The following is a 56,868-nucleotide window of genomic DNA, read 5'->3' as shown; positions in this document are numbered from 1 at the left end:
CGGCGGTGTACTTCCAGGTCTCCAGCGGCCGGATGCCGATGGTGCGCCAGGAGGCACAGGCCGCGCGCAAGCCGCCGAAGTACACGCCCGAGGAGATCGACGCGCTCGGCGCCTACATCCAGGCGCACGGTGGCGGCCCGCAGAAACCGAACGAGACGGGCGAGGCGCTCCAGGGGGACAACCCGGCTCGTGGTGGCGAGCTGTTCCGCCTCAACTGCGCGTCCTGTCACAACTTCACCGGCCAGGGCGGTGCGCTCTCGTCGGGCAAGTACGCGCCCGAACTCGCCCCGGCGAGCGAGGACGAGATTTACACCGCGATGCAGTCCGGCCCGCAGAACATGCCGAAGTTCTCGGACCGGCAGCTGACTCCTGAGGAGAAGCAGGACATCGTCGCCTACGTGAAGTCGGTCAGCGACGGCAACAACCAGCCGGGTGGTAACTCGCTGGGTGGCCTCGGACCGGCCTCCGAAGGCGTCATCGCGTGGGTCGTGGGGATCGGCGCTCTGATCGGCGCCACCCTGTGGATTGGATCGAGGGCATAGGCATGAGTGGCAACGAGCCAGGACCCCGTCCTTCGGACGAGGAGCTCGCGGAGATGAACCGCGACGACCTCGTCAAGCTGGGTGGCCAGCTGGACGGTGTCGAGATCGTCGATTATCCGGACCCGTGGCCGGTCAAGGGGACCAAGGCGGAGAAGCGGGCCGAGCGGGCCGTGGCGCTGTGGTTCCTGGTCGCGGCGCTGGCCGGGCTGGCCTTCGTCGTGGCGCTCATCTGGTGGCCGTGGCAGTACGAGCCGCGGGGCAACGAGACCGCCCACTTCTGGTACAGCCTCTACACCCCGGTGCTGGGCATCACGCTCGGTATCTCGGTGCTGAGCATCGCCTTCGGCGTGCTGCTGTACGCCAAGAAGTTCATCCCGAACGAGACGGCGATCCAGCAGCGCACGGACAACATGGGTGAGGGCTCGCCCGAGGTCGACCGCAAGACCATCGTCGCGCACCTCGCGGACGCCGGTGAGCGTTCCACGATCGGCCGCCGCTCGATGATCAAGCGGACGGCGGGCCTCGGCGTCGGTGCACTGGGCCTCGGCGTGGTCGCGCTGCCGGTGGCGTCGTTCATCAAGGACCCGCACGCCGACGCCGACAACAAGGACGGCCTCGTCCACACCGGCTGGCAGCCCCAGTACCCGGGCGAGATCGTCTACCTGCGGCGGCACACCGGCGACGCGAACGAGGTCTCGCTCGTGCGTCCCGAGGAGATCGACGCGGGTGGCATGGAGACGGTGTTCCCGTTCCGTGAGTCGGAGCGTGGTGACCACGAGGCGCTGCTGCACGCGGTCCGCCGCAGTGACAACCCCGTCATGCTGATCCGCCTGCGCCCGGACGACGCCGCGAGGGCCGTCAAGCGCAAGGGCCAGGAGGACTTCAACTACGGCGACTTCTTCGCCTTCACGAAGATCTGCAGCCACGTCGGGTGCCCCACGTCGCTGTACGAGCAGCAGACGAACCGCATCCTGTGCCCGTGCCACCAGTCGCAGTTCGACGCGCTCCAGTACGCCAAGCCCGTGTTCGGGCCCGCCACGCGTGCGCTCGCGCAGCTGCCCATCACGGTGCACAGTGATGGTTACCTCATCGCCCGGCACGACTTCATCGAGCCGATCGGACCCGGTTTCTGGGAGCGCAAGTCATGAGCTCACTGACGACACCGACCAAGGGCTCCAGCGCTCTCACCCGGCACGCCTCCGAGGCGGCGAACAACGCCGACCAGCGGTACGTGCTGTCCAAGGGCCTGCGGCACCAGATGAACAAGGTCTTCCCGACGCACTGGTCGTTCCTGCTCGGGGAGATCGCGCTCTACAGCTTCATCATCGTCATCCTCTCGGGCGTCTACCTGACGCTGTTCTTCGACCCGTCGATGGCCGAGGTCGTCTACGAGGGGCCGTACGAGAACCTGCAGGGCATCGAGATGTCCCGCGCGATGGCGAGCACGCTCGAGATCTCGTTCGAGGTCCGGGGCGGTCTGTTCGTCCGGCAGGTGCACCACTGGGCGGCGTTGATCTTCGTCGCGTCGATGGTCGTGCACATGCTGCGCGTGTTCTTCACCGGTGCGTTCCGGCGCCCGCGTGAGGCCAACTGGATCATCGGTGCGCTGCTGCTGATCCTGGGCGCGTTCGAAGGCTTCTTCGGCTACTCGCTGCCGGACGACCTGCTGTCCGGTACCGGTATCCGCGCGACGCTGTCCGGCATCGTGCTGTCGGTGCCGGTGGTCGGCACGTGGCTGCACTGGGCGCTGTTCGGTGGCGAGTTCCCGGGCACGGTGATCGTGCCGAGGATGTACACGCTGCACATCCTGATCATCCCGGGCATCATGCTCGCGCTCGTCGCGGTGCACCTGGCGCTGGTCTGGTACCAGAAGCACACGCAGTTCCCCGGCGTGAAGCGCAAGGAGACCAACGTCGTCGGCGTCCGGATCATGCCGGTGTTCGCCGTCAAGGCGGGTGCCTTCTTCGCGGTCGTCACCGGGTTCATCGCGCTGATGTCGGGCTTGTTCCAGATCAACGCGGTGTGGCACATCGGCCCGTACAACCCGTCCCAGGTGTCGGCCGGTTCGCAGCCCGACTGGTACATGGCGTGGGCGGACGGCATCCTCCGTATCTGGCCCGCGTGGGAGCTGTACATCGGCAACTACACGGTGCCGCCGGTGTTCTTCGCCGGTGCGATCGGAATGGGCATCCTGTTCACGGTGTTCATCGCCTACCCGTTCATCGAACGGAAGCTGTCGAAGGACACCGCGCACCACAACCTGTTGCAGCGTCCGCGGGACGCACCGGTACGGACGAGTCTCGGCGTCATGGCGCTGACGTTCTTCATGGTGCTGGAGATGTCCGGCTTCAACGACATCTTCGCGTTCGCCTTCGACATCTCGTTGAACGCGACGACGTGGATGGGTCGGATCGGCATCCTGCTGCTGCCGCCGCTGGCGTACTTCATCACGTACCGGATCTGCATCGGCTTGCAGCGATCCGACCGGGAAGTGCTGGAGCACGGCATCGAGACGGGCATCATCAAGCGCCTGCCGCACGGTGAGTTCATCGAGGTCCACCAGCCGCTCGGCCCGGTGGACGACCACGGTCACCCGCTGCCGCTGGAGTACCAGGGCGCGCCGGTGCCGAAGAAGATGAACAAGCTGGGCTCGTCGGGTCAGCCGGTCGCGGGCGGCTGGTGGTCGCCGGACCCGGCCGACGAGACGGCCGCCCTCAAGGCCGCGCACGCCGAGCACGAGCGTCAGCAGCGTGCTCGCGAGCTGGAGTCCTCGGACTCGGCCGACAGCGCCGACACCGCGGACACCGACGCCTCGCAGGGCTCGCCTGCGGGCTCGGGCACGCGGGAGTAACGAGGCACACACGACAAGGGCGCCCCGGTCATTGCGACCGGGGCGCCCTTGTCGTGTCCGATGGGGACCCGTCCCACGGAGCGGTCCCTGCGGGTGGTCAGGCGGACTCGATGCCGATCTCGAAGGCCGAGTCGGTGTCGGCGCTGGAGTACGAGCGGAAGGCGATGTGCGTGTCGGTGTTCACCACACCGTCGACCTTGCTGATCTTCGCCGGGATGAGCGCCGCGAGGTCTTCGTGCGACGTGACGCGCACGATGGCGATGAGGTCGACGTCGCCCGCGCACGAGTAGACCTGGGACACGCCCTCGATGTCCGCGATCTGCTGTGCCGTTTCGGGAATCCGGTCGGCTGCTGCGCTGATGAGGACGATCGCGGTGATCACACTGGCCTCCTGGGGGAACGTACGGTCATGCGGTGATCCTAGATGTCCGCGGGCGACACCGTGGTCCACGCGCCTGCCGGACTCGGAGCGTGGTTGTGACTCACGCGATGTTCTCCAGCGTGGCCGCCGTCGCGACCTTGTCGAGCCACGGGCCCCAGCCGCCGGCACCCGCCGCCGGTTCGGACCACGGCGTGGTGGTGCGGACCAGCCGCACGCCGGGTGCGGTGAGCCAGCGCAGCAACAGGGCCGTCTCCTCGGCGGGTGCGCCCCGTAGCGGGCCGGGGGAGGGCAGCACCGTTTCGGCAGAGGCCACGAGCTGGTCCACGACCGGCATGGGCGGCACGCCCCGTACGGCCGTGCCCGCGGAGGCGAGCCTGCCGTGCCGGACGACCGCGAACTGCCAACCGCCCGAGCCGTCCGGAGCGGCGGCGACGAGCTCCTCGATCGCGGCCAGCGCGGCGAGCCGGTGAGCCTTGCCGACCCCACGTAACAGGGTGACCAGCTCGTCGCGGCGGCGTGCGGCCTGTTCGAAGTGCCCGCCCTCAGCGAGTTCCTCGATGTGGGAGCGCGCGGACCACAGGGGCGCGTCGCCCTGGCCCGCCACGAGGTCGGCGGCGGCACGGACCGAAGGGGCGTAGTCCTCGACGGTCTGCCTGCCTGCGCAGGGGGCTCCGCAGCGGCCCATCTCGGCGAGGACACACGGCGTGCCCCGGGGATCGCGGACGGGGATGCGCTGGGTGCAGGTGCGCAGGCCGACGGCACCGGCGAGGGTGTCGGCGGCGGTCTTCGCACGGGCCTGCGAGCCGAACGGCCCCAGTGCGCCGTCGCGCTCCGAGCGGACCACCGAGAGCCGCGGGAACGGTTCGTCGGTGAGCACCACCCACCACTGGGTGTGCGGGTTCTTCGAGCGGCGGTTGTAGGCCGGCCGGTGGGCGGCCAACAGGCGTAGCTCGCGGACCTGGGCTTCGAGCGCGTGCGAGCATTCGATCCCGTCGACCCGTTCGGCCAGCGCGACCATCTCGCGCATCCGGCCCCGCGACTCCGAACCGGTGAAGTACTGCCGCACCCGCCGGCGGAGGTTGCGTGCGGTGCCGACGTACAGCACCTCGTCACCGGGCCCGCGGAACAGGTACACACCGGGTCGCTCGGGCAGATGCGCGGCGAGGGAGCGTTTCCGGCGCTGAGCGGGGGTGACGTCCGGCAGGTAGTCCAGCAGCTCCTCGAGGGAGTGCACGCCGAGCGAGCCGAGGCGTTCGAGCAGTCCGTGGAGCACGTCGACGGTTGCGTGGGCGTCGTCGAGCGCCCGGTGTGTCGGCGTGGTCGCGGCGCCGAACAGCCGCGCCAGTGCCGACAGCCGATGCGACCGGGTGTCCTGGGTGGACAGCACGCGCCGCGACAACTGGAGCGTGCAGACGACGGTGGGTTTGGGCCATGCGTACCCGTGGCCCTCGCAGGCGGCGCGCAGGAACCGCGTGTCGAAACCGGCGTTGTGGGCGACGAGGACGGCCCCGGCCGCGAACTCGAGGAAGGCGGGCAGCACCTGTTCGATGGGTGGTGCGGACTGGACCATCGCCGTCGTGATGCCCGTGAGCTCGACGATCTGCGGTGGGATGGCCGAGCGGGGATCGACGAGCGTGCCGAATTCTCCGATCACCTCGCCGCCCCGGACCTTCACGGCGCCGATCTCGGTGATGCCGTCGGGCCCTGGCGCGGCGCCCGTGGTCTCGAGGTCGACGATCACGAAGGTGACGTCGCGCAGCGGGGTGCCCAGTTCGTCGAAAGCCAGCTGCATGATCGCGAACCGTAGTGGCGGGCACCGACAATCCGCGGTCGTCAGGTGCCGCGGCCGTGTTGCGCGCCTGCCGACCGGGCGGCGGTGACCGCGGTCGCGGCGGCGACACCGAGTGTCCACACCCACACCACCGCGTACAGCAGGCGTTGCAGGAGGCCGCCGAGCTCACCGAGGCCGGGGACCAACGGCGCGGCGACCACGCCGGTGAGCGTGGCGATCGAGACAGTCGCGCAGATCCCGGTCCACCGCGCGAGGCCGGGCCGCGCGTCACGCAGTGCCGCGCGGAGCACCAGCAGCGCCGGGATGTGGACCACCATCCCCGGAACGGCCAGCAGCGTGTGGGTCCAGAAGTGCGTGTCGGCGGGGAAGAGTCCGGAGGAGGCCATGCTCAGGCCCCACGTCACCAGGAGCGTCGCGGCGAGGATGCTGCGCCGGCTTCGGTGTGCTCCCGGCCGGGCGCCGACCGGGTGCAGGCACCACGCCCCGAGCGCGACCACGAGCCCGCTGAGCAGGAACGCCCAGTTCACGGCGTCGTGCCACGGGGAGCAGATGGCGTAGTCGGCCAGGGGATAGGTGCCGGTGCCGCACGTGGTGACGCCGAGGTCGCTCATCGGCTGTACGAGCGGGTCGTAGGGCGCGGCCGACGCCGCGACGGCCGGCAGTTCCACCGCGAAGTAGGCGATCCCCAGCGTCCAGGCGAGCGCGCCGACGATCGTCCGGGCTGCCGGCCGTCGCCGGAGCGCCACGCACAGTGCGAGGCAGCCGAGTACGACCGCGGACATCAGCCACATTGCCTCGTCGACGCCCCCTCCTCGTGGCCGGCACCGCAGCGATGCCGGAAATGTATGGGTTCACCGTATCCACGTCGTTGCACCGGCGTTCATACCGGCCTTACCGGGGCGCCTTCCACGGTCGACACGATCACCCGAGGGTTTCAGCGATCGAGCGAACGACGACTGGGGTACACGGATGCGGAGTCTGCGGAAAGCGGCGACGTCCTGGGTGATTGTGGTGAGCGTGATGGTGGCGAGCGTGCTCGGCGGCGGGGCGGCCGGCGCCGAGCACGCGGACCGGGCGTCGCTGCGCGTGCTGTCGTTCAACATCCACCACGCGGAGGGCACGGACGGCGAACTCGACGTCGACCGCATCGCCCGGGTCATCGCGCGCAGTGGGGCGGACGTCGCGGGCCTGCAGGAGGTCGACCGGCACTACTCCGAGCGCAGCGACTGGGCCGACCAGGCGCGGGAGCTGGCCGATCGGCTCGGCTTCCACGTCGTGTTCGGGGCGAACATCGACGAGGATCCGCCCGCCGCGGGCGAGCCGCGGGTGCAGTACGGCACGGCGATCCTGTCGCGGTACCCGATCGTCGACTGGTCGAACACGCACCTGGAGCGCTCCCCCGACCAGGAGCAGCGCGGTCTGCTACACGCCGAGCTGAACATCCGGGGCGAGCGTGTCCACGTGTACGACACGCACCTGGCCGCCTCGTCGCAGCCCGACCGCGCGGCGCAGGCGAGGCAGATCGCCGAGCTGGTCGACCCGGCGCGGCCGACGGTGCTCGTGGGTGACATGAACGCGCTGCCGGGGGACGAGGAGCTGGCGCCGTTGCGGGAGCGGTTCACCGACGTGTGGCCGGTGGCGGGCGAGGGGCCCGGTGCGACGCTGCCGTCGGAGAACCCCGACAAGCGCATCGACCACATCTACGTGGGCGACGAGGTGACACCGACCACCGCCCGCGTTCTCACCGACGAGCCGGAGGCCTCCGACCACCTGCCCGTGCTGGCTCAGCTCGAGGTCGGCTGAGCGCAGGCGCCCGGTGCCTGAGGGCCGGTGTCTGAGGGCCGGCGGGTGACGGGCTCGGCTGAGACGGGCTCGGTGTGACGCGGTGGCCTGCCGGTCGTGGAACCTAAACTGGACGGATGCAGCCGTCGTCGAGCCGTTCCGAGGAGTCCGGGGAGCTCGGTGACGTCCCCGGCGCCGGGGCGTCCCGCGGCGTCGACTGGGACGCGTTGCCGGAGCCGGTCCGCGAACGGCTCGCCGGGCTGGCGGCTACCGCGATGGGCGGACTGCCCGCCGCGGACCTGCCCCGGCAGTTGCGTCCCGTCGCGCGGTTCGCGCCGGCCAAGCGGGCGCGGGTGGGCGCAGCGGCATTGCTGGCGGGACTGCGGGACTCGCCTCGTTTCCGCACCGGGGTCGCCGAGTGGCTGCGGTCCCACCGTCCGGAGGACCTCGACGTCGCCGACGACGACCCGGTGGGCCGCGCCGCGGTCGCGTTGCTGCTCGGCAGGCCCGAGGCGGCCGAGCGGGTGCGGTCGGTGGCCGAGCACGCCGAGGAGGCCGAGCTGCGCGCGGAACGCGACGCGGCGCTGGCGCGTGTGCACCGGCTCGAGGCCGAGCTCGCGGAGGTGCGTGCCGAACTCGCCGAGGCCCGCGCCGACGTCGACCGCGTCCGCGACGAACGCACCGGCCAACTCGACAAACTGCGCGCACGGTTGCGGGCTCAGGGCACCGAGTTGCGCCAGGCGAAGGACGCGGCCGAGCAGGCCCGCAAGGAGGCCGAGTCGGCACGGTCCGGGCACGGCGGGGAGGCCGAACGGCTGGCTGCCGAACGCGACAAGGAGCGGGAACGAGCCGAGGCCGAGCGGGCGCGGGCCGACCGTGCGGTCGCGGACGCCGAGACCGCGCGCCGCGCCGCCAGGGAGGCCCGCGAAGCGGACGAGGTGCGACTGCGCCTGCTGCTCGACACCCTCGGCGGCGCGGTCGACGGCCTGCGCCGCGAGCTGTCGGTGGACGTCTCGGGCGGCGACACGCGCGGCACGCGTCCCGCCGACACCGTGCACGGCGCGAAGACGCCACGACGGGGCGGTGAGCGGGTCGCCGACGCCGACGCGCTCGACCGGTTGCTCGCCCTGCCCGCCGCGCACCTGATCGTCGACGGCTACAACGTCACCAAGACCGGCTATCCGGAGCTTCCGCTCGCCGACCAGCGCTCCCGCCTCGTCGGGCAGCTCGGCGCGCTGAAGGCACGCGTGGGTGCCGAGACCACGGTCGTGTTCGACGGTGCGGGCGTCACCGCGATCCCCGCCGTCAACCCGCGCGGGGTGCGCGTGCTGTTCTCGGAACCGGGCGTGCTCGCCGACGACGTGATCCGGGACCTCGTCGCCGCCGAACCCCGGGGCAGGCCGCTCGTCGTGGTGACCTCCGATCAGGAGATCGTCACGTCCGTGCGCCGATCCGGTGCGCACGCCGTCCCGTCCGCGGTGTTCCTGGCACGACTGTCCTGACCCCGGGTCCACTTCGGGCGGTCTCAGCCGCGGATGCGGTACTCCTTCAACAATCCCTTGCTGATGATCGTCTTCTGGATCTCGCTGGTGCCCTCGCCGATCAGCAGGAAGGGCGCCTCGCGCATGAGCCGCTCGATCTCGTACTCGGTGGAGTAGCCGTAGCCGCCGTGGATGCGGAAGGCCTCCTGGGTCACCTCGGCGCAGTACTCGCTCGCGATGAGCTTGGCCATGCCGGCCTCGACGTCGTTGCGTGCGCCGGAATCCTTGAGCCGCGCCGCGTTGACCATCATCAGGTGCGCGGCCTCCACCTTCGTGGCCATGTCGGCGAGTTTGAACGCGATCGCCTGGTGTTCGGCGATGGGCTTGCCGAACGTGGTGCGTTGCTGGGCGTACTCCACGGCGAGTTCGAACGCCCGGATCGCGATTCCGCACGCCCGCGCCGAGACGTTGACCCTTCCGACCTCGATGCCGTCCATCATGAAGCCGAATCCGCTGCCCGGCGCCTCGCCCAGCACGTCGGCCGCGTCGATGCGGAATCCGTCGAACACGGCCTCGGTGGTGTCGACGCCCTTGTAACCCATCTTGTCGATCTTGCCGGGAATGGTCAGGCCCGGCATGACCTCGCCGTAGCCTTCCGGCTTCTCCACCAGGAACGTGGTGAGGTTCCGATGAGGACGGTCGGCTCCCTCGTCGGTGCGGGCCAGCAGCGCGACCAGATTGGACGTTCCGCCGTTGGTGAGCCACATCTTCGTGCCGTCGACGACGTACTGGTCGCCGTCGCGCGTGGCCTTGGTACTGATCGCCGCGACGTCGGAGCCGAGACCGGGCTCCGACATCGAGAACGCGCCGCGCACCTCACCGGTCGCCATCCGCGGCAGGAAGCGGCGTTTCTGTTCGTCGGTGCCGTGCCGGGCGATCATGTGCGCCACGATGAAGTGCGTGTTGATCACGCCGGACACACTCATCCAGCCGCGGGCGATCTCCTCGACGACGAGTGCGTAGGTCAGCAGCGATTCGCCGAGCCCGCCGTACTCCTCGGGGATGGTGATGCCGAACAGCCCCATCTCCTTCATGCCGTCGACGATCTCGGCCGGGTAGGTGTCGGTGTGTTCGAGTTCCTGTGCCCGCGGGATGATCTCTTTGTCGACGAATTGCCGTACCGTCGACAGGATCTCGGTCTGCACTTCGGACAGTCCCGCGGTCTGAGCCAGTCGCGCCATGCCGTGGTCCTCCTGGGGTATCGTGCGGTGCTCGGCTCAGGCCTCGACGCGTTCGACGACGGCCGCCAGTCCCTGGCCTCCGCCGATGCACATGGTCTCCAGGCCGTACCGCACCTGCCTGCGCTGCATCTCGCGGGCGAGGGTGGTCAGGATGCGCGTGCCCGTCGCGCCGACGGGATGGCCCAGGGAAATGCCCGACCCGTGGACGTTGAGCCGGTCGAAGTCTGCGTCTCCGAACTTCCACTCGCGCGTGCACGCCAGCACCTGCGCGGCGAACGCCTCGTTGAGTTCGATGAGGTCCATATCGGACAGTGAAAGGCCCGCGCGGTCCAGCGCGGCCTTCGACGCGGGTACCGGACCGATTCCCATCGTCTCCGGCGGAACCCCGGCCACGGCCCACGACACGATGCGTACCAACGGCCGCAGGCCGAGCTCGGCTGCCTTGTCGGGGTGGGTGACGATGCACATGGCGGCGGCATCGTTCTGCCCGCTCGAGTTGCCCGGGGTGACCGTCGCATCGGGATCCTGTTTGCCGAGTACCGGCTTCAGCCCGGCCAGGGTCTCCAGCGAGCTGTCGGCGCGGGGGTGTTCGTCGGTGTCCACGACGGACTCGCCCTTGCGGGTCCGGACGGTGACCGGAACGATCTCCTCGGCGAACACACCGGACTGCTGGGCGGCGACCGCGCGCTGGTGCGACCACAGCGCCAGCCGGTCCTGTTCCTCGCGGGGAATGGAGTACTCCCGCCGCAGGTTCTCCGCGGTCTCGAGCATGCCACCGGGAACGGGATGGTCCCGCCCGCCCGCGGTGACCCTTCCGCGGGCTAGCCCGTCCTGCAGCGTCACCCCGGAACCCGTGACGCCCCACCGTATGTCCGTCGCATAGAAGGCGACGTTGCTCATGCTCTCGGCGCCGCCCGCGACGACCACGTCGCTCGCTCCACTCCGGACCTGCATCGCGGCCTGCACCACGGACTGCAGCCCGGATCCGCAGCGGCGGTCCACCTGCATCCCGCCGGTGGTGACGGGAAGCCCGGCGTTCAGCGCGACGAGGCGGCCGATCGCGGGTGCCTCGCTGGTCGGGTAGCAGTGGCCGAGCACCACGTCGTCGATCTCGTCGGGCGCGATTCCGGTGCGCTCCAGCAGGCCGCGCAGCGCGATCTCGCCGAGGTCGGCGGCTCCGAGCGGGCGGAACCCGCCGCCGAACCGGCCGATCGGCGTGCGGACCGGCTCGCAGACGACGGCCTCGCGGAGCGTGTCGGTGCTCATCACATGAACCTCCCACCGGTGACCTCGAGTACGGTCCCGGTCATGTAGGACGACAGGTCGGAAGCGAGGAACAGGGCGACCTTGGCCACCTCGGCGACCTCGCCCGGCCTGCACATGGGGATCTCGGACATCTTCTGTTCCCACGCGTGCTCGGGCATGGCCTCGGTCATCGCGGAGCGGATCAGTCCGGGTTGGATGGCGTTGACGCGCACCCCGTGGTGGGCCATCTCCTTCGCGGCCGCCTTGCTCAGGCCCACGATGCCCGCCTTGGCCGCCGAGTAGTTCGTCTGGCCGACCATGCCGACCTTTCCGGACAACGACGAGATGTTGACGATCGCACCGCGCTTGCGTTCACGCATGATGGCCGCGGCCTTGCGGGTCCCGTTCCACGTGCCTTTCAGATGCACGTCGATGACCTGGTCGAACTGCTCCTCGGTCATGGTGCGCATCGTCGCGTCGCGGGTGATCCCGGCGTTGTTGACCATGACGTCGAGTGCGCCGAACTCTTCGGTCGCGGCCGCCAGCAGGGTGTCCACGTCCGCGGTGTCGGTGACGTCGCAACGCACGGCGGTCGCGACGTCGGCGCCGCCGAGTTTCACCGCGGCCGTGGCGGCGGCGTCGGCGTCGAGGTCACCGATCACCACCCGCGCGCCCTCGGCCACGAATCGTTCCGCGATGGCGAATCCGATTCCCTGTGCCGCGCCGGTGATCACGGCGACGTTGCCCTCGAGCAGGCCCATGGTCGGTCGGTGTCCCTTCGTTCGGGGATGGTGAGGTCAGCGTGGTCCGGCGACGAGGCCGGCGTCGTGCAGCTTGCCGATCTCGGAGTGACTCAGTCCGAGTCGTTCGCTGAGCACGGCGTCGGTGTCGGCTCCGAGCGCCGGGGCGGGCATCGGGGGAGTGGGAACGCCGTCGGTGCGGATCGGACAGGTCGTCGTCGCCATCGGCCCGATGCCCGGCTGGTCCATCTCCCGCACGACCGAGTTCTCGTCGGCCAGTGCCAGTTCGACGGCCTCGGCCATGTCGCGGTACGGACCCCACAGCGCACGTGCCTCGTCGAGTCGGCGTGCGACCTCCTCGTACGGCCGCGCGGCGAACCATGGCCGCAGGATGGCCTCGATCGTCTCGCGGTGCCGGTACCGGTCGGACTCGTCGCTCAGGTCGGCGTCCAGTGCCGGTTCGAGTGCGGCGAACACGTCGGCCGTTCCCGTTGCGGCCAGGAGCGCCTTCCACTGGCCCGCGGTCAGTGCCACGGCGATGACCCGGTGTCCGTCGGCGGTCGGGAAGTCGACGCCGAAGCTGCCGTAGGTGTGGTTGCCGATGCGCGGCCGCGGTCTGCCGGTGCGGTGCGCCTCGTCCAGCCAGCCGAGATCGCCGAGCGCCGTGAGCGCGACGTCGGAAAGAGCGACGCTCAGCGACGAGCCCTCGCCCGTGCGGTGCCGCCGGTGCAGCGCGGCGAGAATGCCGGTGGCGGCGTACTGCCCGCACAGGAAATCCCAGGCGGGCAGGGCGTGGTTGACCGGTGCGGCGTGGTCGGCCGGACCCGTGAGGTGTGGAATCCCGACGCCCGCGTTCACCGTGTAGTCGACCGCAGGTTTGCCGCCGGCTGCTCCCTCGATGTGCACGTGGATCACGTCCGGCCTGCGGGCCGTCAGCTCCTCGTGGGTGAGCCGCGCGCGGCCCGCGACGTTGTCGAGGTAGACCCCGGAGTCGGCACCCGGCTCGGTGGCCAGTGCGAGCAGCAGCTCCCGTCCTTCGGGGGTGCGGAAGTCGAGCGCGAGCGAGCGTTTGCCCTTGTTGAGACCGGCCCAGTACAGGCTCGTGCCCTGATCGTCGACGGGCCAGCGGTGGAAGTCGCCGCCTCCGCCCGGCGGGTCGACACGCAGCACGTCCGCGCCGAGCCTGGCCAACGCCATCCCACCCGACGGGCCTGCGACGAACGACGCGCATTCGACGACGTGCAGCCCCTCCAGCGGTCGTTCGCCTGGTCCCGAGGTGCCGGGCATGGATGCGACCTCCGACTCTGCAGGTGCGGTGTTTCCATTTTTTATAGCCCAAATATATGATCCTGGGAAGGGTCGCCGGGGCGATCCGTCCCAGTGCGGGCGCCTGCGGAGGGCGTTTCCGGGAGAGCAGGTGAGGTCGAGACCATGGCGGAGACGACGCCGAAGCCGGTGAGCACCAGGCGCAGCCGCGGCGAGAAGCGGTCCCTGCCCGACCAGGTCGCGGCCCACGTGCGCGAACTGATCATGTCCGGGCAGCTGCGCTTCCCCGAGTTCGTGCGGTTGGACCAGGTCGCGGGTGAACTCGGGATCAGCGTGACGCCGGTGCGCGAAGGCCTGCTGACCCTGCGGGCCGAGGGCCTGCTGCAGCTCGAACCACGCCGCGGGTTCATGGTCGCCCCACTGTCCGGCGACGACGTCCGCGACCTGTTCTGGGTGCAGGCCCAGCTCGAGGGCGAACTCGTCGCCCGCGCGGTGCCCCGCCTGACCGACGACGACCTGGCCCAGCTCGACGAACTGCAACGCGGCCTCGCTGCGGCGTTGACCGAAGGGCGGTTGGAGGAGATCGAGGACCTGAACCACCGGTTCCACCACCTGCTGGCGATGGCGGGCCGGTCTCCGAAGCTGACCTGGTTCCTCGGGCAGGCGGTCAAGCACACGCCGTCGCGGTACTACGAGACCATCGGCGGGTGGGTCCAGGCTTCCGTCGACGACCACTACCCGATTCTCGAGGCCCTGCATGCGCGGGACGCCGAAGCCGCAAGAGCCGCGATGCAGGCCCATATCCGTCACGCGGGCGAACTCCTGGGACGTCACCTCGACCGAGCGCTCGCCCAGGGCTGAGTGGCACGGCGGTACCCCCGGCTGTGCGCCGGCGCTGTCCCTGCCGTGCCGACGATCGAACCGGCCCCGAGATGAGGACGCCTTCATGTTGGGTTCATGCGGGTCACGGACTCCGGCCGTACGGTTCCCGGTATGAGGACACGCAAGATGCTGACCGTTCTGGCCGCCGCAGGCGCCTTCACCCTCGTCGCCGCCTGCAACGACTCCGAGCCCGCCGAGGACAACGGGGGCGACACCCGCGAGACCTCGCAGCAGGACGGTGGTCAGGGAGGCCAGAACGACGACGGTGACGACCGGGACGATCGCGATGACGGTGACGACGGTGACGACGGTGACGACGGTGACGACCGCGATGACCGGGACGACCGGAACGACGACCGGAACGATGACCGGGATGATCGCAACGACGGTCAGGACGACCGCAACGACGACCGCGACGACGACCGGAGCGACGACCGGGACGACCGCAACGACGACCGCGACGACAACTGAGTCGCAGGCTCTTCCGCCGTGCGAAGCCCCGCGGGTGTGGCAGGCACATCCGCGGGGTTGACCGGCAGCCTCGTCGGGTACCCGGCGCCGGCACGGGTGAACCCGATCCCGAGGGGACTGCACCATGGCCGGACCGGCGCTCGAGACCGACCGCAATCCGCTCCGCGACGACGAGCTCCGCGCACTGGACGCCTACTGGAGGGCGGCCAACTATCTCTCGGTCGGGCAGATCTACCTTCTGGACAACCCGCTGTTGCGGGAGCCGCTGCGCATCGAACACATCAAGCCACGCCTGCTCGGCCACTGGGGCACCACGCCGGGCCTGAACTTCGTCTACGCCCACCTGAACCGGATCATCCGGCGGCGCGACCGCAACATCATGTACGTGATCGGCCCCGGACACGGCGGCCCCGGCCTGTTGGCCAACACGTGGCTCGAAGGCACCTACACCGAGGCCTACCCCGCGGTGGGTCAGGACGAGGACGGGATGCGGCGCCTGTTCCGCGAATTCTCGTTCCCCGGCGGTGTGCCCAGTCACGTGGCGCCGGAGACCCCGGGGTCGATCCACGAGGGCGGGGAACTCGGCTACTCCCTGGCCCACGCCTACGGTGCCGCGCTGGACAACCCGGACCTGCTCGTGGCGTGCGTCGTCGGCGACGGCGAGGCCGAGACCGGGCCGTTGGCGACGAGCTGGCACATCAACAAGTTCCTCAACCCGGCCACCGACGGCGCGGTCCTGCCGATCCTGCATCTGAACGGCTACAAGATCGCCAACCCGACCCTGTTGGCGCGGATCCCGCACGACGAACTCGACGCCTTGCTCCGCGGCTACGGATACCTGCCGCACTATGTCGAAGGCGGGGGTGTCGAAGGCGGGGGTGTCGAAGGTGGAGATATTGTAGGCGCGGGCCAGGTGGCGATGCACCAGGCCATGGCGGCTGCGATGGACTCCATCGTGGACGAGATCGACATGATCCAGCGCTCGGCACGCGCGGGCGAGACGACCGAGCGTCCACAGTGGCCGTTGCTGGTGCTGCGCACTCCGAAGGGCTGGACGGGTCCGTCCGAGGTGGACGGAAATCCGGTGTCGGGCACCTGGCGGGCCCATCAGGTTCCGCTCGCCGGGGTCAGGGAGAATCCGGACCACTTCCACCGCCTGGAGTCGTGGCTGCGTTCGTACCGGCCCGACGAGCTGTTCGACGAACGGGGCACCCCGCGTCCCGAGCTGATCGCCCAGGCTCCGGTCTCGACCCGGCGGATGGGCGCGAACCCGCACGCCAACGGGGGACTGCTCACCGCGCCGCTGACCCTGCCGGACTTCCAGGACTACGGACGCGAGGTCGACCGGCCGGGCGCGACGACGTCCGAGCCCACCCGGGTGCTCGGACGTTGGCTGCGCGACGTGGTGCGCGCCAACGAGAGCAAGCGCAACTTCCGCCTGTTCGGCCCGGACGAGACGGCCTCGAACCGGCTCGACGCCGTGTACGAGGTGACCGGCAAGCAGTGGCTGGGCGAGACGCGTGAGACCGACGAGCACCTGACGCCGGACGGTCGCGTGATCGAGATGCTCTCGGAACACGTGTGCCAGGGGCTGCTCGAGGGGTATCTGCTGACGGGCCGCCACGGGCTGTTCTCGTGCTACGAAGCGTTCATCCACATCGTCGACTCGATGTTCAACCAGCACGCGAAGTGGCTGAAGACGAGCCACGCGCTCGACTGGCGCCGTCCCGTGCCGTCGCTGAACTACCTGTTGACCTCGCACGTGTGGCGGCAGGATCACAACGGTTTCTCGCACCAGGATCCCGGGTTCATCGATCACGTGATGAACAAGAAGGCCGAGATCATCCGGGTCTATCTGCCGCCGGACACGAACACGTTGCTGTCGGTGGCCGATCACTGCCTGCGCAGCAGGGACTACGTCAACGTCGTGGTGGCCGGAAAGAACGCCACGCCCGAATGGCTCGGCATGGACGAGGCGGTGCTGCACTGCACCCGTGGCGCAGGCATCTGGGAGTGGGCAAGTTCCGACGAGGGCGGGGAGCCGGACGTCGTGCTCGCCTGTGCCGGTGACGCGCCCACCCTGGAGGTCCTGGCGGCGACGTCGATCCTGCGGGAGCGGCTTCCGGAGCTGAAGGTGCGCGTGGTCAACGTCGTCGACCTGATGCGGCTGCAGCCCGCGAGCGAACACCCGCACGGCATGACCGATGCCGAGTTCGACGCGCTGTTCACCACCGACAAGCCGGTGCTGTTCGCCTACCACGGCTATCCGTGGCTCATCCACCGATTGACCTATCGCCGGCGCAATCACGCCGACATCCACGTGCGCGGATACAAGGAGGAGGGGACGACGACCACGCCCTTCGACATGCTCGTGCTCAACGACATGGACCGCTTCCGCCTCGTCATCGACGTGCTGGACCGGGTGCCGCACCTCGGCGTGCGGACGGCACGGCTGCGGCAGGACATGGTGGACACCCGTACCCGTCATCGCGCGTGGACGCGCGCGCACGGTGACGACCTGCCCGAGGTGCGGGACTGGGTCTGGCAGGGGTGAGGGGCATGCCCACGCCGGCGAACGTGCTGGTGGTCAACGCCGGTTCCTCCAGTCTGAAGGTGCGCCTGCTCGACCACCGCGACGAGGTGCTGGACTCCCTCGACCTGGATCAGTGGCGGGGCGGCGACGACGTCGGGGAGCTCGAACGGTTCGTCCGCGAGACCTCCGATGTGGACGCCGTCGGTCATCGGATCGTCCACGGGGGCAGGAAGTTCCGCGAGCCGGTGCGGCTCGACCCCGGCGTGCGTGACGAACTTGAGGCGTTGACCGAGCTGGCTCCGCTGCACCAGCCGCGGGGTGTCGGCGGCATCGACGCGTTGACCGCGTTGTTGCCCGACACCCCGGCCGTGGCGTGCTTCGACACGGCGTTCCACGCCTCCATTCCGGATGCGGCCGCGACCTACGCGTTGCCCGCGGACTGGAACGAGCGGTGGGGTCTGCGGCGCTACGGCTTCCACGGCTTGTCGCACGCCTACGTGACGAGGAGGGCCGCGGAGCTGACGCGGAGTCCGGCCGACCGGTTGCGCATCGTGTCGTGTCATCTGGGCGCCGGGGCCTCGTTGGCGGCCGTGTCGGGCGGGAGGTCGGTCGACACGACGATGGGCTTCACACCGTTGGCGGGCCTGGTGATGGCCACCCGCACCGGAAGTGTCGACCCGGGGCTCGTGCTGTGGTTGCAGCAACATGCGGGCATCGATGCCGACCGGATGTCCCATGCGCTGGAGTTCGAGTCCGGGCTGGCCGGACTGTCCGGTGGGGACGGTGACATGCGCACCGTGTTGTCCGGAGTGGACGCGGGGGACCACCGGTCGACGTTGGCGTTCGAGGTCTACGTCCACCGGCTGCGCCGGGAGATCGCCGCGATGACGGCGAGCCTGGAGGGTCTCGACGTGCTGGTGTTCACCGGCGGAGTGGGGGAGCACAGCGCTCGGGTCCGCGCGGAGGTCGCACACGGACTCGCGTACCTGGGAGTACGAATCGACGACGCGGCCAACGATCGTGATGCCGAGGACATCGGCGCGGGCGGCGCCGAGGTGCGGACGCTGGTGGTTCCGGCCCGCGAGGACGTCGAGATCGCCCACCACACCAGGTCGGTGCTCGGCGGTTGAGCGGTCATTCGTCCGGCGGGGCCAGGAGTTTCCGCAACGCCACGACGTCCTCGTCACCCCATCCGTGGCGCATCGCGGCGAGCAGCTGCGCCAGCGTCTGCCCACCCAGAGGCGTCGGCACACCGGCGCGCGCCGCGGAGTCCACGACCAGGCGAAGGTCCTTGGCCGCGAGCTGCACGCCGAACCGGGCCGCGTCGTCGCCCTCGGCCATCCAGGGGAGGCGTACCTCGGACTGGAACGAGCGGGCGCCGGTGTCGTTCAGCGCGGACACGAACTGCTGCGGGTCGATACCCGCCCGCAGGGCCAGGGTGAGTCCTTCGGCCAGCACCGCGACGTTGGTCATGCCGACGAGGTTCGAGATCAGCTTGAAGGTCGCTGCCTTGCCCGGAGTCGCGAACCGGTAGGTCCGCTCTCCCATCCGATCGAGGAGAGGCCGGATGGTGTCGACGGCCGCGTCGGTTCCGCCTGCGAACAGGGGGATCTCGCCGGCCTCCGCGGCCGCCGGTGTCTTGCCGAGCGCGCAGTGCACGAACCGGATGCCGTGCCCGGCGAGGACGTCGTGCAACCGGTCGGCGGTCGCCGGGTCGATCGTGGACACGTCGACACCGACGGTCCCGTCGTCGAGATGGGGCGTGATCGACCGCCACACCTGTTCCACGATCTCCGGGCTGGGCAGGCTCGTGAACACCGCGTCGGCGTGGGCGGCCGCCGCGGTGGCGTCGACGGCCTCGACGGCGCCCGCGTCGACGCATCGCCGGGCCGCCCCCGGGTCCGGATCCGCGACGTGGACGTCGTGCCCGCCCGTGGCCAGCCGCCGGGCGACCGCGCCGCCCATGTTTCCCACTCCGACGAAACCAACCTTCATCTACACCCTCCGGCTCAGCGGGACACGTGGTGGGCACTGCCTGAGAGGTCCGCGGCCTCCTCGGCGTCGACGTCGACCGCGGTCGGTTCCCACCTGATGCAGAGCAGCACGATCAGGCCCAACAACGGTGCGACCGCCACGGCGAAGAACACCCCGGTTCCCAGGTTGTCGCTGAGGACGGGGAAGAAGAACAGGGAGATCATCGACCCGACGCGCAGGACGGCCTGCCCGAACCCGCTGCCGACACCGCGCAGGGACGTCGGATAGCTCAGCGTGGCGATGGTCATTCCCTGCGCTCCGGGTCCGTACGAATGGAAGAAGACGAAGATCCCGAGCAGCGCACCGACGACGATCAACATGGCGCCCTCGGGCGATCCGATCCACCCCAGCAGTGTCAACACGACGAGGCAGACCGCGAAGCCGCTGGCTGCGAGCTTCCACGAACCGAGCCGGGAACTGATCCGTACCCCGAGAAGTCCGCCCAGTACACCGAACACGAGGTTGAAGATCAGTGGACCGACGATCGAGGTCAGGCGGCCCTGATGGAGCAGGGCGGCGATGATCACGGGCAGTGCGAATCCGACGGCGTAGTACTGCACCGCCTGCAGTGCGCTGACGGACGCGGCGAGTACGGTCCGCGCGCGGTAACGCCGATTGAAGAGCCTGGCGAACTCACGCAGCCCGGACGAGGTCGGCCTGGCCGGTGGCGCGGAATCGTCGACGACCACGGTGAGGCCGTAGGAATCCTTCAGGATGGCGGCGGCCTTGTGCAGATCCCCGCGCTGCGCGGCCCACGTGGGCGATTCGTTCATGTAGCGCTGGCGTACCACCATGACGACCAGGGCCGGTACGGCACCGAAACCGACGGCCCACCGCCACAGATCCGCATGGCCGGACTCGGGAACGAGGAAGTAGAACGGCAGCAGTACCAGGAAGCTGCAACCCGTGGCGAAGTACCACATCGGCTGCCACAGCGACACTTTCCCACCGCGTCCCCGCAGTGCGTTGAACTCGGCGATGAAGGCGAGGGCGACCGGAAAGTCGATCCCGATGCCCACACCGAGTACGAATCTGGCGGCGGTGAGCAGTTCGAAATTCGGTGCCACGGCGCAGGCGAGTGCGGCCACGACGAAGAAGACCATGTCGGCCATGAACATCTTGTAGCGGCCGATCCGGTCGACCAGATAACCGCCGACGAGGGCACCGAACAGGGCGCCCACCATGATCGATGCGGCGACCAGTCCCTCTTCGAGTGCCGAGAGGGCGAACGTGTCGGCGATGTCCTTGAGTCCGAAGGCGATGGCCGAGAAGTCGTAGGCGTCGATGAAGATCCCGCCGAGCGCGATGACGGTGATGGCGGTCGACTTACCGCCTTTCGCGCGGCCGGAGTTGATGAGTTCGTTGACGTCGGCGGCCGACGCGATGACCGGCGGGGCCGTGGAGTTCTCGGCCGGCATGATGGTTGGAACCTCCTCGGACACCGTTGGCGAGAGGTCTTACCACATCCGTTCGACGATAACGCGTCCTTCGTGGCCCGGCAAGAGCCCGGACAGGGCCCGGTCAGAGCCTCGGTCAGGGGCGCGCGCGGGCCGGGTTGGTGCGCGTGGCGATGGCGAGCAGATCCGCGGTGGTGCCCGACGGGGTGGTGTCGGCGCGCCACACGGCGCGCAGGGTGCGGTGCAGTTCGATGCCGGTCGTCGGCACCTCGCGCAGCGTTCCCGCGGCGAGATCCTGTGCCACCACCAGCTCGCTGAGCAGCGCGGGCCCCGCCCCGGTCGCCACGGAGCTGCGCACGGCCGCGGTCGAGCCCAGCTCCAGCAGGGGGTCGGCCGGAGTGAGTCCCGTGGCCAGCAGCGCCTGTTCGACGGTGTCCCGGGTTCCGGACCCGGTTTCCCTGCTGATCAGCGGGGTGCCGGCCAGCTTCGCGGCATCGATCGGGTGTCGCCTGCGGCTCCACGGGTGTCCCGGCGCGACGACGAGCACCAGCCTGTCGCGGGCCACCACCTGCGAACGCAGGCCACGCAGCCGGCGCGGCGACTCGATGAAGCCCAGGTCGATCTCCCCGTGCAGGGCCAGTTCGCACACCCGCGTCGAATTCAGCACCTGCAGTCCGACATGCAGTTCGGGGGAGTTCCTCCTGAGGTCACCGATCCACGTCGGCAGCAGGTGCTCGGCGACCGTGAGACTCGCGGCGAGTGAGAGTTGTGCCGTGCGTTCGCGCCGGAGCGCTTCGACCCCTTCGAGCATCAACTGCAGGTCCTCGAGCACCCGTTCGGCCCATTCGCACACCAGCCTGCCCGCCGCCGTCACGGTGGAGCCCGTGGGTGAACGTTCCAGGAGACGCAGGCCGAAGCGGCGTTCCAGGCTGGAGATGCGTTTGCTCGCCGCGGGCTGGGTCATTCCGGCGCGCGTGGCGGCGGTCGTGAGACTGCCGTCCTGGCCGACGAACACGAGCAGCCGCAGCGATTCGACATCCGGCAGGGACATTCCTTCAGGTTATGACGCGCGAACGAGGTGACGCTACCGGCGTTCCGATTCGGCGGCGACGATCGAGATGTGGGTAAGCACGGACTTCTTGCGCGTCCCGACACCGAGTGGCCCGATCGGCTGCCCGGCCTGGCGGTGGCGCTCGTCGGCACCGGCGCGGCCTTCGCCGTGTCGTCGCTGGTCCCCGTGGTGAGTGCCCTGACCGTCGCGGTCGTCGTCGGTGTGCTCGTCTCGCGGTGGATTCCCGACCGAGCCACCGCCGGTCTCGCATGGACGACGAAGAGGTTGTTGCGAGCCGGCGTGGTGTTGCTGGGTCTGCAACTCGGCCTGGAGCAGGTGCTCGGCCTCGGACCCGGAGTCGTGCTGGCGGTCGTGGCCACGGTGCTGATCGCGTTCTTCGGCACGCTCGCACTCGGTCGGATGCTCGGCGTGTCGCGGGGACTCGGCCTCCTGGTGGCCACGGGCTTTTCCATCTGCGGGGCGTCGGCGATCGCGGCCATGGACAGCGTCACCGACAACGACCGGGAGGACGTCGCCACCGGTGTGACCCTCGTGACGCTGTACGGCAGCGCGGCCATCGCCGCGATGCCGCTGTTGGGCGGCTGGTTCGGCATGGGCCCCGAACAACTGGGCGCGTGGACCGGGGTGTCCGTGCACGAGGTGGCGCAGGTCGTCGCCGCGGCCTCACCTGCGGGCGCGGCCGCCGTCGCCGTGGCGGTCGTCGTCAAGCTCACGCGGGTGGTCCTGCTCGCACCCATCGTCGCCGGCGTCAGTGTGCAGCGCAGACGAGAGGCCGGACGCCGCGGCGACACGGGAGGCAGGCCGCCGATCGTGCCGCTGTTCGTCCTCGGATTCCTGGCGATGATGCTGTTGCGCAGCGCCGATCTCGTGCCCACCGGGGTGCTCGAGATGTCCAAGACGGTCACGACGCTGTTGTTCGCCGCCGCTCTGTTCGGACTCGGTACGGGCGTGAACCTGTCGAGGCTGGTGCGCACCGGCAGGCGTGGTCTCGTCCTCGGCGGTCTCTCGACCGGCCTCGTCGCGCTGGCCGGGTACGCCGCGCTGGCGTCGGCCGGCGCCGTCTGAACCCGGCCCTCTGAACCCTGCCGTCTGACCCCTGCCGTCTGGCCCCGGCGCCGGTGTTCTCCGACATCGAAGGGGATGCGCCCGCCGACGTCGGCGGGCGCATCCCCTTCGATGTGGACTCTCAGCAGGGACTCATGCGCTGCGGTAGAGCTTGGTGAGCGTGAACTCGCGGTGGTTCAGCGCCTCGGAGGCGGTGACCCGGCCGTTGATGGTTCGCTCCACCAGGTCGATCAACGCCTCGCCCGCCTGCTCCACGGTGGACTCCTGGGTGAGCACGTCCGAACAGTCGACGTCGATATGGTCGGCCATCGAGTCCGTCGTCTTCGGGTTGGCGCTGATCTTCACCACCGGTTGCACCGGGTTGCCGATCACGTTGCCCTGTCCCGTGGGGAACAGGTTCACCACGCCACGGCCGGCGGCCATGAGCGTGACGCATTCGGCTGCGGCCGACGAGGTGTCCATGAAGTGCAGGCCGGGCCGGGTCGGTGCCTCGGCAGGGGCCAGCGCACCCACGATCGGCACCGTGCCGGTCTTGACGATGTTGCCCATCGCCTTCTCCTCGATGGTCGAGAGCCCGCCCGCGATGTTGCCCTGTGTCGGCTGGGACCCGAGAAGGTTCGCGCCGGTCTTCTCGATCATGTCGACGTAGTCGTCGTAGAAGGCCTGGAAACGGGCACGGACGTCGTCGTCCACGCAGCGTTCGGCGATGAGGTGCTCGCCACCGGTCAGCTCGCTCGTCTCGCCGAAGATCATCGTGCCGCCGGACTCGACCCAGCGGTCGACGAGGTAGGCCGTGACGCGGCAGGAACCGAGGCCGGTCGTGGTGTCGGACTCGCCGTCCTTCATGGACAGCACGATGTCGGAGCGGTCCACCGGCTGTCTGGTGAGTTCGCTGGACTCCTGGAGGAACTTCTTGGCGTAGCGGGACGCGCTCTCGATGACCCGCAGGTCACCCTTGCCCTCGATGGCCACGCGGTGGACCGGCTTTCCGGTCTTGGCGATGCCGTCGGCGACGACGTCGGTCCAGTTCGGCTCGATCCCGATGACGATCACCGCGGCGATGTTGGGGTTCGAGCCGATGCCGATCAGTGTGCGGAAGGTCAGGTCGAGGTCGTCACCGAACTGCAGCCTGCCGAAGGCGTGCGGCAGCGCCAACGTGCCGGGCACGAGCGCGGCGATGCCTTCGGCCGCGGCGTTCGACAGATCGTCGACGGGCAGGATCGCGACGTGGTTGCGGGTTCCGACGGACCCGTCCGGCCTGCGGTATCCGGTCAGGCGACGCTGTTGTGCCACCGTGCGCTCCTCACGTTGTGGGTGTGGACGTAGTCGCCGCGCGCGATGTCCGCGGACGCGACGGCGGTGCGTACGCCGTACTCGATGACGTCCTCGCCGGCCCCGATGTCCCGGAGCGCGAGTTTGTGTCCGAGCGGCACGTCGTGGTGGAGGGAGAGTTCTTCGGCCGCGTCGCCGTCGTCCAGGTACCCGCCCCGGACCGGGCCGGGCACTAGGTCGCGAACGGCGACGGCGACGGCGTCGCCCGTGCGATGGGCCAGGAAGTCTGGCCGGGAAGATGTCATCGTAACCCCATCTCGGTAAGTGGTCTTACCTCTGCCGAGTGGAACGGTAGGAGCGGGGGAGAACGCTTGTCAACGAAACCGTCGTCCACGTGGGAGAAAACGTGATCCGGTCGCGGGCGTGTTGGCAACCGCGGTGCCGTCGGTTACGTTCCTGAGGGACAGAGGTCAAACCTCAGATGTGAGGATCGTGATCAATGAACTCCGCGGGAATGGCCGGCCCGGTGGTCGTCGTCGAGGACGTGTGGGGGCCGGCGTTCGACACGCTCGCGCAACGGTACGAGCTGCGCTGGGAACCGGATGCCTGGGTCGACCCGGACCTGCTGCGGCACACGGTGTCCGACGCGGCGGCCGTGGTCGTGCGGAACAAGGCGCAGGTCACCGCGCAGCTCCTGGAGGCTGCGCCGAACCTGCGCGTCGTCGCACGCGCGGGCACCGGACTGGACAACATCGACGTCGACGCGGCCGATCGGGCAGGGGTGGTGGTCTCCGCGGCCCGCGGGGTGAACGCCACCAGCGTCGCCGAGCACACGCTCACGTTGGCGCTGTCGGTGCTGCGCGACGTGCCGGCCCACGATCGCGCCGTGCGGGAGGGTGGATGGGACCGCAGGTCCGGCCGCGAACTCACCGGCGGCACCTGGGGACTGCTCGGGTTCGGAGCCACCGGCGCCGCGGTGGCGCGTGTGCTGCGCGGATTCGACATGAACGTACTGGCCTACGACCCGTACGTCGATCCCGCCTCGGAGACGGTGCGCGCGAGCGGCGTCACGATGGCCGCGTGGGAGCGCGTGCTCGCGGAGGCGGACGTACTCAGCGTCCACCTGCCCGCGACACCGCAGACCCGCCACCTGCTCGACGCCGAGGCCTTCGCGGCCGTGCGACCGGGCGTGGTGCTCGTCAGCGTCGGACGTGGCGAGGTGGTGGACGAGGACGCCCTCACCGAGGCACTCGCCTCCGGCGTCGTGCGCGGAGCAGGGCTCGACGTGCGGGAGACCGAACCCCCCGAGACGAGTCCACTCGACGGATTCCCCTCGGTGATCTACACGCCTCATGTCGCCGGGCTCACGGTCGAGAGTCAGGAACGCATCGTGTCGGCACTGTCCGACGACATCGCGGCCGTACTCGGCGGCGGCAAGGCCGCGAGTGCGGTCGGTGCGCACCGCGCGTGGGTGCCCGCATGAGCGGATCCTGGACGGCAGGCCGGCTGCGCGTGCTCGTCAGGGACCTGCTGGTCGCCTCGGGGGTTCCGGAGCCGCACGCCGAGCGCACCGCCGAGATCCTCGTGCTGGCCGACGTCTGGGGCGTGGCCTCGCACGGGGTGCTGCGCCTGCCGCACTATCTCGCGCGGCTCGAGGCAGGCGGCTGCCGGGCCGATGCCGCGCTCGCCGAGGAGTCGACCACGGGCGGGGTGGCGGTGTACGACGGCAACGCGGGGCTCGGGCACTGGCAGCTGTGGGAGGCGGCGCGCCGGGCCGTCGAACTGTGCCGTACCAGCGGTGTCGCGGCCGTCGCGATCCGCAACTCCTCGCACTGCGGCGCGCTCGGTGCCTACGTGTACCCGGCGCTGGAGGCCGGCATGATCGCGTTGGTGTTCACCAACGGCCCGGCCGTCATGCCGCCGTGGAACGGTCACCGCGCCGTGCTGTCGACGAGTCCCATGGCGGCGGGCGTGCCCGCCCGGCCGCGCCCGCTCGTCCTCGACCTCGCCACCAGCGCGGTCGCGCGGGGCACCATCGCCTGGAGGGCGCAGACCGGCGTCGAGCTCGAACCGGGGTGGGCGTTCGACGTCGAGGGCAGGCCCACCACCGACCCGGCCGCGGCGTTGCGGGGCATGCTGACGCCGATGGGCGGTGCCAAGGGCTACGCCGTGGGCCTGCTCGTCGAGGCGCTGACCGGGGCGCTCGTCGGCCCGAACCTGTCGGAGGCCGTGCCGGACATGTTCGACCGCGGCGACGACGCGACGCCGCAGGGCATCGGACATCTCGTCCTCACGCTGCGGCCCGATCTCTTCGGCAGCGGCGGTACGGGAAGGAACGAGGACCGGTTCACGGCACTGGCCGATGCGATCGTCGCCGCGGGCGGCCGCACGCCGGGTGCGACGCGGATCGCGCCGCGAGGTCGCCGACGATCGGCCGGTCGAACCGGACCCGGCCACCCTGACCCGGCTCACCGAGTGGAGCGCCCGGCTCGGCACGGCGCACCTCGTGTGACCGGCAGGCCGTCCGGACCGGTGCACTGCCCCGCGCCGTACCGTGGCGGGAAGCCCGTCGTCCTGGACCGGCGCCGACGCCGCGGACCGGCACCGACGCCGCCGAGAGGTATACTGGCCAGGCCAGTTGACCAAAGGGAGTGCGTGCGTTGGTGAATCTGTGGGAACCGATCAGGCCGCCGGGGTCGTTGGCCGCCCGGATCGCCGATCGCATCGAAGAGCTGATCACCGCCGAGCAGCTGCGGCCCGGTGACCGTCTGCCGCCCGAACGGGAACTGGCCACGATGCTCGGGGTGAGCAGGCCGTCGCTGCGCGAAGCCATTCGGTCGCTGGCCGCGCGCGGCCGGCTGGCGGTGCGGCACGGCCAGGGTGTCTTCGTCGAGGAACCGGCGACCACCAAGCGTCTCACGAGCAGTCTCACGTCGTACGAACACGACGTCGACGAGCTGTTCGCCATGCGGGAGGTGCTCGAGGTTCCCGCCGCGGGCTGGGCTGCCAAGAACCGGACCGAGACCGGGATCGAGTGGCTCCAGGACGCCTACGACCGCCTGGTCGACGCGACCCGCGGCACGGTCGACTGGGACGAACTCCAACGGCTCGACGCGGCGTTCCACGAGGCGGTCGTCCGCGTTGCGGGCAACCGGTTCCTGTTGCGGACATTGGGAGTCCTGAACGAGATCATGGTCGCCGGGATGGAGACGACGCTGCGGATGCCCGGCAGGTTGGAGAAATCCGCCGCCGAGCACGCGCGGATCCTCGAGGCCATCAAGGACGGTGACTCCCGCGGAGCGCAGGCTGCGGCCAGGGCGCACATCCGGGGCGCGCACGCCGCCGCGCGGAAGTTCGTGGAGGAACAGGGCGAGGAGTGACGTGGTGCCCGGACTCGGGGTCCGGGCACCACGCAACCGTTCGCGGTCGCCTGTCGATCGGCGCCGCGTCGGTCAGCCGAACACCATGGCCGCCGTCACCGGCAGCAACAGGGCCAACAGCAGGATTCCGGCGATGTCGAAGGTGAAGCCCGACCGGATCATCTTCGTGATGGGAACCGCGCCCGATCCGTAGACGATCGCGTTCTGCGGTGTCGACACCGGGAGCATGAACCCGAAGGACGCGCCGAACGTCGCGGCGAGCGCAGGCACGAACGGATCGACCCCTGCCGCGGCTGCGACCGGGATGAGGATCGGCACGACCACCGATGCCGCCGCGGTGTTCGACGTCGTCTCCGAGATGACGACCGCGAGGACGACGGCGAACACCAGGATCATCACGCTGCTGCCGAGTCCGAGCGCGTCGGCCGCGCCCGTGCCGATCGTCTCGGCCAACTTCGTGTCGGCCAGCAACGTGCCGAAGATGATTCCGCAGCCGAACAGCAGGATGGTGCCCCAGTCGATCTTGCTCGCCTCCGACCAGGTCAGGGTGAACTCGCGACGCGACCAGCGGGTCGGCAGGACGAACAGCAGAGCGGCGCCGAGCACGGCCACGACGCCTTCGTCGAGGTGGTCGCTGACCGTGGTGTAGGCGGCCGAATCGTCTCCGGCCACGAGGGCGACGATGCCGGGGACGACCCACAGCGTGACGGTCACGGCGAAGGCGATCAGCGTGTTGCGTTCGGCCCCCGACATCCGGCCGAGCTTGGCGCGCTCGGCGGCCACGTACTCGTCGACGCCGCTGATGCGTTTGATCTCCGGGCGGTTCAGCAGCAGGAGCACGACGGCGAGCAGCACGAACATGATCGCGCAGATCGGCAGCGCCATCAGGAACCAGCTGAGGAACGAGATGTTCCTGCCCGTGGCCTCCTCGATGAACTCCCTTCCGATCAGGTTGGGCGCCGAGCCGATGGGCGTCAGCAGGCCGCCCGCGCCCGAACCGTAGGCGAGCATGAGCATCAGGGCGACGCCGACCCGCAGACGAAGCGGATCGAACGGGGCGCCCTCGGGCAGGTCCTTACGGATGAGGTCCGCGATGACGGCCAGGATGCCGACCGCGGTCGGCAGCAGCATCGCGACGGTCGCGGTGTTCGAGATGACCGCCGACAGCACGGCGGTGATCAGCCCGAACGCCGCGACGACCCGCGTCGTCGTCCTGCCCACGCCAGGGATCGAGAGCACGAGGAAGGCGAATCGCTTCGCCAGGCCGTGTCGGAGCATCGCCTGAGCGAGAATGAAGGCGCCGATGAAGACGAAGACCGTCGAGGAGCCGAAGGGGGCGAGTGCTTCGTCGGCGGGTGCGATGCCGAACAGCACGATGGCGGCCACGCCGATCAGTCCGCCGACCGGGATCGGCACCGGCTCGCACACCCACAACACGACGACCCCGAGGAGTACGGCGGCGAGTTTGTGCTGTGTTCCGTCGAGACCGAGAGGGAGGAACAGGAAGACGACCGTGATCAGCGGAGCGAGTACGAAACCGATCGTGCGGCGTGCCCGTTCGACGCGTTCTTCGGCAGGGGACAGGGTTTGTTCGCCGAGGCTGCGGTAGGTACCGCCGGAAAGCAGCGCGGAGGTGACGTCCGTACCGGAACGTCCCTGGACGGTGCCGGCTGCCTCGTTGCCGCCTGCACCGTCGTTGACCTCAGTAGCCATGCGGCGCACCATACCTTCGAGTGACGTAGACCACTAGACCCAGACCACAGTCAACAGAGGTCTTACCTCTTTCTTTCAGCACGTAAGGCCTCCCGTGCGTTAGCCTGCCGCGTCGGGGGCGTGTGGGAGGAGTGGTCGATGTCGACGGTGGTCGCGGGTGTGGGCATCGTGATCCTCGCTGCGGTACTCGGTGGGATGACCGGCTTCGGCTACAACCTCATCGCGACACCGCTGCTGATGCTGCTGGGCGTGCACCCCGCCACGGCGGTCGCGGTGAACCTGGCGATCGCCCTGGCCACCAGGGTGGCGGTGATGTACCGCCTGTGGGCGTCGATTCGGTGGCGCCGAGCGCTCCCGTTGGCCGTCGGCAGTTTTCCGGGACTCGTCGCGGGTGCGTTGATCGGTGGTGTGGTCGATCCCTCCGGCATCCGCATCGTCACGGGGGTGCTGGTGCTCGTCGTCGCGCCGATCATGATCTTCCGGCGGCCCGAGCCCGGCGACCGTCCGGTGGCGACCTACGCGCTGGCCGGATTCGCCGGCGGTGCGCTGGGCACCACGACGTCCCTCAACGGAGTGCCGGTGGCGCTGGCGTTGTCCTCGGACGCCTCGGGGCAGCGGAGCTTCATCGCCGACCTCGCGGTGTACTTCGTGTTGAGCAACGCCGTCGGGCTCGTTGTGCTCGGCCTGCGTGACGGCGTGGCGATGGACGACGTGTGGCTGCTCGTGTGGTGGTTGCCAGGGGCGCTGCTCGGTAACTGGATCGGCACCGCATGGGGAACCCGCATTAGGGCCGAGGTCTTCCGCGTCGTGACGTGTCTTCTCGTGATGGGCGCCGGTATGGCGACCCTGTTGTCTGCCTGACCGCACGTCCGTCGTGGTGTGTGGTCGGCGTCACTGCCGCGTTGACACCGTGCTCGGCGGTTCGTGACGATGCGAGGAGGGCAGAGGTCAAACCACACCCGCAGTGTCGCGGAGTTGGAGGTAGGAATGCCGGCCGAGCGGATTTCCCGCGAACGATTGACCGAACCGCCTGGTGAGATCTACACGGCCACGGTGCTGGAACCGAGCTTCCGGTTCATGCTGGCCGAGTACTACGACGCACTGCTCGAGACCAACAAGGCGTGGTCGGTGATGCTCGGGGACACCGGCATCGTCGAACCCGACCACGTCCGGCGGCTGCTGTCCGCGCTGAACTTGATGAGCGCCGAGGGTGCGGAGTCGCTGTCCGAATTCAATCCGGCCTACGAGTACTTCTACTCGCACATCGAGAACCGCCTCACCGAGCTGGCCGGACCCGACGCGGCCGGGGAGATCAACCTCGGCCGCACGAGGCCGGAACCCCTGACCCGGATGGCGCTGCGGCCACGCATCCTGTTGCTCGTCGACCGGCTCGTCGCGGTGATCGAACGGCTGCTGGACATCGCGGCGCGGGAGTCGGCGACCGTGATGCCGCAGTGGACCCACATGCAGCCCGCACAGCCCTCGACGCTGGGGCACTACCTGCTCGGGGTCACGGATGCACTGCTCAGGGACGTGCGCAGGCTCGCCGCGGCGTACCGGACGACCAACGCGTGCACGCTCGGTTGCGGCGCGCTCGCGGGCACGTCGTACGCGGTCGACCGCGAGCTCGTCGCCGACCTGCTCGGCTTCGACGAGGTCCGCGAGAACACCATCGATTGCGTGGCCTCGGGTGACTACGGACTCGAGACGACCGCCGCGGTCGCGAACCTCGGCATCACGCTCAGCAGGCTGTGTGAGGACCTCTACCTGTGGCACACCGACGAGTTCGGGCTCGTGGAGATCGGCGACGCGTTCGCCGGGTCGAGCAGCATGATGCCGCAGAAGAAGAACGCCTACCCGTTCGAGTACGTGCGGGCGCGCGGCGCACGCACCGTCGGGGAGATGGTGTCGGCGTTCGGCGCGCTCCACAACACCAACTTCGGCGACATCAAGGACGTCGAGGAGGAGATGGTGCCGCCGCTCTTCCGCACCTGCGACGAGACGGCGACGTCGTTGCGGCTGCTCGAGGGAACCCTGGGCACGCTCGTCGTGCATCGGGAGCGGTGCGCGGCCCGCGCGGCGTCGGGGTTCTCGACGGCCACCGAGCTGGCTGCCGTGCTGCACCGGCGAACAGATCTCGACTACCGCTCGGCCCACCGTGTGGTGGGACATCTCGTGCTCCTGGCAACGACGGCGGGCCGCTGTCCGGCCGATGTGGACGCCGCGCTCGTGGACCAGGCTGCGCGTGAGGTGCTCGGACGCGACGCCGGACTGAGTGACGAGCAGGTGCGGGACGCGCTCGATCCCGCCAGGTTCGTCTCCGCGCATCAGGTGGCGGGAGGGCCTGCCGCCGAACCCGTACGGCAGGCGCTCGCGGGCGCGCATTCCGCGGTCGCCGACTGGCGGGACTGGTTGAACACGGCCCGGTCCACCGTGGACGATGCAGCACGCGCGTTGGCGGCCCGCGTCGAGGAGTACGTGGGTGGCGGCGCCGGTGACTGACTGCGAGGGCAGTGGCGGTGATCTGCTCCACGTGAGCATCACCCGCAGCACGGCAGGGGCCCGGGCGGACTTCGTCGTGGCCAGGATCCGGCCGATGATGGTGCTGGACGTGTTGCTGGCCGTGCAGCGGGAGCACGATCCGGCGCTCGGTTTCCGGTTCTCCTGCCGGGTCGGCATGTGCGGCACCTGCACCGTGCGTGTCGACGGCCGCTCGGTGCTCGCGTGCCAGACCGAGGTTCCCGACGACACCACGCGGATCCGCCTCGACCCGCTGGCCGGGCTTCCGGTGGTGCGTGACCTGGTCGTCGACACGGGACCGTTCTGGCGGGCGTGGGCGCAGGTGCGGCCCTACCTCGTGCCCGACGAGGCTGCCGAGACCGGGATGGACACCGAGCCCGCCGTCATCCAACCGGACTCGGCCGAACGTGAGGTGATCGATCCCGCGCTGGACTGCATCGGGTGCGCCGCATGCTTCTCCAGTTGCGGGATCGCCAGCGCCCACCGCGACTTCCTCGGCCCGGCCGCGCTCAACCGTGCGCTGGTGCTGATCGCCGACAGCAGGGACGCGGCGAGCCGTGAGCGGCTCGACGTGATCGGCGGCGAGTCCGGAGTGGACCGCTGTCACTACATCTACGGGTGCAGTGCGGCCTGCCCGAAGGGCCTCGACCCGGCGCGGGCGATCCGCAGGCTGCGGGGGAGGAGGTTCCGCCGTGAGCGCTGATCCGTGGCCCGAACCGGAGCAGCTCGACACCGATGTCGCCGTCGTGGGCAGTGGTGGTGCGGGCCTGATGTGCGTGCTGCACGCGATGACGGCGCGTCCCGGCCTGGATGTCACGGTGGTGAGCAAGGGGGCCGTCGGCCGGTCGGGGTGCACGCGCATGGTGCAGGGCGGCTACAACGCGGTGCTCGATCCGGACGACTCGATCGAGCTGCACTTCCGTGACACCATCCGCGGTGGCAAGTTCCTCAACGACCAGGACCTGGCGTGGACGCTGGTCAACGACGCCCCGCGGGTGATCAACGAGCTCGAGACGCGCGTCGGGTGTTTCTTCGACCGCCGCGCCGACGGCAGGATTCACCAGAAGGCGTTCGCGGGACAGGCGTTCGACCGCACCGTCCACCGTGGAGATCTCACCGGCATCGAGATCATGGGGCGGTTGCGGGATCAGATGTTCCGGCTCGGCCCGCGGGAACTCGAGGACGTGCGCGCCCTCGACCTCGTCCGGGACTCCCGCGGAGCCCTGGCCGGTGTCACGGCCCTGAACGTGCGCACCGGCACTCCGGTGGTGATCAGGGCTCGGGTGGTGGTCGTGGCGACCGGAGGATCGGCCACGATGTACCGCGTCGCCGCGCCCGCACGGGAGAAGACCGGCGACGGTGTGGCGATGTGCTGGCGCGCCGGACTGCCGATGCGGGACATGGAGATGCTCCAGTTCCATCCCACCGGCCTGTTGGCCGGCGCGTCGCGCATGACCGGTGCGGTGCTGGAGGAGGGCCTGCGCGGCGCGGGCGCCCACCTCTACAACGCCGACGGTGAACGCTACATGGCGCGCTACGATCCCGAACGGAGGGAGCGGTCGACCCGCGACGTCGTGGCGCGGGCCGGCTACCTGGAGATCATGGCCGGCCGCGGCACCGCCGAGGGCGGGGTCTACATCGACATCTCGCACCTCGGTGCGGACGAGGTCGAGCAGCGGTTCCCCGGCATGGTGGCCCGGACCCGGCAGATCGGCCAGGATCTCGCCGCGGGGCCGGTTCTCGTCTCTCCCACGGCGCACTTCCACATGGGCGGGGTGGTCATCGACCGTGACTGCCGGACCGAAGTGGACGGTCTGCTGGTGGCCGGTGAGGACGCAGGCGGCACCCACGGTGCCAACCGGCTCGGCGGCAACGGCGTCGCCGAGTCGACCGTGTTCGGCGCTCGTGCGGGCGATACGGCAGCGGTGCTCGCGAGCGAACGCGCGTACCGCACGCCGGCCGCGGCCGAGGTGCGGGCGTCGCTGGTGAGGGCCTATGCGCCGTTGGAACGGGAACTCGGGCCGTGGCCGTTCGACCTGACCGCGCGGCTGAAAGAGGTGATGTGGCGGTCGGTCGGGGTGGTGCGCGACGAAGGGGCGTTGCGCAAGGCCGTCGACGAGCTGGGTGAACTGGCCGAGGACGTCGGACGGGTGGCTGTGCCCGGTCCGCGCGAGGTGAACTTCGCCTGGCAAGAGGCTCTGGATCTGGTGAACCAGGTGACCGTGGCCAGGGCGATGGCCTCGGCGGCGCTGTGGCGCACGGAGACGCGAGGGGCGCATGCGCGCACCGACTTCCCCGACAGCTGGGACCGGCCCCGCTACCTGGTGCAGCGTGCCGGTGGGGGCGGGCTCGGCGACGGGCTTGCCGGGTCGATCGAGGCCCGCGAGCACGACGTCGCACTGACCCGGCTGACCCAGGCCGACCTCGACGCCGAGGAGCGCCGATGAGTCTCGCGCAGTTCGTGTTCTTCTGCGGGTTCGCCGTCGTGGCGATGGCGATCGTCGCGTTCGGCGCCGTGGTGGTGCGCGGCGCCCGGCGGGACGACGGCGGGCCGTTCGTCACCCGTGCGCTCGTGCGCAGGCTCGCGCGGCCGGGCCGGGACCGCGCCGAGTTGCAACGGTGGGCGTTCTACCTGCACCGCATCAGCGGTCTCGGGCTGTTCGCGTTCCTGTGTCTGCACGTGATGGACGTGGGGCTGTACGTGGTGTCGCGGGAGATCTACGACGAGGTCCACCAGGTGTACGGGAGCGTCCCGATGCGGGTCGCCGAGGTCGGACTGTTGTTCGGCCTGCTGTTCCACACCGCCAACGGATTGCGGCTCGTGGCCGTCGACGTGGCGGATCTCGGGCTCACCGCGTCCACGCGAGTGCTGTACGGCGTGCTCGGGGTGAGCGCGGTCGGCACGATCGCCGGTGCGGTGTTCGTCCTGGGACCGGTGTTCACATGACCACGGCAGACGTCCGCGACGCCGCGGGAGCCGCGCGGCGCAGGCGAGTGGCCTACGTGGCGCTGCGCCTGTCGGGGTTGTTGCTCGCCGTGCTGGTGCTGGGCCACTTCGTCGCCACGCACATCACCACCGACGTGGCCGACACCGATTCCCGGTTCATCGACGAGCGGTGGGCGAGCGCGCTGTGGATCGTGTGGGACGGGGTGATGCTGGCGGCCACACTGGGGCACGCAGTGCTCGGCCTGTGGGCCGTGACCGCCGACTACAGCTCCGGCCGGCGCCGCACGGCCTGGCGAGCCGCCTTGCTCGTCGGCGCGGGAGCCGTTTTCGTGATCGGAATGTCCCTCCTCTGGCTCGGCGCGACGGGGTGACGATGCGGCGGGGTGACGGCGCGGCGGGATGCGGGCTGACGGGAGTGTCGCCGCGGCGCCCTGGCGAGGTGATGGCGGTGAATCAGGCATTCGCGTCGACCGTCCCCGGTTGCTTCCGGTGCATCCGATACGCAAGCACGATCGAGATCACAGCGGAGGCGATGAAGCCGAGGAAGATCGGACTCCCCAACAGCGATCCAGGGCCGATGGCGACGGTCTGACGCAGCGAGAGCTCGAGCATCGGTCCGAGAATGAAGCCCATCACGAACGGCGCCACCGGTAGATCGCGCTTGTGCATGGCCCATCCGAGCAGCCCCGCGACGAGACAGACCACGATGTCGAACACACTGTTGCGTGCCGTGTAGGCGCCGACGCCACAGCACACGATGATGATCGGACCGAGGATTCCGTACGGCACGCGCGAGATCTTCGCCCACACTCCCGCCAATGGAAGGTTGAGGACCAGCAGGATGATGTTGGCAACGAAGAAGCTCGCGATCACGGCAGCGGTGATGTCAGCGTCCGATGTGAACATCGTGGGTCCTGGAACCACGCCGTAGACCATGAGCGCGGCCATGATCAGCGCCATGGTGGGGCCGGTCGGGATGCCGAGACTGAACAGCGGGACGAACCCGCTCATGGCTGTTGCGTTGTTGGTGGCCTCGGGACCTCCGATTCCTTCCACCGCGCCTTGCCCGAAGGGCACACCGCCTCTGCGTTCGGAACGACGACGCTCCGTGGAGTAGTTCAGGAAGGTCGTCGTCGAAGGAAGCATGCCCGGAACGAGGCCGAGGAAGAATCCGGTGACGGTCCCGCGTCCGGCGGCGCCGGCGCTCCGCCGGATCTCGTCGCGGGTAGGCACGAACCCCTTGACGGTCGCTGCGGTGCCCGTAGGGGCTCCTTCCTCGAGAGTGCGCAGAACCTGCGCGACGCCGAAGAGCCCGATCATGATGGGCACGATGTCGAGCCCCTGCATCAACTGCAGGGATCCGAGGGTCATGCGCTGCTGGCTGCTGGTCAGGTCGAGCCCGATCGATGCGATCAGCATTCCCGCAGCGGCCATGCTCAGGCCCCGTACGACCGAGCCGGATGACAAGCCTGCGATCGCCGTGAGGCTGAACAGGATGAGCCCGAGCATCTCCTGCGGTCCGAAATCCAGTGCGAGTCCGGCGAGGTGAGGCCCCAACAACCAAACGCCGATCGTCCCGATGATCCCGCCGATGAACGAAGCCCCGGCGGCAATGGCCAGAGCCGGGCCTGCCCGGCCACGCCGGGTCATGGGATGGCCCTCCAGTGCGGCGGGCAGCGAGGACACCTCGCCGGGGATCTTCAGGAGGATGGCGCTCGTCGAACCTCCGTACATGGCGCCGTAGTAGATGGCAGCGAGCACGACGATCGCCGCCGCGGGGCCGAGCGTGGCAGCCAGAGGAAACAGGATGGCGATGGCCGTGACCGGGCCGAGCCCCGGCAGGACACCCACCATGGTTCCGGCCAGACAGCCGAACACGGAGAGAAGGAGCACCGAGGGCTGAAACACCTCGGAGAAGCCGTTGAGTAACTCGGACAGACCCATCTCGGACCTTCCCTAGAACCTCAGGAGCCCAGCCGGCAACACGACCCCGGCGAGTTCGAACAGCGTGATGAGAACGGCGTTCATGACGACCGTGTACGTGAGCGATTTGATCCATCCGTAGCGCGAGATGGCGCGCAGGAAGATGAACACGACCACGATGCCGGCAACGGCATAGCCGAGAGGGTCGAGCAGCGCCGCGTAGCCTGCCACCAGCAGGAGACAGACGGCCATGTCGCGGTACGGGTGGAGCGGACCGGCGAGCCCAGCGGACTGCGCGTCGCCCCCTTCGTGGCCATCGTCGTCGGCGGGCGAGCCGGGTGGCCGATCGCCGGTACGGCTCGGTCGTTCGCCGTAGGCCGCCGTCGCCGCGAGGATGATGCCGAGGACCAACACGTACCAGCCTGCGAGGTCCGCCTGCGCCGCCGGATCGACGACCAGAATGAGCCGCACGCCCTCCTCGATGGCGAGTCCGGCGAGGAGGAGCAGGAGGATCATCGGAAAGTAGGCATGTATCGCGCGAGTGTGGGGAGCAAGGCGCGACGCGGGTGTGGCCATGGAGCCTCCCTCGAGCTATCGGCTGCGGGTCATCCCGCGACGCCGATTCGTTCCGACAAGTTGGTAAATCGCTCTTTCTCGTCCTGGACGTCGGTTCGCAGTTCGCTGCCGGTGCGCACGGCCGGGGCGAGGCCGACGGCGTCGAGAGCGTCGACGACGGCCGGATCTTCAGCAATCGCCCGGACGGCATCGGCCAACTTGTTCGTGATGTCGGCAGGGAGCCCGGTCGGGGCCGAGATGCCGACCCAGTACTGCATGTCGAGATCGGGGTGGCCGAGCTCGGCGGTACTGGGCACATCAGGCAGCTCGCTCACCGGCTCGTCACCGGTCAGCGCGATCGGCTTGAGTTCGCCGGTCCTGCTGAGGCTGAATGCGGAGCTGGCGCCCCCGGCTCCGAAGTCGATGTCTCCGGCGGCGACGGCACGCATCACGTCTCCGGAGCTGTTGAACGGAACCCGTTTGACCTTCGCGGCGTCGATTCCCGCTTCGTCGAGGAACTGAAGCGTGGCGTAGTCGCTGGTGCTGCTCCCGCCTATCCAACCGACGGTGAAGTTCTCCGGATCTTCACGCGCATCGGTGACGACATCGTCGAAATCGTGATAACCCGAGTTCCCACCGACGACGTAGACGTGCGGGCCTTCCGCGAACTTCGCGACGAAGGTGCGGTCGTTCCAGGGGTACGGCACGTACGGCAGCAAACCTTGAAGAGCGCTCGACCCCGCGCCGTCGGCGAGTAGCGTGTATCCGTCGGGTTCGGATTCCCGCACCGTGCTGACGCCGATGATCTGGTCGGCGCCGGGTTTGTTGACGACGTTGACCTGGGTGTCGAGCTCACCGGCCAGTGCATCCGCGGCGGCACGGGCGGCGATGTCGGTCGATCCGCCCGCCGAGAACGGCACCACGTAGTCGATCGACCTGCTCGGGTACGACCGAGCCGGTTCTGCTTCGGCTGCACACGACGCGAGCACACTCACCGTGCACAGAGCTGCGATCGATCGCGTGACCATACGCGTGCGCATGTCGCTCACTCCTCACGTAACCGTGCTGTCGCGTCGACGTCGGGCGATCCGTCGGGGAGGAGGACGACGCCGTATCGTTCGCGTGCGCTCGCCGGGCTCACCCGTCCCTGCGCCACGTCGTGGGCGACGAGTTCGGCCGGTCTGCGGCGAGGGTCGCCGTACCCACCCGAACCGGGGCTCTCGATTCGGACCACGTCGCCGGCTCGGAGCGAGATCCCGGAGACACGGCCGCCGGGCAGTCGTTCCTGGCGATCCGTCCCCGGGCGCAGCACGAACGCGCCGGTGGTGCCGTCCTCTCCACCGGCCAATCCCAGGGGCGGAAATGTCTGCCGATCTGCATGTGCGGAGAAGTCGGCTCGGCGGGACAGGACACGGATGTCACGCCGGACTCCGAGGCCACCTCGGTAACAGCCGGCACCGCCGGAGTCGGTGATCAGCTCGTAGGTGTCCACGCGGAGCGGGTACTCGATCTCGAGTGCTTCGATCGGGAGGTTCGACGAGTTGGTGACATGGACCTGGACAGCGTCGAGACCGTCGCGATCGGAGCGTGCTCCTGCGCCACCGGCGATGACTTCCGGGTACACGAAGAACTCGTCATCGGGGCCTGCGAACGTGACGTAGGTGATCGAGCTGTGCGACCCGGCAGGCACTCGGCCGGGTACGGCGACGGCGAGCGCGGCGAGCAGCACGTCGGCGACGCGCTGGCAGGCGTCGGTGCGCGCAGCCACTGCGGCCGGCGGGCGAGGATTGACGATGCTGCCGAATGGGGCGTCGATCCGGACCGCGTCGAAGAAGCCGCCATTGGCGGGAATCTCCGGGTCCAGAGCGGCCTTGAGCGCGTAGTAGACGGTCGCTTCGAGGGCTGAGCGGACGACGTTGATCGCGACGTCGGCCTGACGGCCGGTGCCGTCGAAATCGATGGATATCTCGCTGCCGCTGACGGTCACAGCCGTCTGGATCCGGATGGGCTCCTGTCCAGGGACGTCGCTGTCGAGCCAGTCCGATGCCCGATAAGTACCGTCGGGAATGGCGGCGACCGCGACCTCGAGTCTGCGCCGAGCGTAGTCGAGCAGCTGCCCGCTCGCGGTGTCGATGACAGTGCTGCCGTACTTGGCGTGCAGTTCGGAGAAGCGCCTGCCTCCGGTGTGGACCGCAGCGAGTTGGGCGAGAAGGTCACCGCGGCGTTCCTCGGGCAATCGCGAGTTGAGGGTGACGAAGGCCAAGACCTCCTCGTTGACGGCGCCGCCGATCATGAACCGTACGGCGGGAATGCGCAGGCCTTCTTGAAAAATGCTCGTGGAGTCACCGGAGTTGCTGCCCGGAACATGTCCGCCGACATCGGAGTGGTGCGCGATGTTGGCGCTGAATCCCACCAGTGCTCCCTCGTGGAAGACAGGCGCCGCCATGGTGATATCGGGAAGGTGGGTTCCACCACCGGTGTAGGGGTCATTGGTGATGTAGACGTCACCGGGACAAAGCTGACGTGTGTCCTTGTCGTCGAGGAGCGATTGGACGAGTCCCTTCATCGATCCCATATGGATCGGAATGTGCTCCGCTTGTGCGACAAGCTGCCCATGGGCGTCGAACAGTGCTGTCGAGCAGTCGACTCGCTCCTTGATGTTGGTGGAATAGCTTGCCCGCCGGAGAACCGCGCCCATCTCCTCGGCGACGGACAACATGGCGTTTCCGATCACCTGGACGGTTACCTGGTCGACATCCGATGTGGTCATCGTACGGTCACCTCGATCAGCAGATTTCCGAAATCGTCGACAGTCGCTCGCCAGCCCGGTGGTACGACGGTCGTCGAATCCAGTTGTTCGACGATTGCGGGCCCGGCGAAGGTGTTGCGTGCCTTGAGTAGGTCCCGTTGGAGCACCGGGGTGGGGACCGTGCCGTACTCGACGCCGAAGTCGACATGACGTGTGTCGATCAGGGCTGCTGCGTCGACATCCGCCGTGCCCTGTTCGATACGTGGCATCTCGGGTTTGGGCACGGTGCCGTGCGCGACTGCGCGGAGGTTCACCAGTTGCACCGGGGATTCGGGATGGGAGAAGCCGTAGGCCTTCTCGTGTCGAGCGTGGAAGTCGGCGACCAGCGACGCCAGTGTGGCGTCGTCGAACCCTTCGGCGGGTAGTGGGATGCGCAGCTCGAAGTTCTGCCGTGGATACCGGGCGTCCGCGAGGACCGTGACATCGTGCCGGTCGGCGATCCGTGCTTCGGCGGCGAGCCACTCTCGACCTTCGTCGACGAGCGTCGCGATGGCATCGTTGAGTGCCGGGATCGTGGAAGCGTCGGCCTTGCGCAGGAACGACCGGGTGAACTCGCTTCGGACGTCGCTGACGAGCAAGCCGAGGGCGCACAAGGTGCCCGGATGCGGTGGGACGAGGAGCCTGGTCATCCCGACCTCGGCCGCGACCTCGGCGGCATGGAGCGGCCCAGCGCCTCCGTACGCCATGAGGACGTAGTCGCGTGGGTCCTCACCTGCCTCCACCGAGACCTGCCGTACGGCCCGTGCCATGTGTGAGTTGGCGAGCCTGCCGATGCCTCGGGCGGCTTCCATCGTGCTTGTGCCCAATCCGTTGGCCACGGTGTCGACGGCTCGTCGTGCTGCGTCGCTGTCGATAGGCATGCTGCCCCCGAGCGCGCTGGCCGGGTTCTGCCTGCTTCGCACCACGTTCGCGTCCGTGGTGGTGGGCTGAGTGCCGCCGTGGCCGTAGGCCGCGGGTCCTGGTCGGGCGCCTGCACTCTCCGGGCCCACTCGGAGCCCGCCCGCGTCGTCGACGGAGGCGATGCTGCCGCCACCGGCGCCGATGGTGTGTACGTCGACGGAGGGGACGCGAATGGGATAGCCGCCGAGGCCACGTTCATTGGCAGCGGCCGGTTCCCCGCCCCGGATCAGGCACACATCGGTCGATGTGCCTCCCATGTCGAAGGTGATGAGGTCGCTGACGCCGGCCAGTGCCGCGAGAAAGCTCGCACCGACCACGCCCGCACTCGGACCCGAGAGCAGGGTGGTGACGGGCCGCTCAGCCACGGTCTCGGTGGAGGCCAGCCCGCCGTTCGACTGGATGACGCGCGGCCCCACAGGGATTCCTGCGTCTTGCACGCGTTCGCTGAGCCTGCGGATGTAGCGGGACACCGTCGGTCCGATGAACGAGTTGATGACGGCTGTGGAGAACCGCTCGTACTCTCGGAACTCCGGTGCCACACGGCTGGATCGGGACACGAACACATCGGGAAGTTGCCGGGCCAGTGCCTCTGCCACACGTACCTCATGGCCGGCATCCCGGTAGCTGTGCAGGAAACACACGGCCACCGATTGGGCGCCGGATTCCCCGAGCTTCCGGGCCACCCGGTCGATCTCCTCGTCGGTGAGTTCAACGACGACCTGGCCGTCGGCCGCCAGCCGCTCCGTGACGCCGAACGTCAGCTCGCGTGGGACGAGCACGCGCGGCTTGTCGGCGAACAGGTCGTACAGGTGCGGCCGTCGTTGGCGAGCGATCTCGAGGACATCCGGTACGCCCCCGGTTACCAGGAGAGCTGTCCTCGCTCCCTTCAGCTCGAGCAGCGCGTTCGTCGCCACGGTGGTGCCGTGACCGAGGTAGGTCACGTCGTCGGCTGAACCACCCGCTGCGGACAACACGCTGGTGATCCCGTCGGTGACCGCGATCGACTGATCGTGCCCGGTCGACGGCAATTTGAACACGTGGAACGAGCCGGTGCTCGTGTCGAGCGCGGTGACGTCGGTGAACGTGCCGCCGACGTCGACTCCGATGCGGATCATGCGTTCTCCTCGAGGGTTCTGGCGAGAGCGAGGCGATCGGGTATGCCGTCACCGCGTTGGAGCAGGGCGTCCACGGCGAGACCGGCGAGAACGGGGGAGAGCTTGAAACCGTGTCCGGAGAATCCGCTCATCGAGAGCACCCGGTCGTAACCCGGCGGACTACCGATGAGTCCGTGGTTGTCCGGCGTGTAGCCCTCGATGAAGGCACGAGCGTCGGCCGCTTTCGGCTCCAGTCCGCGCAGCACGCGGCCGATCGCGTTCTCGACACGAGCTGTGTACTCGGAAGGGACAGAGGCGTCGAACGCGGACAGGTCGGGCACAGTGTCCTTGGGAACATGGAGATTGACCTTGACCTTGTTGTCCCCTGCCGAAGGGAAGAACGAGAACGAGGCGTCCTCACCGCTTCGGCGAATCCCGACCGGGAAGCGTTCAGGAGTGAAGGCGTCGGTATCGAGCGCCCGGAACCAGTGGAGAACCACGCGGCGTACTTCGTAACCGTCCCGAATGCCCGGTAAGAGTTGCGCGGTCCACGGGCCGCCGCAGACGAGTACCCGTGCTGCCCTGAGTTCGCCGTCCGCGGTGCGGACCCGCACGTGGTCGCCGGCTTCTTCGATACCGGTGCAGCGGATGCCGGTCCGGATGTCCACGCCGTGCTCGGTGGCGTAACCCGCAGCGGCACGGATCGCCTCGGACGGGAGGAGTAGCCCGCCCTGCGGATCGAGTACGCCTACGTCGTCGCCATGCAGTACGTGGGTCGGGAAGCGCGAGGCGAGTTGAGCGCCGTCCAACGTCTCGACCGGCAGGTCGAACTCGTCGGCGCTGTGTAGGACCTCGGCGATGTCGGGGTGGTCGGGGTGGCCGATGCTGAGTGCTCCGGTCGGCCGAAGGAGCGCGGTACCGGTTGCCTTCTCGAGAGCCGACCACAAGTGACGGGCCTGCTGCAGCAGGGGGACGTACCAGCTGCCTTCCTTGTAGGCGATCCGGAAGATACGGGTGCGGCCCCCGGCTGCCCCGTACTCGTGCCCCAACTCAGCGTGCTGCTCGAGGCCGATGGCGCGGATCCCCGCATCGGCGAGATGCCACAACGCCATGCTGCCCATGGTTCCGACGCCCACCACGATGACGTCGGCATCGAGCAGCGGGGCGCGGGAATGACCGGGCGCCCACTCCGTCATGGCAACCTCCACGATGTACGGGCTCGTTCGATCGCGCTAATGTAGGCTTCACGACAAGAGGGGGTCAATACTGTAATGAAAACGACAGGTAACAAGTCGGGCGTCGAATCCGGGGACGCCGAATCGCCGGTGGACCCGCCACTGCACGAACGCGTTGCTGCGCTCGCCGACCGGATGTCAGCCAGCGAGAGGACGGTCGCGCAGTACATGGCGGACCACCCGGAGATTGTGGTGTCCTGTTCGGCCATCCAACTGGCCGCGCAGATCGGGACCAGTGACGCCACGGTGGTCCGTGCGGCGAAAGCGCTGGGCTATCAGGGTTTTCGCGAACTGAAACGCAGCATGATCGATGTGCTGACTCGGCAACGTGACCTCGCGGCGACCATGGACGACCGGCTTGCGCGGGTATCCACTGAGGACAATCAGATCGCCAGGGTGCTCGACGACAGCATGGCGCTGCTCGGTCAACTACGTCGAGGCTTGGACATCGACGCATGGGAACGCACCGTCGATGCCGTGATCGGCGCACCCTCGGTGCTGACCTACGGAATCGGGCCGGCTGAGAGCCTTGCGGATTACCTTCGACTTTCACTTCAGCGCATCGGCGTGCACGCCCGCGGCAGCGGACTGACCGGGGTCAGGTTGGCCGACGAGCTTCTGACGCTGCGGCCGGGCGAACTCGTCATCGTGTTCGCACCGATCCGCCAGTTCCGGGAGATCTCGGTGATTGTCGACCATGCGAACGCGGTCGGCGCCCGCGTTGTCGTGATTACCGAGAGCCTCGGTATGGCGCTGGCGTCGAAGGTGTATGCGGTGTTGTCGACCCCGCAGTCGACGACGACGGCCGCGAGCGAGCTCACTGCCGGTCTCGTACTTGCACACGCGCTCACACTCAGCGTGGCGTCCGCTACGCACGACACCGCGGTCGACGCACTCGGCCTGGTCAACGCTCTCCGGGCGAGTGTCGTCGGTGCCGAGCTCGACGTCACGCCGCTGCCCACCGAGTAGGAGGACCGCCATGCGCGTGCTGGTCGTCGGAGCAGGCATGCTGGGAGCCGCCGTGTCGTCCGCGTTGTCGGTGCGGGGACATGAGGTCACCGTGCTGGATGCCGGCCGACCGGCAGGCGGCACGTCATCGACCACGTTCGCGTGGGTCAACGCCAACAACAAGCGACCCATGCATTATCAGCAACTCAACGCGGACGCGATGCGCGAGCACGTCCGGCTCGGCGGCGTGCCGCGCGGATGGCTCGTCCCGACCGGGCACCTGGAGTTCGCAACGAACGACGCACATCGGCAACGCCTCACCCATCGAGTCGAGACCTTGCGCGACAGCGGGTATCGGGCGGAGTTCGTGACCCCTGCACGCGCCGCCGAGCTGGAACCTGACGTGCAGGTCGGGGGAGATCCGCTGGTGGCGTGGTTTCCCGATGAAGGGCACTGTTTCCCCGAGCGGTATGTGGCGGCCATGACGGCAGCTCCGGGTATCACGATCGAGACCGGTAGGCGCGTGACTGCGGTGGAAGGCGATGGGACGGTCCGACTCGTGGACGGATCGACACGTACCGCCGACCACGTGGTCGCCTGCGTCGGGCGGGACACCGCGGCGCTGCTTTCCGAAGTGCGGATGACCGAGCCCGCTCCCGGCAACGCTGCTGTGGGCTTCCTCGCCACGACCGGCCCGGTGTCGGCACGGTTGTCGCGTGTGGTCACGAGCGAGGGCATCAACCTTCGTCCCGCCCATCGCGGAAGCGTGCTGGTGCAGACTCTCGACCAGGACGGGTTCGCAGTTCCGGGGGAGCCGGTGCCGGAGCACGTCAGGGAGACCATGCGGCGCCGGGCGGCTGAGCGGCTCGGAGTGAGTGCGGTCTTGGAGAACGCCGTGCTGGGAGTGCGTTCACTGCCGTCAGACGGACTGCCCGTCGCAGGCTACGTCGGTCCTCGCACCTATGCCTTGGCCGGGCACAGCGGTGTGACTCTCGCCCCCCTACTGGGGGAGCTGGCTGCACGCGAGATCTGCGGCGAGCGACAGAACCGGCTCGAGCCGTACCGGCCCGGCCGATTCACGGAGTCGTCCGGCGCCCTTGAGCCTCCGCGGCGGCCCGGCGAGCAGTGACGCGAGCGGTCGCGGGGATCAGGAGCAGGACATCGCCAGACCTCCGTCGACGGGCAGGCAGACGCCGTTGACGTAGGCGGCCTCGTCGGAGGCGAGGAACAGGCTCGCGTTGGCCACGTCCCAGGGCGTGCCCATGGTTCCCGTGGGACTCGCCGCGTTGCGCGCTGCGAGGAGTTCGTCGATCGACTCCGCCTGCGACGAGAGTTGCTTGCGCACCAGCGGCGTGTCGATGAAGCCCGGCGCGACCGTGTTCGCGCGGATACCGCGATCGGCGTAGGTGAGGGCGAGCGACACGGTCGCCTGGTTCACCGCGGCCTTCGCCGACATGTACGCCGGGTACTCGTAACCGACGTGCCGCAGCGCCGCCAGCGAGGAGACGTTGACGATCGCCCCGCGCCCGCGTTCGAGCATCGAGGGCAGTACGTGCTTGCAGGCCAGGAACACACCGTCCACATTGAGCGCGAACGCGCGGCGCCACTGTTCGAGGCTCAACTCGATCGGCCCGCCCAGCACCGTCACACCGACGTTGTTGTGCAGGACGTCGACGGGACCCAGCTCGCCGGTCGCCTCCCGGACGGCCGCCTCGACCTGTTCGGACACCGTGACGTCGGCGGTGATCGCCAGGGCCGTACCGCCCTCGTCCCGCACCGCGTCGGCGGTCCGGTTCGCCGCCTCCGCGGACACGTCCACGACCGCGACCTTCGCGCCGTGCCGCGCATACGTCATCGCCGCGGCCTGGCCGTTGTTCACGCCCTCCGGACCGCCGCCTCCGCCGAACACGAGCGCCGTGCGCCCTGCGAGACGCCGCTCGCTCATGAGATCGCCCCTTCCGTCCCGTTCTGCACGCCCGCGTCCTCCAGATACAGCTCGAACGTCACGGCCACCGGGTTCTCACCCGGCAGGATCACGCCCGAGAACACCTCGCCGTGCCGGTCCACCATGGACGCGACGAGCGCCACGTCCTCACCCCGCACCGTCCCGGTCAGCGACGTCACCTCACTCGCGGGCCAGTCCACCTCGACCGGTTCCCCGGCACCCGACCGCAGTCGGGCTCCCACGAGGCTGCCGAGGCTCGCCCGTACGAGCGCCGAGTCGAACCCGGCCCGCCGCGCGACGGTCGCCACCGCGGTACACAGGTCCTCTCCGGGCCGGATCCGCGACGACACCGCCCGGATCCGGGTGGCCGGTGTCCTGCGGTACGGCGTGAACGCCGGCATCTCCGTCTCGGCACAGGTTTCGCTCACGAGGTCCACATCGGACAGAACGCGGAGTGTCGCCTCGATCGGTACGGTGCCGACGGTGGTGTCCGGCAGCAAATGCCCGCCCCGCAGGCGGCCGCGTTCGTCGAGCCAGGTGGCGTGCACGTGGGCGAAACCCGCGCCGTCGCGCCTGCCCACCGTCGCCGAACCGGTGAGGACGAAGCACGGCCCCTCCGGTTCCACCGTCTCGCTGAAGTAGGCGGGCCGTTCGGTGCCGATCGCCGGATGCACGTAACGCAACGTTCCGAACGAGCCGTGTGCCAGTTCGACACTCGCCGCCGCGGCACCGACACCCTCGGTCAACCGCCACAGGGCCTCGGCGACGCGCTCACCGGGCGGAAGCTCCGTGCGCAGCACCGTGACGTCGGTCGGGACGGAGACGATGCGTTCGGCCGCGGGCCGTCCGGGATGGTGCAACGGAACGCCGGGTCGGCCGGCCACGTCGGTCATGACGTCTCCAGGCGCTGTTTGATCGTGCGCTTGACGACCTTGCCGTACCCCGACTTGGGGATCTCGTCCCACCACACGAACCGTTTCGGGATCTTGTACCTCGCCAGTGTGTCGCCCAGCCACGACCGCAGCTCATCGGTGTTGACGGGCGCGTGCCCGGCGGCGACGCACACCGCGACCCCGATCTCGCCCCACTTCGGATCGGGCACACCCACGACCGCCACCTCGGCGACCCCGGGATGCCGCAGGAGCCGCTCCTCGATCTCCCGTGGGTACACATTGGATCCACCGGAGATGAACATGTCGGACGCCCTGCCGGTGACGTAGACGTAGCCCTCGTCGTCGACCATGCCCAGATCGCCGGTGCGGAACCAGCCGTCGCGGAACGACTCGGCGTTCGCCTCGTCGTTGCGGAGGTAACCGGGGAACACGGCCGGTCCGGCGACGCAGATCTCGCCCTGGGACCCCGGTGGCAGCTCGCGGCCGTCGGTGTCCTGGATGCTCACCTGCATGCCCGTGCGGGGATATCCGCACGTACCGAACTCGACGCCGTCGGGGGAAGGGCGCCCGTGCTGCTCCGGCGGCAGCACGGTGATGTTGCCGGTCACCTCGCCGAGCCCGTAGTACTGCACCAGCACCTCTCCGAGCACCTCGCGGGCTCGTTCCTGGTCGGCGCGGTACATCGGGGCGCCGGCGTAGATGACGTAACGCAGCGAACTCAGGTCGTGCCGAGCGGCCTCGGGGGCCTGCGTGAGCGTCGTCAGGATCGTCGGGACGGTGAACGCGTTCGTCACCCGCTCGTCCTCGACGAGCCGCCACACCTCGGCGGGATCCAGTCCGGGCGACGTCGGCAGCACCGTCTTGGCGCCGCGAGCGACCTGGGGCAGCAGGTGGACACCGGCACCGTGCGACAGCGGTGCCACGACGATCTGCGCGTCGCCGGCGCCGAGGCCCGGCATGAGGTCGCAGATGTGGTTGTTGACCACGAAACCCAGCCGATCGTGGGTGAGCACCACGGCCTTCGGCCTGCCGCTGGTGCCCGAGGTGAAGAAGTACCACGCGTGGTCGCCGTTCCACACTGCCTCGTCGGGCTCCGCCGAATCCGGCTGCGGCAACGCGGAGATCGCACCCTGGATGTCGGGTTCTGCGCCGATCCACAGCGTGCCCCCTGGCAGTGCCGCCGCGTCGGCGACGGCGGCGGCGTGTTCGCCGTAGTCGGTGTGGCAGATCAGGGCCGTCGGCGTGGTGAGGTCGGCGAGGTCGGCGACCTCGGAGGCGGTGAGGCGGAAGTTGGCCGGTGCGAACACCCCGCCAGCCCGCCACACGCCGAACATGGCGGCGATCAGCTCGACGTGGTTGGGGGAGTGGACCAGCACCGCGTCCCCGCGGCCGACGCCGCGCCTGCGCAGTTCCGCGGCGACAGCGGAGGCCCGCATGTCGAGCTCATGCCAACTGAGGCGTTCCGGTCCGCGCACCACGGCGTCCCGTTCGGGCAGGCGCCTGGCGGTCGCGGTGAGCAGGTGGGCGATGTTGACGGCCCGGAGCGGCCGGGTCGCCGATCCCGCCTCGGTGTCGGGTTTCGGTGCTGTGGATGTCGCGGTCGAGGCCGTGGCGCTCATCGGACGCGCTCCAGCACCGAGCAGTAGTTGGCCACGGCGACGCCACCCATGTTGAACACCGCGGCCAGCTGGGCGCCGGGGACCTGCATGTCGCCGGCCTCACCGGTCAGTTGGAGCGCTGCCATGACGTGCTGTGAGACGCCGGTGGCGCCGATCGGGTGGCCCTTCGACTTCAGGCCACCCGACGGGTTGACCGGCAGGTCGCCGTCGCGCTCGGTGCGCCCGTCCGCGAGCGCGGCCGCGCCCTTGCCGGGTTCGGCGATGCCGAACGCCTCGTACTGCAGCAGTTCGGCGACGGTGAAACAGTCGTGCGTCTCGAGCAGGTCCAGATCGGACAGTTGCACGCCGGCTTCGGCGAGGGCGCCACGGAACGCGTCCGCTGCACCCTCGAAGGTGAGCACGTCGGCGCGGCGGCTCAACGGCAGGTGATCGTTGGCGTGCGCACGTCCCCGCCATCCCACGGCGCGGGGCGCGCTCGCCGCCACGTCCGGTGCCGCCACGACGAGCGCCGCGGCACCGTCGGACACGAGGGAGCAGTCCGTGCGCCGCAGCGGATCGGCGACCAGCGGGTTCCGCTCCGATACCTGGGCGCAGAACTCGAACCCGAGGTCCTTGCGCAGGTGGGCGTAGGGATTGCCGACGCCGTTGCGGTGGTTCTTCGCGGCGATCCGGGCGAGGGTGTCGGAATGGTCGCCGTAGCGCTCGAAGTAGCGGCGTGCGATGTCGGCGAAGACGCCGGCGAAGCTGCCCGCCTGCTCCTCCTGTTTACGGTAGGAGGCGGTGAGCAGCGCGTCGTTGACGACGTCGCCATCGGCGGCGGTCATCTTCTCCGCCCCGGCCACCAGCGCCACGCGCCCGCGTCCCGATTGGACGAAATCGAGCGCGGCGAACAGTGCGGACGACCCGGTGGCGCAGGCGTTCTCGGTGTGCACGGCGGGGATCCTGGCCAGGTCGGGATTGCCCGCACCGACCAGGCCGGCTTCGAAGCCCTGGCGGGAGAATCCGCCGTTGAAGACCCCGACGAAGACGCCGTCGACGTCGTCGGCGGTCAGGCCCGCGTGCTCGAGAGCGGGCGCGGTGACCCCGACCAGCAGCGCCTCGACGTCGGGCTCCGTGGCCTTGCCGAACGGGGAGTGGGCCCAGCCGATGATGGCGGGAGTGGGTGTCATGGTCGACCTCTCGTCGCTCGGGACTCCTGTGAACGGATCAGTGCGGCGTGGACGGTCCGCGCCTCCTGGTGGAGGAGTGCGGCGAGTTCGTCCTGGCGGTGACGGTCGAACCGTTCCGCGATGCTGGCGATGCTGAGTGCGGCAACGGGCCGTCCCGCGGCGTCCGGTACCGCGACGCCGAGCGCCCACGAACCGGGCACGACGCGGCCGTCGTTGAGGGCGTACCCGGCCTGCCTGGAACGGTGGACGAGCTCCCACAGGGACGCGTCGTCGAACCGCGGGTACCGCTGCCGGGTCGTGGACGTCGAGGCCAGCACCGCCTCGACGTCGTCGTCGGGCAGCGCGCTGAGGATCGCGAGACTGCCCGCACCGACCCCGAGCGGGTGGCGATCACCCACGGCAAGTGCGTAGTTCCGGATCGGGCCCGGACCCTCCTGCCGGTGCGTGCAGACGCCGTAGCTGCCGTGGCGCATGGTCAGGAACGACGTGTCGGACGAGGCGTCGGCGAGCCGGATCAGGCTGTCGGTACACAACGCGCCGATGTCGTCACTGTCCTGGCCCGCCAGGCCGCCCAGCACCCGGGCCTGGACGCCGAGGCGGTACAGCGCCGTGTCCGGATCCTGCTCGACGTACCCCTCGCTGGCGAGTGCCACGAGGGTTCTGCGCACGCTCGCCTTCGGCCGTCCGCTGACGCGGGTGAGCTCGGCGAGCGAGACGCCGTCGGGCCGGTCACGGGCGAGTACGCCGACGAGGTTCAGCAGCACGAGCGCCCGCTGGATGCTCTGCGACCCCGCGGGGCCCGGCGTCTCGTCCGGGGTGTGAGCGATGGTCCAAGATGCGGACCGGCGAGCAGCGTGACCGTGGTCGGTACGCGGGTTCGACGGTCGATTCGCGTCGGCATTGGCGCTCACACCTCCCATGATGTGGTGGTCGCCGCCGCTCCGCAATGGTCCACGATATGGACCGCGAATCCACCCAATGGATTGACACGGCCCATCGGGTCTCTCAAGATCGGTGTGCCCTTCCGGGCGGACGAGGAGAACGGACAATGATGTCGAAGCGCCTTCGCGGCGCCGTGGCGCTGCTGGCCTGCCTGGCACTCGGCGCGTGCGGCTCGCCGAGCGCCCAACCGGACGGCCCGGTCTACACCTGGGACATGACGGTCACGGTGGGCGAATCCTCCACGTGGTACCAGGCGGCCGAGCGGTTCGCCGACACGCTCGAGCGCGAGTCCGGCGGCAGGATGCAGCTGCGGGTGTTCACCGGCGAGCAGCTGTCGGCAGGCGACCCGGCTGCCGGGGTCGAACAGCTGATGAACGGGGACAAGGACTTCTCCTACAACTCCACGATCATCTACGCCGGTATCGACCCCCGGTTCGGCGCGATCAACGCCCCGTTCCTCTACAAGGACTACGACGAGGCCGACCGCGCCCTGCACGGCGGCGCCGTCCCCGCCTACGAGAAGCTGACCTCCGAGATCGGCATCACGATGCTCGGCTTCGGCGAGAGCGGCTTCCGGCAGCTCACCAACAACATGCGTCCCGTGGAGCAGCCGTCCGACCTCGCCGGGATCAAGACGCGGATCCCCGGCATCGGGATGTTCACCGACTTCTTCCGCGACCTGGGTGCGAATCCGACCACGATGAACTTCTCCGAGGTCTTCACCGCGCTGCAACAGGGCACGATCGAGGGCCAGGAGAACCCGATGGACGTCATCTCCTCGTCGGGCCTGGCCGAGGTGCAGCAGTACCTGACCATCTGGAACTACGTCTACGACCCGCTCGTGCTCGGGATGAACCAGGAGCTGTTCGAGTCGCTCAGCCCCGAGGACCGCAAGATCGTGCAGGACGCGGCCGCCGACGCCAACGCTTTTCAGATCAAGACCAACCGGGGTCTGGAGCAGGAGCAGATCGCCGAGCAGTCCGAGCTGATGGAGACCAGCGAACTGTCCGACGCCCAGATCGAGCGTTTCCGGCGTGCGGTCGGCCCGCTGTACGAGCAGTACGAAGAGGTGTGGGGCCCGGAGATGGTCCGCGCCGTGAGCCCGGAGCGCTGAGCCGTGCAGAGATCCACTGTGGACCGCGTGCTCACGACGGTCGAGAACGTACTGGCCGCGGCGCCGTTCGCCGTCGTCGCGGTCGTGGCGTTCGTCAACGTCGTCAGTCGCTACTTCCTGAACGCCTCGTTGGCGTTCACCTCGGAGCTGACGGTGAGCCTCGCCGTCTGGATGGTCATGATGGGTGCCGTCATCGCGTTGCGTGAAGGCGGGCACCTCGGATTCAGCGCTCTGCACGAGGCGGCACGCGGCCCGGTACGCGGCGTCATGACGGTGCTGATCACCGCGGCGATCGTCGCGTTCTTCGTGGTGTTGTTGTTCTTCGGAATCGACCTCGCGGCGCTTCAAGCGTGGAGTGGCCGGTCGACACCGTCGATCGGACTTCCACAGTGGCTGTTCACGGCAGCGTTGCCCGTGGGCGCGGTCCTCGGCGTGTACCGCGCCGTACAGGCGGGCAGAGCAGGCTTTCGGCGATCGACCGTGGAAGCGTTGCCCAGTGAGGAGGCGGACCGGTGATCGGTGCCATTCTTTTCGGCAGCTTCCTGGTGTTGCTGCTGCTGGGTGTTCCGGTGGCGTTCGCTCTCGGTGTCGCCGCCTGTTGCGCCCTCGTCGCGATGGGCGGATTCGGTGAGCTGTCGATCGTGCCGAGCGTGTTCACCGCATCGGTGTCGTCGGAGACGCTGCTGGCCATCCCGTTCTTCATCCTCGCCGGCGTGATCATGGAGTATGCCGGGATTTCGCGCAGGCTGGTCGATTTCGCCCAGGCATGTGTGGGCCGGCGCAAGCACGGTCTCGCGATCGTCGTCGTGGTGGCCGCCTTCTTCTTCTCGGCCATCTCCGGTTCGGGGCCGGCGACCGTGGCGGCGATCGGTTCGATCCTCATTCCTGCGCTGATCCGGCAGGGCTACCGCCCGCGGCATGCGACGTCCCTGCTCGCCACCGCGGGTTCCATGGGCATCATCGTGCCGCCCAGCGTGGCGTTCATCATCTTCGCCGTCGTGGTCAGCGACTACGAGGGTGTGTCGATCGTCCGCCTGTTCGTCGCCGGCATCGTGCCGGGAATCCTGCTGGCCGTCGCCCTGATGATCGCCAGCTTGTTCCTGCCTCGCACGACTGCTGAGCAACCGGTCGCCGTGGGTGGCGGAGCGGCCTCCGGCGGCGCATCCGAGAGCGAGGTCGGTGACGCCGACGAGGATCGCCCGCGAGGCGGTGTCACGGAGCAACCGGACGAGCCGCACCGGCCGGCGATGAAACGCCTCGCTGCGACGTTCGGTGGCGCGATTCCCGGACTGCTCGTGCCCTTGATCATCCTGGGCGGTATCTACGGCGGCATCGTGACACCCACCGAATCGGCGGTGGTGGCGGCGGCGTACGCGCTGTTGGTCGGGCTGTTCGTCTACCGCGAGATCGCCGTGCGGCAGCTGTACCGCATTCTGGTGACCGCAGCCGCGCAGTCGGCGGTGGTGATGCTCATCGTCGGTGCGGCGTCGGTGTTCGCCTATGTCGTGACCGCCAACCAGATCGCCGAGACCGTGTCCGACCTGCTGCTGGGCCTGACGGGCAGCCCGGTGTTGATCGTCCTGCTGGCCGTGATCGTGCTGCTGGTCGTCGGTGCCTTCATCGACGCCGTGTCGGCCCTCTATCTGTTCGTCCCGATCATCGCACCGGTGCTGCTCGAGGCGGGCGTCGACGTCACCACGATCGGCGTGATGATGGTGGTCAACCTGGCGCTGGGGCTTGTTACCCCGCCCGTGGGCGTCAATCTGTTCGTGGCGGCCGGTATCGCGAAGGTGCCGCTCCTCGAGGTGGTCAAGGGCATCCGCCCGTTCTTCTTCGCCGGGCTCGCCGTCGTGCTCCTCGTGGCCTACGTGCCTGCGCTGTCGAACTGGCTGCCGGATCTGTTGGGCTTCTAGAAAGGAGCATGCGGTGAATCCCTTCGACCTCACCGGTCGTGTCGCATTGGTGACCGGCGGTGCACGCGGTATCGGACTGTCCGTTGCGCAGGTGCTCGCCGGTCAGGGCGCCGACGTCGTGGTCGTCGACATCGCAGACGACGCCCCCGACGTGACCGCGCTCGCGGCCCAGTTCCCGGAGCGGCGCGTGCGGTACCAGCGCGTGGACGTGCGGGACGCGGACGCGGTCGCGGCGTCGGTGGAAGGCGTCGTGACCGAGCTGGGATCGGTCGACATCCTGGTCAACAACGCGGGCACCGCCAGCCGCAACGGCCTCGCGACCATCAGCGACGACGAGTGGTACCGCGACCTGGACACGAACCTGCGGGGGATGTTCCTGTACTGCCGTGCGGTCGAGCCGCATATGCGGGCAAGGGGGAGCGGTCGGATCATCAACGTCAGTTCGATCTCGGGGATCATGGGCGGCCCCCGGTCCGGTGGCTCGGGTGGAGGGCGCTCGGGCCCGGCGTATGCCGCGTCGAAGGGCGGCGTCATCGCGCTGACCAAGTGGTTGGCGAAGGAACTCGGGGAGGCGGGTATCACGTGCAACTCCGTCGCCCCCGGCCCGATCGCGACCGCGTTGACCAGCAACGTCACCTATGCCCTTGACGACCAGGTGATCAAGCGCATGGGTGAGCCCGAGGAGGTCGCCGCGGCGGTGGCCTACCTGGCCGGGCCGGGTGCGGGTTTCGTCACCGGACAGGTGCTGAAGGTGTGCGGGGGAGCGGCCATCGGCTGAGCCGATCCGGCGTTCCGGCCCCGGTTCGCGCTGGTCGTTGATAGATTGCGGCGCGAGCGGAGGCGCTGCCGTCCGCGATCGGTTGCTGTGTGGGTGTGTGGTGGTGTTCGCGGTGGATACGGACGTGGCCGTGACCGGCAAGTTGATCCGGTTCGACGAGCTCAAGGGCTACGGATTCATCACCCCGGATCGGGGTACCGAGGACGTGTTCGTCCATGTCAACGACATCGACATGGATCGGGCGCTGTTCGTGCCTGGCGTGCGGGTCGAGTTCGTGATCGAGGAGGGCGACCGGGGACTGAAGGCCTCGGACGTGCGCATGCTCGAGGCGGCGCCGGCGTCACCCGGAGGTGAGGATCCGGCGGTGTCGGTACCCGTGGCCCGCGTGGAAGGTCCGGCCGACGGCGTGGACGTGCTCACGAAGGCCGACCTCGAGCGGGAGGCGACGGAGCTGCTCCTGGCCGGTGTGCCCGATCTGTCGGGCGGGGAGGTCGTCGCGGTGCGCAGGCTGATCCTGAAGCTGGCCGAACGGCACAACTGGGTCGAGTCCTGACTCACGCGCCGGGCTGCGGGTCCGGTATCCGGTATCCGCGGAAGGTGACGCGTTTGCGCACGGTGAAGCCGAGCCGTTCGTAGAGCGCGATGGCGCCGGTGTTCGTGGCGACGGCATGCAGGAAGGGACGTTCGCCGTCGGCCGTGGTGCGGGCGGCGAGCTGCGTGATCAGCCGGGTGGCGTGGCCGCGTCCCCGCGCTTCCGGAGCCGTGCAGACGGCGCTGATCTCGCTCCACCCGGGTGGACGCAGCCGCTGTCCGGCCATGGCCACGAGGGTGTCACCGTCGCGGATGCCGAGGTAGGTGCCGAGTTCGTGGGTGCCGGGGCGGAACGGGCCGGGCGCGGTGCGGCGTACCAGCTCGAGCATCTCGGGCACGTCGTCGGCGCCGAGTTCGACGACGCGAGAGGTGGTGTCGGTACCGGCTGTGGTCGCGGCGTCGGCTGTGGCGGCGGCGAGGCGGGGTGTGGCGAGGGTGGGTGTGGCGACCATCTGGACGCCGTCCAGTGAGAACACCGGTTCCCAGTCGGAAGGTGGCGCGGAGGGGCAGTCGAAGAGGTCGGCGACCTCGCCCGGCCCGAGTAGCTGTGCCAGATCGTTCCAGCTCTGGGGGTCGGGGTCGGTGCCGACCGAGCAGAAGCTCGCGACGTCGGGGTGGAAGGCGACCGCGCGGCCGACGCTCCGGGCGAGGTGGGCGTGGGTGGAGGTGAGCGATGCGCCGACGGGATCGTCGAGGACGGTCGTGTCGCTCGGTGTCATGCGGTCGGTGGTCATGCGGCCGGTGTCGGGCAGACGGTCGGTGTCGGGCAGGCGGCCGGTGTCGGGCAGGCGGAGGGGCGGCTCGTCGTCACGGACGATGAGCCTATGGTGTGCTGGAAGGGGAGAGCCGAGGACCCGCGTGCCACGAGTGATCGACAGCACGGCCGGTCACCGGTACGGGTGTGATCCACGTAGCACCATGGGGCGTAAGTGAAACGAATCGGGCGCTTCGAACGATCCCCCAAGCGGCGATGACTAAACTAGGCCCTCGCGGTCCGGCGCGGCCGTCGCCAGGCCTCCGTAGCTCAGCTGGATAGAGCAAGAGCCTTCTAATCTCTAGGTCGCAGGTTCGAGTCCTGCCGGGGGCACCATCTCCGCAGGTGAGAGCACAAGTTGATCTCCCGGACTCGAACCGGAGATCCAGCAGTTCGCGATGTATCAGCGAGAAAGTACCGACCGTGGTCGCGAGCTGATCCTGCGGGACTGTCGCCTAGCGTGACCGTACGCAGCTGGCGTGCGGTGGGGCCAACTCCCAGCGCCGCGAGTCCGGTGTCACAGTCTGTGTTCCTTCGTGTGCAATGCGCAGGCGGGGTCGCATGGCAGCGCGTTCGTCGAGAGTGGACTATTGCGCATTGGCTTTCAGAGAATCCGAGCACGAGAAGGCATCCGGCGGCGTCGGGAATCTGAGCCAACTGTCGGCTATGGGTTTCGGTCGTCTTGATTCCCATGCCGGCATCCTGGGCTCGTCAGTACCCTGCTCGTCCCGGATTTTGACAGACGCTGCTCGGTCCGTGTCCGTGGGACTCTCGCGGTTCTTCTGGAAAATCTCGCTTCTCTTGGGCGAATGAGGAGGGCGCACCGCGTTCTCATGGGTGGATCTGTCAGTCGTCTTGGCCGCTGGAGGGCTCAGCCCTCCGGCAGCTTCGGCTCGACCATCGCGGCGATCTCATCGGCGATCTCGCAGCTTTTCTCGGTTCCTTCCGTTGCGACGACCGTGACGTCGACACGGGACGTTTTAGAGCTTGTCTCAGTTGGTTTGTTGGAGTCGTTTGAAGCAGACGAGGGCGGCGGCCAGCGCGAGGAAGGCTGTGAAGGTGTCGGCGCGGCGTTCGT

At 69.2% G+C, this 56,868-nt stretch carries 51 protein-coding genes, 1 tRNA gene and 1 pseudogene (1 of these 53 only partly in view); 27 read left to right on the top strand and 26 right to left on the bottom strand.

Going from position 1 to position 56,868, the window contains the following annotated elements; translation table 11 throughout:
- The 3 genes in view from qcrC to qcrB are tightly spaced (at most 2 nt apart) and all read left to right on the top strand, a layout consistent with a single transcriptional unit that may run on beyond the window.
- Window positions 1-542, top strand: partial view of a cytochrome bc1 complex diheme cytochrome c subunit gene (gene qcrC / locus IF64_RS0117185; protein WP_030533155.1) — the 3' portion only. Its footprint begins 286 nt before the window's first position; the window shows 542 of its 828 coding nt (coding positions 287-828); its start codon lies beyond the left edge, outside the window; the stop codon is at window positions 540-542.
- A 2-nt stretch (window positions 543-544) separates the two neighbouring features.
- Entirely contained in the window at window positions 545-1,690 is a 1,146-nt protein-coding gene (qcrA, locus tag IF64_RS0117180) for a cytochrome bc1 complex Rieske iron-sulfur subunit (RefSeq protein ID WP_030533154.1), read from the top strand.
- A complete protein-coding gene (gene qcrB, locus IF64_RS0117175) occupies window positions 1,687-3,393 on the top strand; it encodes a cytochrome bc1 complex cytochrome b subunit (protein WP_051757941.1) in 1,707 nt (568 codons plus the stop codon). Before qcrA ends, qcrB begins: the two co-directional genes overlap by 4 nt.
- Window positions 3,394-3,490: 97 nt before the next feature.
- Here qcrB and IF64_RS0117170 read toward each other — a convergent pair whose 3' ends face one another.
- The 3 genes from IF64_RS0117170 to IF64_RS0117160 all read right to left on the bottom strand — a co-directional run bounded on the left by IF64_RS0117170 (window position 3,491) and on the right by IF64_RS0117160 (window position 6,349).
- Entirely contained in the window at window positions 3,491-3,775 is a 285-nt protein-coding gene (locus IF64_RS0117170) for an Lrp/AsnC family transcriptional regulator (RefSeq protein WP_030533152.1), read from the bottom strand.
- 100 nt (window positions 3,776-3,875) lie between these two features.
- Window positions 3,876-5,567, bottom strand: a complete 1,692-nt coding sequence (locus tag IF64_RS0117165) for a DEDD exonuclease domain-containing protein (RefSeq protein WP_030533151.1) — start codon at window positions 5,565-5,567, stop codon at window positions 3,876-3,878.
- A gap of 41 nt (window positions 5,568-5,608) precedes the next feature.
- The gene (locus IF64_RS0117160; RefSeq protein ID WP_169741957.1) at window positions 5,609-6,349 is read right to left on the bottom strand and encodes a DUF998 domain-containing protein; all 741 of its coding nucleotides are present in this window, start codon (window positions 6,347-6,349) and stop codon (window positions 5,609-5,611) included.
- A 238-nt stretch (window positions 6,350-6,587) separates the two neighbouring features.
- Between IF64_RS0117160 and IF64_RS0117155 the strand changes: the two genes are divergently transcribed.
- Together IF64_RS0117155 and IF64_RS0117150 are read left to right on the top strand one after the other, a co-directional pair.
- Window positions 6,588-7,370, top strand: a complete 783-nt coding sequence (locus IF64_RS0117155; RefSeq protein WP_030533149.1) for an endonuclease/exonuclease/phosphatase family protein — start codon at window positions 6,588-6,590, stop codon at window positions 7,368-7,370.
- A gap of 116 nt (window positions 7,371-7,486) precedes the next feature.
- Window positions 7,487-8,851 (top strand): NYN domain-containing protein, encoded by a 1,365-nt coding sequence (locus tag IF64_RS0117150; protein WP_030533148.1) that lies wholly within the window; start codon window positions 7,487-7,489, stop codon window positions 8,849-8,851.
- A gap of 23 nt (window positions 8,852-8,874) precedes the next feature.
- Here the strand turns inward: IF64_RS0117150 and IF64_RS0117145 are convergent, their stop codons facing one another.
- From IF64_RS0117145 to IF64_RS0117130, 4 genes are read right to left on the bottom strand one after another with little or no spacing between them, the layout of a single operon-like run.
- Window positions 8,875-10,071 carry an acyl-CoA dehydrogenase family protein gene (locus IF64_RS0117145; protein WP_030533147.1) on the bottom strand — a complete coding sequence of 399 codons (1,197 nt, stop codon included), beginning with the start codon at window positions 10,069-10,071 and terminating at the stop codon, window positions 8,875-8,877.
- Between the two features lie 36 nt (window positions 10,072-10,107).
- Entirely contained in the window at window positions 10,108-11,337 is a 1,230-nt protein-coding gene (locus IF64_RS0117140) for an acetyl-CoA C-acetyltransferase (RefSeq protein ID WP_030533146.1), read from the bottom strand.
- Entirely contained in the window at window positions 11,337-12,077 is a 741-nt protein-coding gene (fabG, locus tag IF64_RS0117135; RefSeq protein WP_030533145.1) for a 3-oxoacyl-ACP reductase FabG, read from the bottom strand. The genes IF64_RS0117140 and fabG overlap by 1 nt, the downstream gene beginning before the upstream one ends.
- A 36-nt stretch (window positions 12,078-12,113) precedes the next feature.
- Complete coding sequence (locus tag IF64_RS0117130; protein WP_030533144.1) at window positions 12,114-13,343, bottom strand: CoA transferase; 1,230 nt, start codon at window positions 13,341-13,343, stop codon at window positions 12,114-12,116.
- A 144-nt stretch (window positions 13,344-13,487) separates the two neighbouring features.
- Here IF64_RS0117130 and IF64_RS0117125 point away from each other — a divergent pair, with 144 nt between their 5' ends.
- From IF64_RS0117125 to IF64_RS0117110, 4 genes are all read left to right on the top strand, one after another.
- The gene (locus IF64_RS0117125; RefSeq protein WP_036876963.1) at window positions 13,488-14,183 is read left to right on the top strand and encodes a GntR family transcriptional regulator; all 696 of its coding nucleotides are present in this window, start codon (window positions 13,488-13,490) and stop codon (window positions 14,181-14,183) included.
- A 132-nt stretch (window positions 14,184-14,315) separates the two neighbouring features.
- Complete coding sequence (locus IF64_RS27715) at window positions 14,316-14,675, top strand: hypothetical protein (RefSeq protein ID WP_211252605.1); 360 nt, start codon at window positions 14,316-14,318, stop codon at window positions 14,673-14,675.
- 124 nt (window positions 14,676-14,799) lie between these two features.
- Window positions 14,800-17,229, top strand: a complete 2,430-nt coding sequence (locus IF64_RS0117115) for a phosphoketolase family protein (protein WP_030533141.1) — start codon at window positions 14,800-14,802, stop codon at window positions 17,227-17,229.
- 5 nt (window positions 17,230-17,234) lie between these two features.
- Complete coding sequence (locus IF64_RS0117110; protein WP_030533140.1) at window positions 17,235-18,338, top strand: acetate/propionate family kinase; 1,104 nt, start codon at window positions 17,235-17,237, stop codon at window positions 18,336-18,338.
- A 4-nt stretch (window positions 18,339-18,342) separates the two neighbouring features.
- On the opposite strand, the gene IF64_RS0117105 is transcribed toward IF64_RS0117110, so the two are convergent.
- From IF64_RS0117105 to IF64_RS0117095, 3 genes are all read right to left on the bottom strand, one after another.
- Window positions 18,343-19,203: an NAD(P)-dependent oxidoreductase gene (locus IF64_RS0117105; protein ID WP_036876959.1), complete on the bottom strand. Its 861-nt coding sequence runs from the start codon at window positions 19,201-19,203 to the stop codon at window positions 18,343-18,345.
- A 14-nt stretch (window positions 19,204-19,217) separates the two neighbouring features.
- Window positions 19,218-20,660, bottom strand: coding sequence for an MFS transporter (locus tag IF64_RS0117100; protein ID WP_051757938.1), 1,443 nt, complete (start codon window positions 20,658-20,660; stop codon window positions 19,218-19,220).
- Window positions 20,661-20,775: 115 nt separating this feature from the next.
- The gene (locus IF64_RS0117095; RefSeq protein ID WP_030533137.1) at window positions 20,776-21,690 is read right to left on the bottom strand and encodes a LysR substrate-binding domain-containing protein; all 915 of its coding nucleotides are present in this window, start codon (window positions 21,688-21,690) and stop codon (window positions 20,776-20,778) included.
- A gap of 69 nt (window positions 21,691-21,759) precedes the next feature.
- On the opposite strand from IF64_RS0117095, the gene IF64_RS0117090 reads away from it, so the two are divergent.
- A complete protein-coding gene (locus IF64_RS0117090) occupies window positions 21,760-22,776 on the top strand; it encodes a YeiH family protein (RefSeq protein WP_425468412.1) in 1,017 nt (338 codons plus the stop codon).
- 132 nt (window positions 22,777-22,908) lie between these two features.
- Here the strand turns inward: IF64_RS0117090 and IF64_RS0117085 are convergent, their stop codons facing one another.
- Window positions 22,909-24,069: a UxaA family hydrolase gene (locus tag IF64_RS0117085; protein WP_030533135.1), complete on the bottom strand. Its 1,161-nt coding sequence runs from the start codon at window positions 24,067-24,069 to the stop codon at window positions 22,909-22,911.
- Window positions 24,048-24,353, bottom strand: coding sequence for a UxaA family hydrolase (locus IF64_RS0117080; RefSeq protein ID WP_030533134.1), 306 nt, complete (start codon window positions 24,351-24,353; stop codon window positions 24,048-24,050). The genes IF64_RS0117085 and IF64_RS0117080 overlap by 22 nt, the downstream gene beginning before the upstream one ends.
- 194 nt (window positions 24,354-24,547) lie before the next feature.
- On the opposite strand from IF64_RS0117080, the gene IF64_RS0117075 reads away from it, so the two are divergent.
- From IF64_RS0117075 to IF64_RS0117065, 3 genes are read left to right on the top strand one after another with little or no spacing between them, the layout of a single operon-like run.
- Window positions 24,548-25,531 (top strand): hydroxyacid dehydrogenase, encoded by a 984-nt coding sequence (locus IF64_RS0117075; protein ID WP_246134668.1) that lies wholly within the window; start codon window positions 24,548-24,550, stop codon window positions 25,529-25,531.
- Complete coding sequence (locus IF64_RS26165) at window positions 25,528-26,715, top strand: Ldh family oxidoreductase (protein ID WP_145600269.1); 1,188 nt, start codon at window positions 25,528-25,530, stop codon at window positions 26,713-26,715. Before IF64_RS0117075 ends, IF64_RS26165 begins: the two co-directional genes overlap by 4 nt.
- The gene (locus IF64_RS0117065) at window positions 26,712-27,428 is read left to right on the top strand and encodes a FadR/GntR family transcriptional regulator (protein WP_246134669.1); all 717 of its coding nucleotides are present in this window, start codon (window positions 26,712-26,714) and stop codon (window positions 27,426-27,428) included. The genes IF64_RS26165 and IF64_RS0117065 overlap by 4 nt, the downstream gene beginning before the upstream one ends.
- Window positions 27,429-27,500: 72 nt before the next feature.
- Here IF64_RS0117065 and IF64_RS0117060 read toward each other — a convergent pair whose 3' ends face one another.
- Window positions 27,501-29,141 carry an SLC13 family permease gene (locus IF64_RS0117060; protein ID WP_030533130.1) on the bottom strand — a complete coding sequence of 547 codons (1,641 nt, stop codon included), beginning with the start codon at window positions 29,139-29,141 and terminating at the stop codon, window positions 27,501-27,503.
- A 138-nt stretch (window positions 29,142-29,279) separates the two neighbouring features.
- Here IF64_RS0117060 and IF64_RS0117055 point away from each other — a divergent pair, with 138 nt between their 5' ends.
- From IF64_RS0117055 to IF64_RS26155, 6 genes are all read left to right on the top strand, one after another.
- Window positions 29,280-30,002, top strand: a complete 723-nt coding sequence (locus IF64_RS0117055) for a sulfite exporter TauE/SafE family protein (protein WP_030533129.1) — start codon at window positions 29,280-29,282, stop codon at window positions 30,000-30,002.
- Window positions 30,003-30,128: 126 nt separating this feature from the next.
- The gene (gene argH / locus IF64_RS0117050; RefSeq protein WP_048807692.1) at window positions 30,129-31,643 is read left to right on the top strand and encodes an argininosuccinate lyase; all 1,515 of its coding nucleotides are present in this window, start codon (window positions 30,129-30,131) and stop codon (window positions 31,641-31,643) included.
- Window positions 31,636-32,364, top strand: coding sequence for a succinate dehydrogenase/fumarate reductase iron-sulfur subunit (locus IF64_RS0117045; protein WP_211252604.1), 729 nt, complete (start codon window positions 31,636-31,638; stop codon window positions 32,362-32,364). The genes argH and IF64_RS0117045 overlap by 8 nt, the downstream gene beginning before the upstream one ends.
- Window positions 32,354-34,108: an FAD-binding protein gene (locus tag IF64_RS0117040; RefSeq protein WP_030533126.1), complete on the top strand. Its 1,755-nt coding sequence runs from the start codon at window positions 32,354-32,356 to the stop codon at window positions 34,106-34,108. The genes IF64_RS0117045 and IF64_RS0117040 overlap by 11 nt, the downstream gene beginning before the upstream one ends.
- Window positions 34,105-34,608: a succinate dehydrogenase, cytochrome b556 subunit gene (gene sdhC, locus IF64_RS26160; protein WP_048807694.1), complete on the top strand. Its 504-nt coding sequence runs from the start codon at window positions 34,105-34,107 to the stop codon at window positions 34,606-34,608. The genes IF64_RS0117040 and sdhC overlap by 4 nt, the downstream gene beginning before the upstream one ends.
- Window positions 34,605-34,979, top strand: coding sequence for a succinate dehydrogenase/fumarate reductase transmembrane subunit (locus tag IF64_RS26155; protein WP_051757935.1), 375 nt, complete (start codon window positions 34,605-34,607; stop codon window positions 34,977-34,979). Before sdhC ends, IF64_RS26155 begins: the two co-directional genes overlap by 4 nt.
- Before the next feature lie 82 nt (window positions 34,980-35,061).
- On the opposite strand, the gene IF64_RS0117025 is transcribed toward IF64_RS26155, so the two are convergent.
- The 6 genes from IF64_RS0117025 to solA are packed head-to-tail and all read right to left on the bottom strand — an operon-like array spanning window position 35,062 to window position 43,085.
- Window positions 35,062-36,552, bottom strand: coding sequence for a tripartite tricarboxylate transporter permease (locus IF64_RS0117025; RefSeq protein WP_030533123.1), 1,491 nt, complete (start codon window positions 36,550-36,552; stop codon window positions 35,062-35,064).
- Window positions 36,553-36,564: 12 nt separating this feature from the next.
- Window positions 36,565-37,107, bottom strand: a complete 543-nt coding sequence (locus tag IF64_RS0117020) for a hypothetical protein (RefSeq protein WP_145600272.1) — start codon at window positions 37,105-37,107, stop codon at window positions 36,565-36,567.
- 29 nt (window positions 37,108-37,136) lie between these two features.
- Window positions 37,137-38,126 carry a tripartite tricarboxylate transporter substrate binding protein gene (locus IF64_RS0117015; protein WP_084705924.1) on the bottom strand — a complete coding sequence of 330 codons (990 nt, stop codon included), beginning with the start codon at window positions 38,124-38,126 and terminating at the stop codon, window positions 37,137-37,139.
- Window positions 38,127-38,131: 5 nt separating this feature from the next.
- A complete protein-coding gene (locus IF64_RS0117010) occupies window positions 38,132-39,856 on the bottom strand; it encodes a hydantoinase B/oxoprolinase family protein (RefSeq protein ID WP_036876955.1) in 1,725 nt (574 codons plus the stop codon).
- Entirely contained in the window at window positions 39,853-41,910 is a 2,058-nt protein-coding gene (locus IF64_RS0117005) for a hydantoinase/oxoprolinase family protein (protein WP_030533119.1), read from the bottom strand. Before IF64_RS0117005 ends, IF64_RS0117010 begins: the two co-directional genes overlap by 4 nt.
- Window positions 41,907-43,085: an N-methyl-L-tryptophan oxidase gene (gene solA, locus IF64_RS0117000; protein ID WP_051757934.1), complete on the bottom strand. Its 1,179-nt coding sequence runs from the start codon at window positions 43,083-43,085 to the stop codon at window positions 41,907-41,909. Before solA ends, IF64_RS0117005 begins: the two co-directional genes overlap by 4 nt.
- A gap of 129 nt (window positions 43,086-43,214) precedes the next feature.
- On the opposite strand from solA, the gene IF64_RS0116995 reads away from it, so the two are divergent.
- Both IF64_RS0116995 and IF64_RS0116990 read left to right on the top strand, forming a co-directional pair.
- Window positions 43,215-44,093: a MurR/RpiR family transcriptional regulator gene (locus tag IF64_RS0116995; protein ID WP_169741956.1), complete on the top strand. Its 879-nt coding sequence runs from the start codon at window positions 43,215-43,217 to the stop codon at window positions 44,091-44,093.
- Window positions 44,094-44,103: 10 nt separating this feature from the next.
- Window positions 44,104-45,201 carry an NAD(P)/FAD-dependent oxidoreductase gene (locus IF64_RS0116990; RefSeq protein WP_030533116.1) on the top strand — a complete coding sequence of 366 codons (1,098 nt, stop codon included), beginning with the start codon at window positions 44,104-44,106 and terminating at the stop codon, window positions 45,199-45,201.
- An 18-nt stretch (window positions 45,202-45,219) separates the two neighbouring features.
- Here IF64_RS0116990 and IF64_RS0116985 read toward each other — a convergent pair whose 3' ends face one another.
- Genes IF64_RS0116985 through IF64_RS0116965 form a run of 5 tightly spaced genes read right to left on the bottom strand, consistent with a single transcriptional unit; the run spans window position 45,220 to window position 50,609 of the window.
- The gene (locus IF64_RS0116985) at window positions 45,220-46,017 is read right to left on the bottom strand and encodes an SDR family NAD(P)-dependent oxidoreductase (RefSeq protein WP_030533115.1); all 798 of its coding nucleotides are present in this window, start codon (window positions 46,015-46,017) and stop codon (window positions 45,220-45,222) included.
- Entirely contained in the window at window positions 46,014-46,910 is an 897-nt protein-coding gene (locus IF64_RS0116980; protein ID WP_048807700.1) for a PCC domain-containing protein, read from the bottom strand. The genes IF64_RS0116985 and IF64_RS0116980 overlap by 4 nt, the downstream gene beginning before the upstream one ends.
- Window positions 46,907-48,529 (bottom strand): AMP-binding protein, encoded by a 1,623-nt coding sequence (locus IF64_RS0116975; protein ID WP_211252603.1) that lies wholly within the window; start codon window positions 48,527-48,529, stop codon window positions 46,907-46,909. The genes IF64_RS0116980 and IF64_RS0116975 overlap by 4 nt, the downstream gene beginning before the upstream one ends.
- Window positions 48,526-49,698, bottom strand: a complete 1,173-nt coding sequence (locus IF64_RS0116970; RefSeq protein ID WP_030533112.1) for an acetyl-CoA acetyltransferase — start codon at window positions 49,696-49,698, stop codon at window positions 48,526-48,528. The genes IF64_RS0116975 and IF64_RS0116970 overlap by 4 nt, the downstream gene beginning before the upstream one ends.
- Complete coding sequence (locus IF64_RS0116965) at window positions 49,695-50,609, bottom strand: IclR family transcriptional regulator (protein ID WP_211252602.1); 915 nt, start codon at window positions 50,607-50,609, stop codon at window positions 49,695-49,697. Before IF64_RS0116965 ends, IF64_RS0116970 begins: the two co-directional genes overlap by 4 nt.
- Before the next feature lie 137 nt (window positions 50,610-50,746).
- Here IF64_RS0116965 and IF64_RS0116960 point away from each other — a divergent pair, with 137 nt between their 5' ends.
- From IF64_RS0116960 to IF64_RS0116940, 5 genes are all read left to right on the top strand, one after another.
- Window positions 50,747-51,754: a DctP family TRAP transporter solute-binding subunit gene (locus IF64_RS0116960; protein WP_030533110.1), complete on the top strand. Its 1,008-nt coding sequence runs from the start codon at window positions 50,747-50,749 to the stop codon at window positions 51,752-51,754.
- Between the two features lie 27 nt (window positions 51,755-51,781).
- Window positions 51,782-52,270, top strand: a complete 489-nt coding sequence (locus IF64_RS0116955) for a TRAP transporter small permease (protein ID WP_246134670.1) — start codon at window positions 51,782-51,784, stop codon at window positions 52,268-52,270.
- On the top strand, window positions 52,267-53,667 hold the full coding sequence (locus tag IF64_RS0116950; RefSeq protein ID WP_030533108.1) for a TRAP transporter large permease: 1,401 nt from the start codon (window positions 52,267-52,269) through the stop codon (window positions 53,665-53,667). The genes IF64_RS0116955 and IF64_RS0116950 overlap by 4 nt, the downstream gene beginning before the upstream one ends.
- Before the next feature lie 13 nt (window positions 53,668-53,680).
- Entirely contained in the window at window positions 53,681-54,445 is a 765-nt protein-coding gene (locus IF64_RS0116945) for an SDR family NAD(P)-dependent oxidoreductase (protein WP_030533107.1), read from the top strand.
- A 130-nt stretch (window positions 54,446-54,575) separates the two neighbouring features.
- Entirely contained in the window at window positions 54,576-54,998 is a 423-nt protein-coding gene (locus tag IF64_RS0116940) for a cold shock domain-containing protein (protein ID WP_051757948.1), read from the top strand.
- A gap of 1 nt (window position 54,999) precedes the next feature.
- On the opposite strand, the gene IF64_RS0116935 is transcribed toward IF64_RS0116940, so the two are convergent.
- On the bottom strand, window positions 55,000-55,917 hold the full coding sequence (locus IF64_RS0116935) for a GNAT family N-acetyltransferase (RefSeq protein ID WP_342779906.1): 918 nt from the start codon (window positions 55,915-55,917) through the stop codon (window positions 55,000-55,002).
- A gap of 132 nt (window positions 55,918-56,049) precedes the next feature.
- On the opposite strand from IF64_RS0116935, the gene IF64_RS0116930 reads away from it, so the two are divergent.
- Window positions 56,050-56,126 (top strand) — tRNA-Arg (locus IF64_RS0116930).
- A 535-nt stretch (window positions 56,127-56,661) separates the two neighbouring features.
- Here IF64_RS0116930 and IF64_RS27710 read toward each other — a convergent pair.
- Window positions 56,662-56,868 (bottom strand): annotated as a pseudogene (locus IF64_RS27710) (hypothetical protein); the annotation flags it as partial.

The organism is Prauserella rugosa, from assembly GCF_000719975.1.
Lineage (GTDB): Bacteria > Actinomycetota > Actinomycetes > Mycobacteriales > Pseudonocardiaceae > Prauserella > Prauserella rugosa.
Note: the sequence above shows the minus strand (reverse complement) of the source record. Positions and strands in the feature narration are given on the sequence as shown.

Coding starts and splice junctions, on each gene's coding strand:
- qcrA (WP_030533154.1), top strand. CDS start 545: ATGAGTGGCAACGAGCCAGGACCCCGTCCTTCGGACGAGGAGCTCGCG.
- qcrB (WP_051757941.1), top strand. CDS start 1,687: ATGAGCTCACTGACGACACCGACCAAGGGCTCCAGCGCTCTCACCCGG.
- IF64_RS0117165 (WP_030533151.1), bottom strand. CDS start 5,567: ATGCAGCTGGCTTTCGACGAACTGGGCACCCCGCTGCGCGACGTCACC.
- IF64_RS0117160 (WP_169741957.1), bottom strand. CDS start 6,349: ATGTCCGCGGTCGTACTCGGCTGCCTCGCACTGTGCGTGGCGCTCCGG.
- IF64_RS0117155 (WP_030533149.1), top strand. CDS start 6,588: ATGGTGGCGAGCGTGCTCGGCGGCGGGGCGGCCGGCGCCGAGCACGCG.
- IF64_RS0117150 (WP_030533148.1), top strand. CDS start 7,487: ATGCAGCCGTCGTCGAGCCGTTCCGAGGAGTCCGGGGAGCTCGGTGAC.
- IF64_RS0117145 (WP_030533147.1), bottom strand. CDS start 10,071: ATGGCGCGACTGGCTCAGACCGCGGGACTGTCCGAAGTGCAGACCGAG.
- IF64_RS0117140 (WP_030533146.1), bottom strand. CDS start 11,337: ATGAGCACCGACACGCTCCGCGAGGCCGTCGTCTGCGAGCCGGTCCGC.
- fabG (WP_030533145.1), bottom strand. CDS start 12,077: ATGGGCCTGCTCGAGGGCAACGTCGCCGTGATCACCGGCGCGGCACAG.
- IF64_RS0117130 (WP_030533144.1), bottom strand. CDS start 13,343: ATGCCCGGCACCTCGGGACCAGGCGAACGACCGCTGGAGGGGCTGCAC.
- IF64_RS0117125 (WP_036876963.1), top strand. CDS start 13,488: ATGGCGGAGACGACGCCGAAGCCGGTGAGCACCAGGCGCAGCCGCGGC.
- IF64_RS27715 (WP_211252605.1), top strand. CDS start 14,316: ATGAGGACACGCAAGATGCTGACCGTTCTGGCCGCCGCAGGCGCCTTC.
- IF64_RS0117115 (WP_030533141.1), top strand. CDS start 14,800: ATGGCCGGACCGGCGCTCGAGACCGACCGCAATCCGCTCCGCGACGAC.
- IF64_RS0117110 (WP_030533140.1), top strand. CDS start 17,235: ATGCCCACGCCGGCGAACGTGCTGGTGGTCAACGCCGGTTCCTCCAGT.
- IF64_RS0117105 (WP_036876959.1), bottom strand. CDS start 19,203: ATGAAGGTTGGTTTCGTCGGAGTGGGAAACATGGGCGGCGCGGTCGCC.
- IF64_RS0117100 (WP_051757938.1), bottom strand. CDS start 20,660: ATGCCGGCCGAGAACTCCACGGCCCCGCCGGTCATCGCGTCGGCCGCC.
- IF64_RS0117095 (WP_030533137.1), bottom strand. CDS start 21,690: ATGTCCCTGCCGGATGTCGAATCGCTGCGGCTGCTCGTGTTCGTCGGC.
- IF64_RS0117080 (WP_030533134.1), bottom strand. CDS start 24,353: ATGACATCTTCCCGGCCAGACTTCCTGGCCCATCGCACGGGCGACGCC.
- IF64_RS0117075 (WP_246134668.1), top strand. CDS start 24,548: ATGAACTCCGCGGGAATGGCCGGCCCGGTGGTCGTCGTCGAGGACGTG.
- IF64_RS26165 (WP_145600269.1), top strand. CDS start 25,528: ATGAGCGGATCCTGGACGGCAGGCCGGCTGCGCGTGCTCGTCAGGGAC.
- IF64_RS0117060 (WP_030533130.1), bottom strand. CDS start 29,141: ATGGCTACTGAGGTCAACGACGGTGCAGGCGGCAACGAGGCAGCCGGC.
- IF64_RS0117055 (WP_030533129.1), top strand. CDS start 29,280: ATGTCGACGGTGGTCGCGGGTGTGGGCATCGTGATCCTCGCTGCGGTA.
- argH (WP_048807692.1), top strand. CDS start 30,129: ATGCCGGCCGAGCGGATTTCCCGCGAACGATTGACCGAACCGCCTGGT.
- sdhC (WP_048807694.1), top strand. CDS start 34,105: ATGAGTCTCGCGCAGTTCGTGTTCTTCTGCGGGTTCGCCGTCGTGGCG.
- IF64_RS26155 (WP_051757935.1), top strand. CDS start 34,605: ATGACCACGGCAGACGTCCGCGACGCCGCGGGAGCCGCGCGGCGCAGG.
- IF64_RS0117025 (WP_030533123.1), bottom strand. CDS start 36,552: ATGGGTCTGTCCGAGTTACTCAACGGCTTCTCCGAGGTGTTTCAGCCC.
- IF64_RS0117020 (WP_145600272.1), bottom strand. CDS start 37,107: ATGGCCACACCCGCGTCGCGCCTTGCTCCCCACACTCGCGCGATACAT.
- IF64_RS0117015 (WP_084705924.1), bottom strand. CDS start 38,126: ATGCGCACGCGTATGGTCACGCGATCGATCGCAGCTCTGTGCACGGTG.
- IF64_RS0117010 (WP_036876955.1), bottom strand. CDS start 39,856: ATGACCACATCGGATGTCGACCAGGTAACCGTCCAGGTGATCGGAAAC.
- IF64_RS0117005 (WP_030533119.1), bottom strand. CDS start 41,910: ATGATCCGCATCGGAGTCGACGTCGGCGGCACGTTCACCGACGTCACC.
- solA (WP_051757934.1), bottom strand. CDS start 43,085: ATGACGGAGTGGGCGCCCGGTCATTCCCGCGCCCCGCTGCTCGATGCC.
- IF64_RS0116990 (WP_030533116.1), top strand. CDS start 44,104: ATGCGCGTGCTGGTCGTCGGAGCAGGCATGCTGGGAGCCGCCGTGTCG.
- IF64_RS0116985 (WP_030533115.1), bottom strand. CDS start 46,017: ATGAGCGAGCGGCGTCTCGCAGGGCGCACGGCGCTCGTGTTCGGCGGA.
- IF64_RS0116980 (WP_048807700.1), bottom strand. CDS start 46,910: ATGACCGACGTGGCCGGCCGACCCGGCGTTCCGTTGCACCATCCCGGA.
- IF64_RS0116975 (WP_211252603.1), bottom strand. CDS start 48,529: ATGAGCGCCACGGCCTCGACCGCGACATCCACAGCACCGAAACCCGAC.
- IF64_RS0116970 (WP_030533112.1), bottom strand. CDS start 49,698: ATGACACCCACTCCCGCCATCATCGGCTGGGCCCACTCCCCGTTCGGC.
- IF64_RS0116960 (WP_030533110.1), top strand. CDS start 50,747: ATGATGTCGAAGCGCCTTCGCGGCGCCGTGGCGCTGCTGGCCTGCCTG.